56 protein-coding genes, 1 tRNA gene and 1 riboswitch (2 of these 58 cut by a window edge) are annotated in these 57671 nt (G+C 44.1%); of the genes, 39 read left to right on the forward strand and 18 right to left on the reverse strand.

From position 1 onward, the window contains the following. The 7 genes from V7D18_RS02875 to V7D18_RS02905 form a co-directional block, all read right to left on the reverse strand. Positions 1-918, reverse strand: partial view of a hydroxyacid dehydrogenase gene (locus tag V7D18_RS02875; RefSeq protein WP_426151260.1) — the 5' portion only. It extends 45 nt beyond the left edge of the window; only the first 918 of its 963 coding nucleotides appear in the window; it begins with the start codon at positions 916-918; its stop codon lies off the left edge, out of view. Between the two features lie 83 nt (positions 919-1001). Then, positions 1002-1541, reverse strand: coding sequence for a PadR family transcriptional regulator (locus V7D18_RS02880; RefSeq protein ID WP_426151262.1), 540 nt, complete (start codon positions 1539-1541; stop codon positions 1002-1004). Between the two features lie 20 nt (positions 1542-1561). After that, a complete protein-coding gene (locus V7D18_RS02885) occupies positions 1562-2734 on the reverse strand; it encodes a macrolide family glycosyltransferase (RefSeq protein ID WP_426151264.1) in 1173 nt (390 codons plus the stop codon). A 183-nt stretch (positions 2735-2917) separates the two neighbouring features. Beyond that, positions 2918-4150 carry an NAD(P)/FAD-dependent oxidoreductase gene (locus V7D18_RS02890; RefSeq protein WP_426151381.1) on the reverse strand — a complete coding sequence of 411 codons (1233 nt, stop codon included), beginning with the start codon at positions 4148-4150 and terminating at the stop codon, positions 2918-2920. Continuing rightward, positions 4150-4599, reverse strand: coding sequence for a 4Fe-4S dicluster domain-containing protein (locus V7D18_RS02895; RefSeq protein ID WP_426151266.1), 450 nt, complete (start codon positions 4597-4599; stop codon positions 4150-4152). The genes V7D18_RS02890 and V7D18_RS02895 overlap by 1 nt, the downstream gene beginning before the upstream one ends. 11 nt (positions 4600-4610) lie before the next feature. Beyond that, positions 4611-6494 carry an anaerobic carbon-monoxide dehydrogenase catalytic subunit gene (gene cooS, locus V7D18_RS02900; RefSeq protein WP_426151268.1) on the reverse strand — a complete coding sequence of 628 codons (1884 nt, stop codon included), beginning with the start codon at positions 6492-6494 and terminating at the stop codon, positions 4611-4613. A 54-nt stretch (positions 6495-6548) separates the two neighbouring features. Next, positions 6549-6950, reverse strand: coding sequence for an RrF2 family transcriptional regulator (locus tag V7D18_RS02905; protein ID WP_117415864.1), 402 nt, complete (start codon positions 6948-6950; stop codon positions 6549-6551). 183 nt (positions 6951-7133) lie between these two features. Here V7D18_RS02905 and V7D18_RS02910 point away from each other — a divergent pair, with 183 nt between their 5' ends. The 3 genes from V7D18_RS02910 to V7D18_RS02920 are packed head-to-tail and all read left to right on the forward strand — an operon-like array spanning position 7134 to position 10352. Continuing rightward, positions 7134-7862, forward strand: a complete 729-nt coding sequence (locus V7D18_RS02910) for a polyphosphate polymerase domain-containing protein (protein WP_426151270.1) — start codon at positions 7134-7136, stop codon at positions 7860-7862. Next, positions 7855-8544, forward strand: coding sequence for a DUF4956 domain-containing protein (locus V7D18_RS02915; protein ID WP_426151272.1), 690 nt, complete (start codon positions 7855-7857; stop codon positions 8542-8544). The genes V7D18_RS02910 and V7D18_RS02915 overlap by 8 nt, the downstream gene beginning before the upstream one ends. Continuing rightward, entirely contained in the window at positions 8544-10352 is a 1809-nt protein-coding gene (locus tag V7D18_RS02920) for a carbohydrate-binding domain-containing protein (protein WP_426151274.1), read from the forward strand. The genes V7D18_RS02915 and V7D18_RS02920 overlap by 1 nt, the downstream gene beginning before the upstream one ends. Here V7D18_RS02920 and V7D18_RS02925 read toward each other — a convergent pair. Continuing rightward, positions 10349-10831 (reverse strand): S-ribosylhomocysteine lyase, encoded by a 483-nt coding sequence (locus V7D18_RS02925; RefSeq protein ID WP_117415863.1) that lies wholly within the window; start codon positions 10829-10831, stop codon positions 10349-10351. The genes V7D18_RS02920 and V7D18_RS02925 overlap by 4 nt on opposite strands. A gap of 4 nt (positions 10832-10835) precedes the next feature. Beyond that, the gene (locus V7D18_RS02930; RefSeq protein ID WP_426151276.1) at positions 10836-11042 is read right to left on the reverse strand and encodes a hypothetical protein; all 207 of its coding nucleotides are present in this window, start codon (positions 11040-11042) and stop codon (positions 10836-10838) included. Between the two features lie 55 nt (positions 11043-11097). Between V7D18_RS02930 and V7D18_RS02935 the strand changes: the two genes are divergently transcribed. The 9 genes from V7D18_RS02935 (at position 11098) to V7D18_RS02975 (ending at position 22668) form a co-directional block, all read left to right on the forward strand. Further along, on the forward strand, positions 11098-13704 hold the full coding sequence (locus V7D18_RS02935; RefSeq protein WP_426151278.1) for a cation-translocating P-type ATPase: 2607 nt from the start codon (positions 11098-11100) through the stop codon (positions 13702-13704). A gap of 184 nt (positions 13705-13888) precedes the next feature. After that, complete coding sequence (gene glpK, locus V7D18_RS02940; protein ID WP_426151280.1) at positions 13889-15391, forward strand: glycerol kinase GlpK; 1503 nt, start codon at positions 13889-13891, stop codon at positions 15389-15391. A gap of 181 nt (positions 15392-15572) precedes the next feature. After that, complete coding sequence (locus tag V7D18_RS02945; RefSeq protein ID WP_426151282.1) at positions 15573-17021, forward strand: NAD(P)/FAD-dependent oxidoreductase; 1449 nt, start codon at positions 15573-15575, stop codon at positions 17019-17021. A gap of 1 nt (position 17022) precedes the next feature. Continuing rightward, a complete protein-coding gene (locus tag V7D18_RS02950) occupies positions 17023-18288 on the forward strand; it encodes an NAD(P)/FAD-dependent oxidoreductase (RefSeq protein ID WP_426151284.1) in 1266 nt (421 codons plus the stop codon). 1 nt (position 18289) lies between these two features. Beyond that, on the forward strand, positions 18290-18652 hold the full coding sequence (locus V7D18_RS02955) for a DUF1667 domain-containing protein (protein WP_426151286.1): 363 nt from the start codon (positions 18290-18292) through the stop codon (positions 18650-18652). 220 nt (positions 18653-18872) lie between these two features. After that, positions 18873-19433 (forward strand): glycerol-3-phosphate responsive antiterminator, encoded by a 561-nt coding sequence (locus tag V7D18_RS02960; RefSeq protein WP_426151288.1) that lies wholly within the window; start codon positions 18873-18875, stop codon positions 19431-19433. A gap of 12 nt (positions 19434-19445) precedes the next feature. After that, positions 19446-20345, forward strand: coding sequence for a fumarylacetoacetate hydrolase family protein (locus tag V7D18_RS02965; RefSeq protein ID WP_426151290.1), 900 nt, complete (start codon positions 19446-19448; stop codon positions 20343-20345). Between the two features lie 137 nt (positions 20346-20482). Continuing rightward, positions 20483-21622, forward strand: coding sequence for a M20/M25/M40 family metallo-hydrolase (locus V7D18_RS02970; RefSeq protein ID WP_426151292.1), 1140 nt, complete (start codon positions 20483-20485; stop codon positions 21620-21622). Positions 21623-21651: 29 nt separating this feature from the next. Beyond that, positions 21652-22668 carry a glycosyltransferase family 2 protein gene (locus V7D18_RS02975; RefSeq protein ID WP_426151294.1) on the forward strand — a complete coding sequence of 339 codons (1017 nt, stop codon included), beginning with the start codon at positions 21652-21654 and terminating at the stop codon, positions 22666-22668. Between the two features lie 106 nt (positions 22669-22774). Here V7D18_RS02975 and rbr read toward each other — a convergent pair whose 3' ends face one another. From rbr to V7D18_RS03000, 5 genes are all read right to left on the reverse strand, one after another. After that, the gene (gene rbr / locus V7D18_RS02980) at positions 22775-23311 is read right to left on the reverse strand and encodes a rubrerythrin (protein ID WP_426151296.1); all 537 of its coding nucleotides are present in this window, start codon (positions 23309-23311) and stop codon (positions 22775-22777) included. 29 nt (positions 23312-23340) lie between these two features. Further along, positions 23341-23883 carry an NADH peroxidase gene (locus V7D18_RS02985; RefSeq protein ID WP_117415852.1) on the reverse strand — a complete coding sequence of 181 codons (543 nt, stop codon included), beginning with the start codon at positions 23881-23883 and terminating at the stop codon, positions 23341-23343. A gap of 115 nt (positions 23884-23998) precedes the next feature. After that, on the reverse strand, positions 23999-24388 hold the full coding sequence (locus V7D18_RS02990) for a Fur family transcriptional regulator (RefSeq protein WP_426151298.1): 390 nt from the start codon (positions 24386-24388) through the stop codon (positions 23999-24001). A 93-nt stretch (positions 24389-24481) separates the two neighbouring features. Then, on the reverse strand, positions 24482-25420 hold the full coding sequence (locus V7D18_RS02995) for a LysR family transcriptional regulator (protein WP_426151300.1): 939 nt from the start codon (positions 25418-25420) through the stop codon (positions 24482-24484). Further along, entirely contained in the window at positions 25417-26142 is a 726-nt protein-coding gene (locus V7D18_RS03000; protein ID WP_426151383.1) for a phosphatase, read from the reverse strand. Before V7D18_RS03000 ends, V7D18_RS02995 begins: the two co-directional genes overlap by 4 nt. A 171-nt stretch (positions 26143-26313) precedes the next feature. Here V7D18_RS03000 and V7D18_RS03005 point away from each other — a divergent pair, with 171 nt between their 5' ends. The 8 genes from V7D18_RS03005 to V7D18_RS03040 all read left to right on the forward strand — a co-directional run bounded on the left by V7D18_RS03005 (position 26314) and on the right by V7D18_RS03040 (position 34483). Beyond that, positions 26314-27246: a S1 RNA-binding domain-containing protein gene (locus V7D18_RS03005; protein WP_426151302.1), complete on the forward strand. Its 933-nt coding sequence runs from the start codon at positions 26314-26316 to the stop codon at positions 27244-27246. A 129-nt stretch (positions 27247-27375) separates the two neighbouring features. Next, positions 27376-28053 carry a GTP pyrophosphokinase gene (locus tag V7D18_RS03010; protein ID WP_426151304.1) on the forward strand — a complete coding sequence of 226 codons (678 nt, stop codon included), beginning with the start codon at positions 27376-27378 and terminating at the stop codon, positions 28051-28053. Between the two features lie 73 nt (positions 28054-28126). Beyond that, positions 28127-29926 carry a glycerophosphodiester phosphodiesterase family protein gene (locus V7D18_RS03015; RefSeq protein WP_426151306.1) on the forward strand — a complete coding sequence of 600 codons (1800 nt, stop codon included), beginning with the start codon at positions 28127-28129 and terminating at the stop codon, positions 29924-29926. Positions 29927-29940: 14 nt separating this feature from the next. Further along, positions 29941-30402, forward strand: coding sequence for a D-aminoacyl-tRNA deacylase (gene dtd / locus V7D18_RS03020; protein WP_426151308.1), 462 nt, complete (start codon positions 29941-29943; stop codon positions 30400-30402). Positions 30403-30449: 47 nt separating this feature from the next. Next, entirely contained in the window at positions 30450-31844 is a 1395-nt protein-coding gene (locus V7D18_RS03025) for an aminopeptidase (protein ID WP_426151310.1), read from the forward strand. Positions 31845-31969: 125 nt separating this feature from the next. Then, positions 31970-33079, forward strand: a complete 1110-nt coding sequence (gene tig / locus V7D18_RS03030; protein ID WP_426151312.1) for a trigger factor — start codon at positions 31970-31972, stop codon at positions 33077-33079. A gap of 25 nt (positions 33080-33104) precedes the next feature. Then, positions 33105-33689, forward strand: a complete 585-nt coding sequence (locus tag V7D18_RS03035; RefSeq protein ID WP_117419529.1) for a xanthine phosphoribosyltransferase — start codon at positions 33105-33107, stop codon at positions 33687-33689. After that, entirely contained in the window at positions 33686-34483 is a 798-nt protein-coding gene (locus tag V7D18_RS03040) for an HAD family hydrolase (protein ID WP_426151314.1), read from the forward strand. The genes V7D18_RS03035 and V7D18_RS03040 overlap by 4 nt, the downstream gene beginning before the upstream one ends. Positions 34484-34546: 63 nt before the next feature. Here V7D18_RS03040 and V7D18_RS03045 read toward each other — a convergent pair whose 3' ends face one another. Both V7D18_RS03045 and V7D18_RS03050 read right to left on the reverse strand, forming a co-directional pair. Beyond that, complete coding sequence (locus V7D18_RS03045) at positions 34547-35956, reverse strand: NAD(P)/FAD-dependent oxidoreductase (protein WP_426151316.1); 1410 nt, start codon at positions 35954-35956, stop codon at positions 34547-34549. An 11-nt stretch (positions 35957-35967) separates the two neighbouring features. Continuing rightward, positions 35968-36063, reverse strand: a riboswitch (purine riboswitch). A 78-nt stretch (positions 36064-36141) separates the two neighbouring features. After that, positions 36142-37800, reverse strand: a complete 1659-nt coding sequence (locus tag V7D18_RS03050; RefSeq protein WP_426151318.1) for a DUF4091 domain-containing protein — start codon at positions 37798-37800, stop codon at positions 36142-36144. 235 nt (positions 37801-38035) lie between these two features. Between V7D18_RS03050 and pth the strand changes: the two genes are divergently transcribed. The 5 genes from pth (at position 38036) to V7D18_RS03075 (ending at position 43373) form a co-directional block, all read left to right on the forward strand. Beyond that, complete coding sequence (pth, locus tag V7D18_RS03055) at positions 38036-38602, forward strand: aminoacyl-tRNA hydrolase (RefSeq protein ID WP_426151320.1); 567 nt, start codon at positions 38036-38038, stop codon at positions 38600-38602. Positions 38603-38611: 9 nt separating this feature from the next. Continuing rightward, positions 38612-42148 (forward strand): transcription-repair coupling factor, encoded by a 3537-nt coding sequence (gene mfd / locus V7D18_RS03060; RefSeq protein ID WP_426151322.1) that lies wholly within the window; start codon positions 38612-38614, stop codon positions 42146-42148. Positions 42149-42293: 145 nt separating this feature from the next. Further along, positions 42294-42479, forward strand: coding sequence for a hypothetical protein (locus V7D18_RS03065; RefSeq protein WP_117419535.1), 186 nt, complete (start codon positions 42294-42296; stop codon positions 42477-42479). Between the two features lie 189 nt (positions 42480-42668). Continuing rightward, positions 42669-43217, forward strand: coding sequence for a stage V sporulation protein T (gene spoVT, locus V7D18_RS03070; protein WP_426151324.1), 549 nt, complete (start codon positions 42669-42671; stop codon positions 43215-43217). Positions 43218-43229: 12 nt separating this feature from the next. Then, entirely contained in the window at positions 43230-43373 is a 144-nt protein-coding gene (locus tag V7D18_RS03075) for an AE-binding protein (protein WP_426151326.1), read from the forward strand. 65 nt (positions 43374-43438) lie between these two features. Here V7D18_RS03075 and V7D18_RS03080 read toward each other — a convergent pair whose 3' ends face one another. Beyond that, a complete protein-coding gene (locus V7D18_RS03080) occupies positions 43439-44419 on the reverse strand; it encodes a ComEC/Rec2 family competence protein (protein ID WP_426151328.1) in 981 nt (326 codons plus the stop codon). A 158-nt stretch (positions 44420-44577) separates the two neighbouring features. Here V7D18_RS03080 and V7D18_RS03085 point away from each other — a divergent pair, with 158 nt between their 5' ends. The 14 genes from V7D18_RS03085 (at position 44578) to V7D18_RS03150 (ending at position 56199) form a co-directional block, all read left to right on the forward strand. Next, positions 44578-44970, forward strand: coding sequence for a MazG nucleotide pyrophosphohydrolase domain-containing protein (locus V7D18_RS03085; RefSeq protein WP_426151330.1), 393 nt, complete (start codon positions 44578-44580; stop codon positions 44968-44970). A gap of 64 nt (positions 44971-45034) precedes the next feature. Then, complete coding sequence (locus tag V7D18_RS03090) at positions 45035-45337, forward strand: HU family DNA-binding protein (RefSeq protein ID WP_268875600.1); 303 nt, start codon at positions 45035-45037, stop codon at positions 45335-45337. 3 nt (positions 45338-45340) lie between these two features. Next, the gene (locus tag V7D18_RS03095; protein ID WP_097005390.1) at positions 45341-45580 is read left to right on the forward strand and encodes an RNA-binding S4 domain-containing protein; all 240 of its coding nucleotides are present in this window, start codon (positions 45341-45343) and stop codon (positions 45578-45580) included. 90 nt (positions 45581-45670) lie between these two features. Then, complete coding sequence (yabP, locus tag V7D18_RS03100; RefSeq protein WP_117419539.1) at positions 45671-45955, forward strand: sporulation protein YabP; 285 nt, start codon at positions 45671-45673, stop codon at positions 45953-45955. Positions 45956-45972: 17 nt separating this feature from the next. Next, the gene (gene yabQ, locus V7D18_RS03105) at positions 45973-46329 is read left to right on the forward strand and encodes a spore cortex biosynthesis protein YabQ (protein ID WP_426151333.1); all 357 of its coding nucleotides are present in this window, start codon (positions 45973-45975) and stop codon (positions 46327-46329) included. A gap of 17 nt (positions 46330-46346) precedes the next feature. Beyond that, positions 46347-46670 carry a septum formation initiator family protein gene (locus V7D18_RS03110; protein ID WP_117419541.1) on the forward strand — a complete coding sequence of 108 codons (324 nt, stop codon included), beginning with the start codon at positions 46347-46349 and terminating at the stop codon, positions 46668-46670. A 206-nt stretch (positions 46671-46876) separates the two neighbouring features. Further along, positions 46877-48292, forward strand: a complete 1416-nt coding sequence (locus tag V7D18_RS03115; protein WP_426151335.1) for a SpoIIE family protein phosphatase — start codon at positions 46877-46879, stop codon at positions 48290-48292. Positions 48293-48366: 74 nt separating this feature from the next. Beyond that, positions 48367-49743, forward strand: a complete 1377-nt coding sequence (tilS, locus tag V7D18_RS03120; RefSeq protein ID WP_426151337.1) for a tRNA lysidine(34) synthetase TilS — start codon at positions 48367-48369, stop codon at positions 49741-49743. Beyond that, on the forward strand, positions 49736-50263 hold the full coding sequence (hpt, locus tag V7D18_RS03125) for a hypoxanthine phosphoribosyltransferase (protein ID WP_426151339.1): 528 nt from the start codon (positions 49736-49738) through the stop codon (positions 50261-50263). The genes tilS and hpt overlap by 8 nt, the downstream gene beginning before the upstream one ends. Positions 50264-50275: 12 nt before the next feature. Then, positions 50276-52093, forward strand: coding sequence for an ATP-dependent zinc metalloprotease FtsH (gene ftsH, locus V7D18_RS03130; RefSeq protein ID WP_426151385.1), 1818 nt, complete (start codon positions 50276-50278; stop codon positions 52091-52093). Positions 52094-52460: 367 nt separating this feature from the next. Further along, positions 52461-54521 (forward strand): glycoside hydrolase family 13 protein, encoded by a 2061-nt coding sequence (locus V7D18_RS03135; protein ID WP_426151387.1) that lies wholly within the window; start codon positions 52461-52463, stop codon positions 54519-54521. 92 nt (positions 54522-54613) lie between these two features. Then, positions 54614-54695: transfer RNA gene (locus tag V7D18_RS03140), tRNA-Tyr, on the forward strand. A 164-nt stretch (positions 54696-54859) separates the two neighbouring features. Further along, positions 54860-55318 (forward strand): HTH domain-containing protein, encoded by a 459-nt coding sequence (locus V7D18_RS03145; protein WP_426151341.1) that lies wholly within the window; start codon positions 54860-54862, stop codon positions 55316-55318. Continuing rightward, positions 55261-56199, forward strand: a complete 939-nt coding sequence (locus V7D18_RS03150) for an IS3 family transposase (protein WP_426151343.1) — start codon at positions 55261-55263, stop codon at positions 56197-56199. Before V7D18_RS03145 ends, V7D18_RS03150 begins: the two co-directional genes overlap by 58 nt. A gap of 155 nt (positions 56200-56354) precedes the next feature. On the opposite strand, the gene nox is transcribed toward V7D18_RS03150, so the two are convergent. Further along, positions 56355-57671, reverse strand: partial view of a H2O-forming NADH oxidase gene (gene nox / locus V7D18_RS03155; RefSeq protein ID WP_426151345.1) — the 3' portion only. The gene runs 18 nt beyond the window's last position; only the last 1317 of its 1335 coding nucleotides appear in the window; the start codon falls outside the window, past its right edge; the stop codon is at positions 56355-56357.

The raw sequence follows: 57671 nt of genomic DNA on the forward strand, positions 1-57671 counted from the left end.
ATTTAAGACTCTCCAGATATCCATGGCTGCAAAAAGCTCCATACGGTCAAGCGCTACCCTGGTATTGGCTGCACAGTGGGGAGAAACAATAATATTGTCATATTGCAGCAGGCCACTGTCTGCAGGAAGGGGCTCCTTTTCGAACACATCAAGAGCAGCCCCTTTTATTTTTTTATCTTTCACAGCCTGGATTAAATCTTCCTCCTGAATCAGACCTCCTCTGGAGACATTGATTAAGAAAGAGGATGGCTTCATCATATCCAGCTGCTCTTTCGCTACCATGTGCCTGTTTTTTTCAGTATAAGGGACATGAAGGGAAATAAAATCCGCATTCCGATAGACTTCTTCCGGAGAAGACACTGGAATAACACCAAACGGGGCATTGGCGCGGGTTAAATGATGATCATAGACGATGACCTTCATATCGAATCCCATAGCTGCTTTTTTTGCTACCAGCCTTCCAATGTTTCCAAAGCCAATAAGTCCCAGGGTAAGACCGGACAGCTCTATGTTAAAAATATCCTTTCTGATTGAAAAGTCACTTTTCTTCACGGCATCAGACATAATCTCATGGTTTTTTGCACAGGCGAGCACGAAAAAAATGGTATGCTCTGCGACTGCATTAGAGTTGGCATTTCCAGAATTGGTCACCTGTATACCCAGCTTTTCTGCATAGCAAGTATCAATATAGTCCACTCCTGCACTGAAGCTGGAAATCACTTTCAGGTTTTTGCATCGCTCCAGCAAAGTTTTATCGTACCGGAACTTTTTGGAGGGACCTGTAAGTATGGCATGGCACTGTTCAAATACCGGATCAAATGCAGATGCCGGAACGGATAATATAAGCTCGCAGCCTTTTTCCTTTAAGTAGTCTGTACCTGTATGAGAGATTGTTCTTGGGATCAGCACTTTAAACATATTTGATTCCTTTCTGGAAGGGGTTACCACTTTATCTTATAAATGATAGTAACACAGGCCTTACAGGGTTTCAAGCTAATCTGTTATAGTCTGGACTCCATGGTCTCATCACACCAGCGAATGGTGGCTTCACAGGATAATATTCCTCTGCGGAGCATAGCCCTTAAAAAACGGGAGCGATCTTCGGATATTTCCTCTATTCCCTGTCCCAGATCATGCTGCATGGCCAGGTATTTTTCCTGTTTTTTCACATGGATTTGTTTATAGTCTTCCAGCATTTTGATGATGTGCTCTTTTGGCTGGCCGTTTGAAAATAATAATTTCAGCATAAACTCAGAGCGCATCGGCTGTAACTCCGTTTCCTCCATAAGCCAGGATTCTAATTCCAGCCGGCCCTTGGGAGTAATCCGGTATAGTATTTTTTTCTCACTCTTTTCGTTTGCAACAATCTCTACCAGTTCCTCTGTGAGCATTTTTTTAAGTGTTGGATAAATATGGCCAAAATTTTCATTCCAGAATCCTGAGAGTACGGTGTCGCAGTATTTTTTTATGTCATAGCCTGTGCCTGGTGAGACATTTAAGATTCCTAATATTGCATATAAGGATTTGTTTTTTAATGCCATTATAAATTTCCTTCTTTCATTTATTTTGCGTACTTCTCCAGTTTTTCGGCTGTAAGATCCCAATTCGCACAGTGTTTCATCTCATGGGAAATTTTCAGGCAGTTTTCCTTTATTGTTTCATTTGAGAGAAGCTGCTGTATCTGATCTTTTAGTTTTTCCGCTGATAGTTCTTTTATGTTATCTGATAAACCGAGATTCATGGATACAAGCCTTTTTGCTGTCATATGCTGATCATTGACCTGGGGTAAAGAAAGCATGGGTACTCCAAAGTATAATGCCTCATTCACACTGTTAAAGCCTGCATGAGTAATGAATGCGTCCGCTTTTTTCAAAATTTCAAGCTGTGGAAGTACATTTTTTATCACGAAGTTTTGCGGTATTTCTCCTAATTGGGCCGCTTCGCACTTTGTCCCAATGGACATGCATACATAATAGTCTGTTTCACGAAATGCACAAATGCACATCTTATAAAAATCCAGAAAGTCTGTATTCAGACTGCCAAGTGATATATAAAGCAGTTTTCTGCTTGCAATCCCGGACAGGTCCACAGACTCTGTATCCTGTGTCCGCGCCATTGAAGGTCCGGCAAATAAATATTGGGGTTCTTTTACTGAGTCATCACCGTTAAATTCCCTGGTTGTATATACGATATTGTGATCGCCCCTGCTTATGAATACTTCTTCCAGTGTCGGTTCTTCTATTTTATAACAGTTACAGATTCTGTTCAATATCTGAAAGCAGTGGTCCAGCTGGGGATGAGTCCCTGGCATGAGCATCCGTTGTGGTACTGGTGCATGACTCATGGCAAAAGAGGAATGGGAACAGATAACTGGTATATGGGTGAGCTGTTTTAAAAAACAGCTGCCTCCAAAGATCGAATCGCAGATGATGAGGTCATATGTGCGCTCTTTTAAAATATCCAGAATCTGAGGTAGCATTACTTCATCATATGAAAGAATATATTCCATTAACATGTAAAACGGATGCCGGTCCGTGGGCCGGTAACTCTTTAAAAACAGATTCAGGCCGCTGCCAAAGTCAATCCAGTTTGCACCGGACTTTGTCACCTGTCCTGAAAATTCAGCTGAGCAAAAATAATCTGCCTTATTACCTCTTTCTGTAAGCTTCTTAACCAGTCCGAGTGTGGGATTAATATGTCCGTACAGATTTGCATTTATAAATAGTATATTCATTTCGTTCCTCCTTATATCACTCTGATATAGTTTGGATATTATATCAGAGTGATATATTTGTCAAGAGAAATTTTGCTATTAAGGTAGAACTTCCAAATACCATATTAAAAAATGCCCATATGAAACGAAAAAGCGGCAGGGCAAACGGTTATTTATCTCAGCCGTTACCTTACCGCTTTTTTACTATTGCGCTATCATGGTATATCTATATTGTCCGCGGGAATCTGTACCATAAAAGTCAGCAAATGACAGATGGAAGACATCAGTATTTACTGTATCAAGGGATACCTGGTTCTTTATCAGATACTGATAAATGCCGCTGTAATCAATGGGACCCTGAATCATAATACTTTGCAGGCACCCATCACGTAAGATTGCCCTTTTGTAGCATCCGGAGTCCTCCTGTGACACGATCTGATCTCCGTCTCTGGCAATTCCGTCTCCTAAAGAAAGGGTTGTAAGACCATAAAAATTCATGGTGTTTTTCATGCCGTAAGGATCTTCATAAGGTGTGGGAATACCGCACATATTGCAGGCGGCTGTGTATCCCTGCTTCATGGCATTGGGCCAGATGGCAGAAATTCCGTTCACGTCACCTGCAGCATAAATATTCTTGCAGGATGTCTCCATACATTCATTAACCCTGATAAAGCGGTCAACAGCAATTTCACAATTTTCTGTGCAGTCTGTTGCAGGGCGTACCCCGGCTGCGACAACGATCATGTCACACTCCAGAATGGTGCCGTCATCCAGCATGACAGAGTTTATTTTATCATTTTCCGGCATAGTAGTTAAAACCACTTTACGGTCCAGTATGAATTTGCAGCCATGCTGTTCAAATAAGTTCTGATAGGCTTTACCGGCTTTTTCATCCAGCTGCTTTGGAAGAATCCGGTCAGCCAGCTCCAGAACAGTCACCTCTTTTTTCTGCTCCAGAAATGCGTAAGCGGCATCCATGCCGACAAGTCCGGAACCTAATATAAGAATTCTGTCTGCAGTCTGGGCAAATTTCCGGATCTGCCTTGCATCGCTTAAATTACGGAGACCGAATACGTTTTTTGCTTCCCTTAAATTAACTATGGGGGGGATAACGCTATGAGCGCCTGTTGCAATAAGAAGACGGTCAAAGTTAAGTTCTGTGCCATCCTCCAGCAGTACTGACTGCTTCTCAGGGTCTATATGTACTGCTTCTCTGTTTTTCAGCCATGTGATCCCAAGTGCTTCAAAGAAATCTGCGGGGACAAAGGAAAGAGATGCCTCATCACGTTCATGGCTTAAGTATTTATGAAGCATGCACCGGGAATGGACCTGGTCGTCAACTGACACCATGATGATATCCGCCTCCGGTTCCAGCTTTCGGATGGTTTTTGCAGCAGAGATGCCGGCAGCTCCTGCACCGATAATTACATGAGTCATCATTCCACCTCCTTAACATAGATTGCTTTGGTTGGACAGGCTTTTACGCAGCTTGGCTCGCTGTCGTGGTCAAAGCAGAAATCACATTTAATTACTTTGGTTTTTGTGGTTGTATCCGCTTTTAATACGCCATAAGGGCAGTTCATTACGCACATAAAGCAGGAACCGCACTTTTCTTCGTCGTAATATACGTGACCGGATTCTTCGTCCTTTACAAGAGCTCCGCTCATACAGGACATCACACATTCCGGCTGGTCGCAGTGGCGGCAGAAGATGGGAGCATAGTGACCGTTCCCTTTCATGACGATGTGATTTCTGGATTCATTTTCCGGATTGGTTAAATCCAGATCATAAATGCTTCCGCCATCTTTTCTATGTGCCTGCATACAGGCGAGAACACAGTTCTTGCACCCGTCGCATTTGGCTTCATCAATGAATATCCGTTTCATATGCCCTCCTCCTATATATTAAGACCGGTCCGCTTCTCCATAATGATTTTTTCCAGTATGCCGGCACTTTCCACAGCGTCATTATTAATAATTACCTGTCCCCCGGTCAGTGATTTCATGCCATCAGTGAGAACCTTAACAGCAATCTTGCTTCCTGTCACAAAGGGAGGAAGTCCTAAATGAAGCGGAAGGCCCAGGGCAAGGCCGAAGCAGCCATCTGCGAGTGCCTGTTCTTCCAGCCACTGTGCTGCGGAAAGAACAAGGGGAAGTTTGGGAAGATCGACTCCCAGCTCCTGTGCAATTTCAGTAGCAACGATTTCAAGACGTCCGATGGCAAGGCATGGACCGAAATTAAGAACTGGCGGAATTCCCAGCTTTTTGCACACCTCTCTTAATTTGGGACCTGCAAATTCTGCAGCTTCCGGTGTCATAAGGCCGCAGTTTTCAATACCGCCTGAAGAACAGCCAGCAGTCAGCACAATAATATCTTTCGCGATCAGCTCTTTTGTCAGCTCTACGGTAAGAACGTCATGTCCTCCAGCTGTTAAGTTGGAACAGCCTACCACTCCTGCAATACCCTTGATATCTCCGGATACGATTAAATCAATGAGCGGCTTCCAGCTTCCGCCCAGGAAGTCCTTTAATGAACCTTCGCTGACTCCGGTCAGGGTGTTTTCGTACCCATGGTCCGGAAGAAGATTTAATGGTACCTGGCCACGGCGTTCCTGATAGGATTTTACTACTTTGTCGATGATTTTTTCGCTCTGTTCCCTGCGGTGTTCAAAGTCAAACTTCATCAGCTCCGCATTGGATTTTTTCGCTACATCATCAAGACAAATCTGTTTGATTTTCAGTTCATCACAGATGGGCTCAATACCGGGAAGCGTGCAGTTGAACTCAGAAAGAACGGCATCAATTGCACCGGTTGCAAGTATGGCCTCGCTGGTGTAATTGTTTCCTGCATGACCGTCAAATACCTCCTGATAATGAGCACCTCTTAACTGCAGATCCTGCCCCACACAGGTACAGCCTACCAGCTTGAAGCCTTTGGCCCCAACTGCCTTTGCCCTGGCAACTGCTTCCGGAGTGATAAGCTGTTCCTGTAAATCAACAAAGATGGTGTGCTGGTGGCCGGTGATCATGATGTTGATATAATCCGGGTCAATAACGCGAAGTCCTACGGGAGCCATGCGAAGCTCCGGCTGTCCAAGAAGTACATCATTTAAAAGGTTTGTCAGAGTCAGTCCGTAAACACCTGTGGAGACTCCCAGCCTTAAACAGTCAACCAGCATATCCAGGGGATCGGAGTTTAAGTTGGTGGAACATTTGACCACGCCCTTAAATACTTCGGATTTTGCGCCTCCCGGCATGATTCCAAGCTCTTTCCAGCGGGCAACTCTTGGAGCGTAGGCAACTTTTTCGGTCAGCTCCATTTCCACATATTCCGGTTTATAAATATCAGCAATTACCGCATCAGCGACCTTTTCCGCCTTTTTGTACACATCAGATTCCACGATTCCGAAGATGTCTGCCAGATGGTCAAGGGATTTTAACCCCTTTAATTCGCCCTTAACTTTTGCTGTATTTTTTAGATTTAATGCTGTATTTTCAACAATGTGTATGTAACAGCCGCTTCCTGAAGCCACCGCCCTTAAGAAGTTTCTGGCAACAATGGTGTCTGCATCTGCTCCGCAGATTCCACGGGGAGCATCCGGCGTAATCCGGCATGGACCGTTGGCACAGAGTCTGCAGCAGACTCCCTGAAGACCAAACCCGCATTTGGTACTTTGTTTTTCCACCCTGTGATGAGAAGTTTCCATAGGTAAGGCAGAGATGAATTTTTCTAAAGGTTTGTCGGCACTTTGACAGGTATTGCACCCGTAACATTGATTCATTGTTTTTCCTCCTTTTGATTCTATACCATTTTGGTAAAGATTAAATTAAAAAAATTATCCGTGCAGCAGCTTGGCCAAAGAACACTCTTTCAGTTCCTTATTGAGATTCATCTGTATTCTTAAGAACTCTCTGTGAGCCAGGCATGGCTGCTTAGGCTGGTTCACGGAACAGTCATAGCCGGACTGCATGCATTCAATCAGCAGCATTTTCGAATCTATGACAGTAAGAATATCATATAAAGTTGTGCGTTCCAGATCACAGTTTAAGGCATAGCCTCCCGCGCTTCCACGATAGCTTTTGATTAATCCCGCTTTCTCCAGCTTTCGTGCCATCTTATAGGTAATGGCAGAAGTGAGGGATTCTTTTTCACAGATCGTAGGAACGTTCATGATATCGCCCGATGATAAGGCTCTAATGATCCTTATGGCATAATCGCATTCTCTGGTAATGAGCATATAGCACCTCCACGTTATAAGATTAACATACTGCACCTAAATGGTCAAGTTTTATCAATAAGATTTTTGTTTTCCTGTAAGCTGTGAAAGATCTGTGAACCTGCTGTTTTTTCAAGTTGATTTCAGGTTGGCTCTGTATAATTTGCGTAAAGTACCAGAAAAAAGCGGATAAGGAGGGTTTTTATGAGTGGATATCAAATGACGTTTGAACGGACAGAGATGAAATATCTGTTAGATCCGGTACAATTCCTGAAACTTAAAAAAAGGCTGAAGGGAAAAATGGAAACAGATCAATATGGTAATTCTACAATATGCAATGTTTATTTTGACACACCTGATGCAAGGCTGATCAGGGAATCTTTGGAAAAGCCGGTTTATAAGGAAAAATTCAGACTGCGAAGCTATGGGCTTCCCAAAGAAAACAGTTCCGTATTTCTTGAATTGAAAAAGAAATATAAGGGTGTTGTTTACAAACGCCGCGAAACACTGAATTTAGCTGACGCAGAGGCTTATTTATACAGAGGAATAAAACCGGGAAGAGATACCCAGGTGCTTCGTGAGATTGACTGGTTTCTGCATTTTTACAAAGATATAGTTCCTGTCATGTATATTTCCTATGAGAGAACTGCTCTTTATGGAATGGAGGATGATAATTTGCGGCTGACCTTTGATGGAAATATTCAGTGGAGGACAGAGTGCTTAAGACTGGAGAATGGTTCCTGGGGATCCCCTCTTTTAGAGAACGGCTGGTATCTTATGGAGATAAAAATTCCAGGATCCATGCCTCTCTGGCTGGGACATATACTGGATGAGCTTAAAATCTATCCGGCCTCATTTTCCAAATATGGTCGGGCGTACGAGAAAAAGCAATTGTTGAAATCAGAGAAAAAAGGAGGAGTAAGCTGTGCTTAATACATGGTTTCAATCAATATTAACAGAGGAAACAGAGGTTTTATTTTCACCAGGGTCATTTCTTATGTGTTTAACCGCTTCGCTGGTTCTTGGGCTGGTAATTGCAGGCATTTACATGTATCGGAATTCATATTCAAGGGGATTTGTGGTGACAATTGCACTGCTTCCTGCGATGGTGCAGATGGTTATTTTACTGGTCAACGGAAACCTTGGGACCGGAGTTGCAGTGATGGGAGCCTTTTCTCTTGTACGCTTCCGGTCAGTTCCTGGAAAGGCAGAGGAGATCAGCAGCATTTTTCAGGCAATGGCTGTTGGACTTGCTACGGGGATGGGATATGTTGGCATGGCAGTTTTGTTTGTACTTATCATGGGAGGGGTAAATATATTGCTGGCTTCCATTAAATTCGGGCAGCAGAAAAAAGAGGCAAAAGTACTTAAGATTACAATTCCTGAGTCTTTGGATTATACATCTGTGTTTGATGAGGTTTTTACCCGGTATCTGAAAAAATGGGATTTAAATCAGGTGAAGACAACCAATATGGGCAGTCTTTATAAACTGGATTATGAAGTGGTTTTAAAAAATAACGAAGAAGAAAAGAAACTGATTGATGATTTACGGTGCAGAAACGGAAATCTTGAGATATTCTTAGGAAGACCCTTAAGCAATAAGGAGGAATTATAATGATAAGAAGAAAACTGTCAGGAGGCAGAACAGCCGCAATTTTATTAATAGCAGCATTGGCGGTAACAGGTATATCCGGCTGCAAAAGCCAGACTGCAACAGAAAGCACTGCCGTTTCCCAAAGCATACAGACCGGTTCTGACACTGATGGTACTACCGACAGCAGTTCGTCAGTAGTAACCGTTGATAAGGAATTCACAGACCGCGATAAGGATGGAAGCTATGATGAAAGCAGTGCGGTCAAAATCAGCTTAAATGCAGCCGGATCTGAGACAGAGGGAACCGGTGCCAGCGTATCCGGCAGCACTGTAACTATCAGCAAGGAAGGAACTTACATTGTAAGCGGAACTCTGGAAAACGGTCAGATCATTGTTAATGCAGCGGACACTGATAAGGTTCAGATCGTGTTAGATAATGCCGTGATAAATTGTGATACCAGTGCGGCAATCTATGTTAAATCTGCTGATAAAGTTTTTGTTACTCTGTCAGACGGTACAACAAATAAGTTGTCAGGAGGAACTGAATACATAGATACGGATGACAATACTGTGGATGGCGTTATATTCTCCAAGGAGGATCTGACTGTAAATGGGAGCGGAAGTCTGGAGGTAAATGCCAACTATAAACATGGAATTGTTTCTAAGGATACTCTGGCAATTACGGGAGGAAATATTTCTATTAACGCCGTTTCCCAGTGTTTGTCCGGTAAGGATGAAGTAAAAATCCTTGATGGAACGTTTCAGCTGACAACTTCAGGAAAAGCGGTGAAATCAGACAATGAGGATGATACATCTCCGGGAAATATCTATGTGGCAGGCGGAACATTTACTGTAAATTCTAAAGACGATTCCTTCCATGCCAGCGGGAATATTGTAATTGATGGAGGAACCTTTACTGTAGAAAGCGGAAATGATGCGTTCCATGCCGACCAGGATGTAGTGATCAATGACGGTACGATAACTGTAACAGGCAGTTATGAGGGACTGGAAGGTCATCGGGTAACGATCAATGGAGGAGAGATTTCCATTAAAACTTCAGATGATGGAATCAATGCGGCGGAGCCGAAATCTTCCACCTCAGAGGGAGAGAATACCAGGAAGGATCAGAGCAAAAAAAGGCAGTCTCAATTGCCTCCGGGTGACCAGGGGAAAGGTACTCCTACGGAATCTGCGGGGAACGAATCCCAGGCATCAGAAAAAGAAACAGCACCATCAGCTGAGAGTCAGTCAGAAGACGGTCAGCAAAGAAGAGGCGGCGGCTCAGGCGGAATGCGTGGAGGTCCAATGGGCAGAGGCATGGAGAATGATACAAATGCTTATATTAAGATAACAGGAGGGACTCTGTACGTAGATGCAGGAGGAGATGGATTGGATTCTAACGGAAGTCTTTTCATATCCGGAGGAGCGGTTTATGTCACCGGACCGGTAAGTGACGGAAATGGAGCTATAGACTATAATGGAGACGGAACGGTAACTGGCGGCACAGTGATAGCGGCAGGAAGCTCTGGAATGGCGCAGGGGTTTGACGATTCCTCTTCTCAATGCTCTGTTTTATATCATTTTACGTCACAGCAGGAAGCTGGAACTGCAATTACGCTCAAAGACAAGGATGGAAATGAGCTGATCAGCTTTACCCCTGATAAAAAATATTCTTCGGTTGTCATAAGCAGTCCCGGACTGCAGACCGGCAGTACCTGCACCCTTACGGCAGGCTCGGAGCAGACCGAACTGGCGCTTGAGTCAATTGTGACCTCAAACGCAGCCAGCGTAAGGGGCAGGGGCATTACGGCACCTGAAAACAGCCGCTAATCTGCCGGATAAATGAGGTGCTCGTCATCGATTCCGTAGAGAACAGTATCCAGGAACTTTCTTGCAAGATATTTCGCCATGCCTGGGTTCATATCCAGATAGTTTCCGCAGTCTCTGGCAGCGGCGCCGGGGATTTCTCCCTCAAAGTCACGTATGAATTCATACATTTCAGTAATGAGCGGCACGATATCCCTGGATTTGTAATCCCCGGCTAAGAGCAGATAGAAACCGGTGCGGCAGCCCATAGGCCCAAAGTATAAGACTTTGGAAGCAAAGGATTCATGATTTCTTAAGAATGTAGCCCCTAAATGCTCAATGGTGTGTATCTCTGCCGTATTCATAACCGGTTCAAAATTCGGTCTTGTCATGCGGATATCGAAGGTAGTAATTGCAGTATCGTTTGCTTTATCTTTGCGGGAGACGTAGATACCTGGAAGAAGCTTTAAGTGATTGATGGTAAAGCTTGTTATTTTTTCCATATAATCAGGTCCTTTCTGAAAGGCTGTTAAGCCGGTGAATTAATTGGTTGTTTTCAGTCAAATTATAATAAAAAAAACAGCTCCATGCAATAGAAATAATTGCATGGGGCTGTTTTAATGGGTCTGCAGCATCCAGATAAATGATCTTTTCCGTTTTTAGCAAAGCGGGAATAAAAAATAGCAGCCAGCCAAAGCCGGGAAAATCATTCATGAAACTCCCTTCCTGTTTCATACCATAGTAGGAGAAATGGGAAGGAGCGTCATTAATGGAAGAATGGTTTCGTTTATCAGAGGATGAAGTCCTTAAACAGCTTCATGCTGACAGGAATGGACTGAATTCCGAAGAAATTCTCAGGCGCAGGCAGATACATGGTCCCAATCTGCTGAAAAAAGCAAAACGAAAAAGTGCCTTTCAAGTATTTCTGGATCAGTTTAAAGACTTATTGGTCATCATTCTGATTATAGCAGCGGTAATCTCCATGGTATCTGGTGACGTGGAGAGCACCGGAGTAATCTTTGCAGTCTTATTGCTTAATGCAGTTCTTGGAACTGTACAGCACCAGAAAGCAGAAAAATCCTTAGACAGTCTGATGTCATTATCTGCACCTGTTGCGTGGGTAAGAAGGGATGGAAAAAATAAAGAAGTCCTGTCGGAAGAAATCGTACCTGGGGATATTCTTCTGTTAGAGGCTGGAGATATGGTGGCTGCAGACGGCCGTATACTGGAAAATTATTCGCTGCTGGTCAATGAAAGCTCTTTAACCGGAGAATCCGTCAATGTAGAAAAACATACGGGAAGGCTGCGCATGGAAAAGGTTCCTCTGGCAGAACAGTCCAATATGGTTTTCTCCGGCTCCCAGGTTGCAGCGGGCAGGGCCATGGCAGTCGTCACCGGAACGGGAATGAATACGGAAATCGGCAGAATTGCCTCATTAATGAATGATACAGGAGAAAAAAAGACCCCTCTCCAGGTGAGCCTGGACCAGTTTGGAAGCCGGCTGGCAGCGGCTATTTTATTTATCTGTGCCATTGTTTTTGGATTAAGTGTATACAGAAAAATGCCGATTCTTGATTCTCTTATGTTCGCGGTGGCGCTGGCTGTTGCTGCCATACCTGAGGCGCTCAGTTCCATTGTTACCATTGTACAGGCGATGGGAACCCAGAAGATGGCAGGAGAAAATGCCATCATCAAAGATTTAAAAGCGGTGGAAAGTCTGGGGTGTGTATCCGTTATCTGTTCTGATAAAACAGGAACCCTCACACAGAACCGAATGACAGTACAACAGGTTTTTGTTAATAACAGACTTTATCTTCCGGAAATGCTGAAGCCTGAGATTCCCGTACATAAATATTTACTATATGATGCCGTTTTAAACAATGACTCCAGCCACGTCAGTGGGGCTCTTACAGGTGAACCTACAGAGACCGCACTGCTTTTGATGGCGGAGCGTGCAGGGGTAGATGATGAAGCAGTCAGATCCTGCCATCCCAGATTAGGAGAGGTTCCCTTTGACTCCAGAAGAAAGCTCATGAGTACCCTTCACTATTTAGAAGGTAAGAATATTCTCTTCACAAAAGGTGCAGTAGATATGCTGCTTCCCAGGATAACCCATATCTGGTCTTCGGAAGGAATCCGCCCAATAAAAGACGGTGACAAACAGATGCTTATGGAGCAGAACATGATGTTTTCCGCCCAGGGACTCCGGGTACTCACGTTTGTCTGCAGGGAAATGGATAATCAGGAGATGCTTTCGGAAAATTCAGAAAACGGATATACATTTCTTGGAATGGTTTCCATGATGGATCCTCCCCGTCCCGAATCCAGGAATGCCGTCACCAATGCCCGGAGAGCAGGAATTTACCCGGTCATGATTACGGGAGATCATAAGATTACGGCAGCAGCCATTGCGGAACGGATTGGTATTTTGGAGAAAGATGACCTGGCAGTCAGCGGTCCGGAGCTTGATGATATGTCGGAAGATGAGCTGGGACACAGGCTGGAATCCATCAGTGTTTATGCACGCGTATCCCCGGAACATAAAATAAGAATTGTCCGTGCATGGCAGAAAAAGGGCCATATTGTAGCCATGACAGGAGACGGTGTCAATGATGCTCCTGCTTTAAAGCAGGCAGACATAGGCGTTGCCATGGGCCAGATGGGAACGGAGGTTTCCAAGGAAGCCTCCTCCATGATCCTGACTGATGATAATTTTGCTACAATTATCAAAGCGGTTGCAAACGGACGCAATGTATACCGGAATATCCGAAATGCCATCAAGTTCCTGCTCTCAGGAAATATGGCTGGAATTTTATGCGTGCTTTATACCTCTCTAATGGCACTTCCCATGCCATTTGCACCGGTGCATCTGTTGTTTATCAACCTTTTGACAGATTCCCTTCCTGCCATTGCGATCGGAATGGAGCAGGCGGAAGCTGATCTGCTGTCCCAGAAGCCCAGGAATCCCAAGGAAGGAATATTGACAAAAAGGTTTATCCTTGTGATCCTGTTTCAGGGGGCACTCATTGCGGTATGCACTATGGCCTCCTACAGCACCGGACTGATAACCGGAAGCGAGGCTGCAGCCAGTACCATGGCATTTTCCACGCTGACACTTGCCAGACTGTTTCACGGTTTTAACTGCCGCAGCAGCCATTCCATTTTAAAAATAGGATTTATGAGCAATTTATGGAGCATTATGGCATTTGAGGCAGGGGCAGTTCTTCTGGCAGCAGTTCTTTTTATCCCCGGATTACATAATCTTTTTTATGTGGCAGATTTGACAGGAAGGCAGTTTATAACCATTTTTATATTTGCAATCCTTCCAACACTGGTGATTCAGGCGATAAAAACAATACGGGAAAGCCTGCACTAAGGTTTTTTTGTAGAACTTGACATATTTTTGTCCGCGTGGTAGTATAAATTTGTATTATTTATAAAAAGCCTAAGAGATGACAGAGCCAGGTGATGATTGCGGGGAACCGTACATTTCCAAGGCTCTTTCTTTATTGCTTGGTAAAAAATTAACGAAATGAAAGAAGATGGAAGGGGAAGGAAACATGGGAAAATATGTAATTGCTATGGATCAGGGAACCACCAGTTCCCGTTGCATACTGTTTGATGAGAAAGGGGTAATCTGCAGCGAGGCGCAAAAAGAATTCAGGCAGATTTTTCCAAAACCAGGCTGGGTGGAGCACGATCCTATGGAGATATGGTCATCACAGCTTTCCGTGACCATGGAGGCCATGGGGAAAATTGGGGCGCATTACAGCGATATTGCTGCAATTGGAATTACAAACCAGAGAGAAACCACTGTTGTATGGGATAAGGAGACGGGGGAGCCTGTTTACAATGCCATTGTATGGCAGTGCAGAAGAACTGCTGACCGCATTGAACGCCTGAAAGAAGATGGTCTGGATGGACTTATCAGGGAGCGGACCGGTCTGATTCCGGACGCTTACTTTTCCGGAAGTAAAATTGAATGGATCCTGGATCATGTTGAGGGAGCCAGAGAAAAAGCGGAGCGGGGAGAACTGCTTTTTGGAACCGTGGACAGCTGGCTGATCTGGAATCTGACCAAGGGCTGCATCCACGTAACGGATTATACCAATGCTTCCAGAACCATGCTGTTTGATATTCATAAAAAATGCTGGGACGAAGACATTCTTAACTATTTTAATATACCAAAATTCATGCTTCCTGATGTAAAACCGTCCAGCTGCGTATACGGCTATACATCCTCAGACGTGATGGGCGGGAAGATCCCCATTGCCGGAGCAGCAGGAGATCAGCAGGCAGCTTTATTCGGACAGTGCTGCTTTGAAGCCGGTGAAGTTAAAAATACATACGGAACCGGCTGCTTTCTCCTTATGAATACCGGGGAAAAAGCGGTGAAATCGGAACACGGACTGCTGACCACCATTGCAGCCAGTGATCAGGACCGGATTCAGTACGCCCTGGAAGGAAGCGTATTTGTGGCAGGCGCCGCAATACAATGGCTGCGGGATGCCATGCGTATGGTGAGGTCCGCTTCCCAGACAGAAGAATATGCCCAGGCAGTGGAAGATACCGGCGGTGTCTATGTGGTTCCGGCATTTGCAGGCCTTGGAGCTCCCTATTGGGATCAGTATGCCAGAGGTACCATAGTGGGAGTGACCAGAGGAACCAGCAAGGAGCAGTTTATCCGGGCTACGCTGGAATCCATGGCCTATCAGGTTTATGACCTTATTGAAGCCATGGAGCAGGATTCCCAGATCCATTTAAAAGAGCTGAGGGTAGACGGCGGAGCCTGTGCCAATAATTTTCTCATGCAGTTCCAGGCAGATGTACTGGATACCCGGATTGTCAGACCAGGCTGCATCGAAACAACTGCTCTTGGCGCTGCATATCTGGCAGGTCTGGCAGTGGGGTATTGGAAGGACAGGGAAGAGATCAAACAGAATTGGAAGGCTTCCAGAACATTCGACAGGCAGATGGAAGATGAATGCCGCAAAAAGAGAATCAGGGGTTGGAAGCGAGCCGTTAAATGCGCCCTGTACTGGTCTCAGGATGAGGATGAATAAGACTACAAATCACTTGACAATCAGACTGAAATTATGTTAGCATTAATACAATTAAATAAATAACCTTTGAGACGAAAGAGTAAGGATTATGATACGGAGCTATCCGTTTATTTTCCTTACTCTTTTTTTTTCTATATTCCCGGCGAACCGGGAATTATCACGGATTTGGAGGAGATTGATTATGAAGGAATTAAATTACGATGCGGCGATCATCGGCGGCGGAGTCACGGGCTGTGCCATAGCCAGGGAGCTGTCCCGCTATCAGCTGAAAATCTGTGTCATTGAGCGGGAGGAAGATGTCTGCTCTGGTACATCAAAATCCAACAGTGCCATCGTGCATGCAGGATATGATGCCGAGCCAGGCTCATTAAAGGCGAAGTTTAATACAGAAGGAAACCGCATGATGGGAGAACTCTCTAAAGCTCTTGATTTTTCCTTTGTCCGCAACGGTTCTCTGGTTCTCTGCTTTTCTAAAGATGACAGGCCGGCTCTCAATGAGCTGTACGAAAAAGGCTTAAAAAACGGAGTTCCCGATTTATCCATACTGACAGGAGATGAAGTCCGCGCCATGGAGCCCAGTGTGTCTGAAACCGTAGTAGCGGCTTTATATGCTCCAACCGGTGGAATCGTATGTCCCTTTGGTTTAACCATAGCTCTGGCAGAGAATGCCTGTGACAATGGAACCGATTTTTTATTTGAGACGGAAATTGAGACAATTAACAAAACGGATTCCGGTTATGATTTAGTATCCAGTGATAAAATAATCCACGCTTCCTATGTGGTCAATGCGGCCGGCGTTTACTCAGACCAGATTCACAACATGGTCAGTGAGACAAAGCTTCATATCATACCCAGAAAAGGAGATTACTGCCTTCTGGATAAAGAAGCAGGGAATCTGGTGAGCCATACCATATTCCAGCTTCCCGGAAAGATGGGAAAAGGTGTTTTGGTAACACCTACGGTTCACGGCAACCTTCTGACAGGACCGACTGCAGTGAATGTAACCGACAAAGAAGAGACATCCACAACTGCCCAGGAACTTTCCGATATTATGGAAAAAGCGGCCTGGGGCGTGAATAACATTCCGTTCCGTCAGGTTATCACCTCTTTTTCCGGTCTCCGTGCCCATGAGGAGGGAGACGACTTTGTAGTTGGAGAGGCAGCAGATGCAGAAGGTTTTTTCGATGCGGCAGGAATGGAATCTCCGGGACTTTCAAGCGCTCCCGCAGTAGGTGTTTATTTAGCAGAGCAGATAGCTGGGAAAGCCAATGCACAGAAGAAGGAAAACTTCATCGAAACAAGAAAAGGCATTATCAATCCCCAGAAGCTTTCCCTGGAAGAACGCGGAGAACTGATTAAAAATGATCCGAGATACGGAAATATCATCTGCCGTTGTGAAGGTGTCAGTGAAGGAGAGATTGCAGATGCGGTAAACAGAACCTTAGGGGCAGTTTCCGTAGATGGAATTAAGCGCAGGGTTCGTGCAGGAATGGGACGGTGCCAGTCAGGATTCTGTATCCCGAAGACAATGGAAATTCTTGCAAGGGAAACAGGAAAAAACATGGAAGACATCTGCAAAAACAGATCCGGTTCCAATTTACTGACAGGGAAAAGACAAGGAGGAGAGTGACATGACAGAGCATGATATCGTTATTATCGGAGGAGGTCCTGCAGGTCTGGCTGCAGCTGCAGCTGCAAGGAAAGCAGGCACTGAGGATATACTGATTCTGGAACGGGAAGGTCACCTGGGGGGTATTTTAAATCAGTGCATTCATAACGGATTTGGCCTTCATACATTTAAAGAAGAGCTGACAGGACCGGAATATGCGTCCCGCTATATTGACATGATTGAAAAGGAACAAATACCGTATAAACTTAACACCATGGTTCTCTCCATCAGCAGTGACAGGGTACTTACGGTTATAAACCGGGAAGAGGGCTTAATCCAGATAAAAGCTGGTGCTGTGATCCTGGCCATGGGCTGCAGGGAACGCCCAAGGGGAGCCCTTAACATACCGGGCTATCGTCCGGCAGGTATCTATTCCGCAGGAACTGCCCAGCGTCTCATGAACTTAGATGGTTATGAAGTGGGAAAAGAAGTGGTGATACTGGGTTCAGGAGACATCGGCCTTATTATGGCAAGACGTATGACTCTGGAAGGTGCCAAAGTAAAGGTGGTTGCAGAGCTGATGCCTTATTCCGGCGGGTTAAAGAGAAACATCGTGCAGTGCCTCGACGACTATGGAATTCCGTTAAAATTAAGCCATACGGTGATAGAGATTCATGGAAAAGAGCGGGTAACCGGAGTTACGCTTGCTGCAGTGGATGAAAAGCGAAGACCCATACAGGGAACAGAGGAATATTATTCCTGCGATACACTTCTTCTGTCAGTCGGACTGATTCCGGAAAATGAGCTGTCAAAGAGTGCCGGAGTCAATCTTGACCAGATTACGGGAGGTCCTGTAGTCAATGACCGTCTGGAGACCAGCATAAACGGAGTGTTTGCCTGCGGAAATGTACTCCATGTTCATGATCTGGTAGATTATGTTTCCGAAGAGGCTGCTCTTGCAGGAAGAAGTGCGGCAGCCTATGCAGTATCCCAAAAACAGGAAACCTCTTCTGCCGATATCAGGATCCGGGGTGTAAACGGTGTCCGCTATACAGTTCCCCAGTTTGTCAACCGGGATTCCGATGCAGATCAGTGGAAGATCCGTTTCCGTGTTTCAGATGTGTATCGCGACCGCTATATCAGTATTTATTATGGCGATGAACGGGTTTATCACAAGAAGAAAAAGGTTCTTGCACCCGGAGAGATGGAGCAGGTAGCAATAAAGAAAGAAAGTCTGGAGAAATATCCGGATTTGGCAGAAATCGTAATCTGCACAGAGGAGGATTAATATGGAAGAACGTGAACTGATCTGTATCCGCTGCCCACTGGGCTGCCCTTTGACCGTACGTATAGAAAACGGTGCAGTGACCGTGACTGGCAATTCCTGTGCAAGAGGTGCAGAGTACGGGGAGAAAGAGGTTTTAAGCCCAACCAGGGTGGTAACATCTACTGTAAGAGTGGTTGACGGAGAATTTGCCATGGTACCCGTAAAAACAAAAACAGATATTCCAAAAGGCAAAATATTTGATTGTATGAAAGAAATTCAAAATGCCTCCGTTCAAGCCCCGGTTGCCATCGGAGATGTAATCATTGAAAATTGTGCCGGTACCGGAGTATCCATCGTAGCCGCAAGAAATGTAAAAAGATCATAATTGATCAGTAAAATCCGCAGCAAATGCCGCCCGCTTTATACGTGGGTATAAAGAGCTTTTGCTGCGGGTTTATTTTAATCAGTCAGCTGCGGGAAAAAAATGGATAGAGACTTTACTTTCGAAAGAAAATAAAGAATGAGAAAAATATTTCTTGACGGTGGTGGTCAGGATTGATAAAGTAGAACAAGATCCATAGTTTTTTGGGTGTGGAGGGATAAAAATGAAAGCAATTGAGTTGCTGGAGACATCTCCGGTGATTGCGGCAGTAAAGGATGAAGGCGGACTGAAACGGTGTTTTGAGTCAGAGTGCCAGGTCGTGTTTGTTCTATACGGAAGTATTTTAAACATCGGAAACATTGTACGGCAGATAAAAGAGCATGGAAAGTACGCCATGATACATGCAGATCTGACCCATGGTCTCAGTTCAAAAGAGATCGTGGTAGATTTCATTAAGGAAAATACCTGTGCTGATGGTATCATCAGTACGAAGCCGCTCCTTGTAAAGCGCGCGGTGGAGTTGGGATTATTCGGGATTCAGAGGACTTTTATCATCGATTCGCTTGCCATGAGTACGACAAAAAAGCAGATTGACACCTTCCATCCGGATATGGTTGAAATCATGCCAGGAGTAATGCCCAAAGCACTGGAAGAGATCCGCAGATATACCAACATTCCCATCATCGCCGGCGGGCTGATATCGGACAAGAAGGATATCATGGCTGCATTTAACGCAGGAGCAGATGCGATCTCTACCACCAGGGAAGAGTTATGGTTCATGTAAAAGGAGGATTTTATGAAATTAGTTACTTACGAGGTTGACCGTAGAAGAGATATCGGAGTCGTGAGCAGGGATGGGATGTGGGTTTTCCCTCTTAAGGCTTTCGGTATGGAATACAGAGAGATGCTGGAAGTTGTAAAGGGACTGAGCCAGTCAGAACGGGACCTGCTTGAACATGCATCTGGGCTGGATCCTTACAGCAGCAACATCGTAGGAGCGGCTATGATGAAAGAAGTCACCCTCCTGGCCCCAATTCTGACACCAGATCAGGATATTATCTGTCTGGGTCTTAATTACATGGAACATGCCGAGGAGTCAGCGCGCTACAAAAAAGAGGCGTTTGACAGGGAAAGAAACTATGCAGTCTACTTCTCCAAGAGAGTGAATGAAGCAGTGGCCCCTTATGGTGAAATAATAAGTCACTGTGATATTGTGGACAGCCTGGATTATGAAGCCGAGTTAGCTGTTATTATTGGAAAAGACGCGAAAGATGTGCCTGCAGAGAAGGCAGCAGATTATATATTTGGTTATACCATCATTAACGACGTGAGCGCACGCAATATACAAACGGCCCACAAGCAGTGGTATTTCGGAAAAAGCCTTGACGGATTCACTCCCATGGGCCCCTGTATTCTCACTTCTAATTCCATTTCCTATCCGCCTGAGCTATCCATTCAGTCAAAGGTAAACGGAGAACTGAGGCAGGACAGCAATACGCGTCTCATGATATTCCAAATCGATCACATTATCAGTGAACTGTCAAAAGGAATGACGCTGAAGGCAGGAACAATTATATCCACCGGAACTCCAAAAGGGGTAGGAATGGGCTTTAATCCCCCTGCATTTCTGTCAGTGGGTGACGAAGTGGAATGCATAATAGAGGAAATTGGTTCTATTAAAAACCGCGTCATATAATAGAATAAAATTTGAATTATTTGAAGTGTACAATTGCATATCTGCCGTTGTACACTTTTTCTCTGCCCGGGAAAATCCAATCCTGCTGTACAAAGCTGATAAAAGTGATAAAATATATAAAAACGGAGGGATAAACAATGGATCAGTTATCATTGGAAATACTGGAATATATTGAGGAGTACAGCAGCGAGACTTATGAACTTTTGCTGACCCTCGGAAAGATACCTGCACCTTCTAATCAGGAAGAAAAAAGAGCTGAGTTCTGCCGGGACTGGCTGGTGAGTCAGGGGGCGGAAAATGTCTATATTGATTCGGCTCTTAATGTGGTCTATCCCATAGGATGTACGAAAGACAACCCTGTTGTTGTATTTATGGCCCATACAGATGTGGTCTTTCCCGATACAACACCTCTGCCTGTTGTGGTTGAAAGTGGTAAAATAAAAGCTCCCGGAATCGGAGATGATACAGCCAATCTATGTGCACTTCTTATGTGTGCCAAATACATTGCCGGTAAAAAAATCACTCCCCCGGACTGCGGACTGCTTCTCATTGCCAACGCAGGGGAGGAAGGTCTTGGAAATCTAAAAGGCTCAAGGCAGATTGTTAAGGAGTATGGAGACCGGATCAGAGAATTCTATTCCATAGACGGCTATATGGACCGTATCACAACGGATGCCGTAGGCTCCAGAAGATATGAGGTGGAGGTATTGACGGAAGGCGGGCATTCATTTATGAAATTCGGGAACTGCAATGCCATTGCCTGTCTGGCCTCTATGATTAACTCCCTTTATACAATAAGGGTCCCGGAAACAAAAACGAAAACCACCTATAATGTGGGAACCATTTCAGGGGGGACCTCAGTTAACACCATTGCCCAGCAGGCGAAGATGCTTTATGAGTTCCGGTCAGACAGCATGGAAGATCTGGAATTTATGGAGCGGCATTTTAAGGCTGTCGCAGAAAGCTACCGGACAAAGCAGGTGGAAGTAAACACACTTCTGGTGGGTGAGCGTCCCTGCAGCAGTGGAGTCGATCCATTAAAGCAGGAGCGTATGATTAATAAGGTTTTACAAGCGGTGAAAAGGCATACAGGAACGGAACCTCAAAAGGGCTGTGGTTCCACAGACTGCAATATCCCCCTTTCACAGGGAATTCCCAGTGTCTGCTTTGGGGCTGTCAGAGGAAGCGGGGCCCATACGCGGCAGGAATGGGTTGATATTGCCAGCTTAAAAGAAGGTTACCGCGTTGCTTTTGAACTGATATTATCCTGTTTTTAAGAAAATGAAAGAGAAGAGGTACAGAGAAGATGATTACTGTCAGTGCATGCCTGATTGTAAAAAATGAAGAAAATGTATTGACCCGCTGTCTTTTAAGCCTGAAGGATCTGGTTGATGAGATAGTTCTTGTAGATACCGGATCAACAGACAGAACAAAGGAGATAGGGAAACAGTTTGGGTGCAGAATCTTTGATTTTACATGGGTAGATGATTTTGCCGCTGCAAGAAATTTCTCTTTTGAAAAAGCAGGGATGGATTATATCTATGTGGCGGATGCCGATGAGATCATTGATGAGGAAAACAGAAAGCGGTTTATGGATTTAAAGCAATGTATTCTGCCCGAGATAGAAATAGTACAGATGAAATACACCAATCAGCTGCAGTTTAATACAACGTATAACTTTGATTGCGAGTACCGTCCCAAATTATTTAAAAGAAACCGCAGATTTGAGTGGCTGGATCCCGTTCATGAAACTATACGCTTAGATCCGATTATATTTGACAGCGAAATCGAAATCATACATATGCCGGAAGGAAATCATTCAAAGCGTGATTTTGGTATTTTCAGAAAACTGATAGCAAAAGGAATTCCTCTTTCTAAGAAGCTTCGTTCCATGTATGCCAGGGAACTGTTTATTTCCGGAGAGGATCAGGATTTTCTGGATGCGGAAGCTTATTTTACCGGTCTGTTGTCAGAAGACAGGGCAGAAGAAGAGTTGAAAATTATTCAGTGTGTTTTGACGAGATGCGGACGGATAAAGCATGATGGAACCCAGATCTTAAAAAATGCACTGAAGAATATTGCTTGCGGAAAAGCCAGTGCGGAGGTCTGTTATGATGTCGGAGAGTATTTTATGGAAGTGGGAGATCTGCAGGAAGCAGTGATCTGGTTTTATAATGCAGCCTATGAAACGGAATGTGAACTGAATATCAGGTATTCGAAGGAACTCCCTCTTCTTAAACTTGCCAGATGTTACGAACTGTCGGGAGATATCACGCAGTCAAAGCTGTATCAGGAACTTGCCCAGAATGCAGTGGAGAAGTAAGCTTTAAGAGATTAGGAAATATAAAACGTGGCAGAAGTCAAAAGAGTCTGGTCTCTTATGACTTCTGCCACGTCTCTGCCTGTAACGGAGAGTTTACGGCAGTGCTTTAGTAATTTTCAGCTTTTCTTTCAAAATAGGCTTTCGGATGTGCGCATACCGGACAAATCTCAGGAGCATCCGCACCTTCGTGAATATAACCGCAGTTGCGGCACTTCCAGCCAAGGGGAGCATCGCCCTTAAAGGTTTTATCATTCTTTAAGCTGTCTAACAGCTTTAAATATCTCTTTTCATGAGAGGCTTCTACCTTACCGACAAATTCAAACTTCAGTGCAAGCTCTGTGAACCCTTCTGCTCTAGCTTCTTCAGCCATTCTTTTATACATATCTGTCCACTCATAGTTTTCACCTTCTGCAGCATCCACAAGGTTCTCTTCCGGAGTGCCAATGCCGTGCAGTTCTTTAAACCACATCTTAGCATGCTCCTTCTCCTGGTCAGCAGTTTCCAGATATAACGCAGCCATCTGCTCATATCCGGATTTTTTTGCAGCAGACGCATAAAAAGTATACTTATTTCTTGCCATGGACTCGCCGGCAAATGCATCTTTTAAATTCTGTTCTGTTTTTGTACCCGCATATTTAGACATCGTAAAAACCCTCCTGTTCGAAAATGGATTTAGCCGAAGTATCTTTCCAGTAAGCCTTTGAATGCTTTTCCGTGGCGTGCTTCATCCTTAGCCATCTCATGTACGGTATCATGAATTGCATCTAAGTTTAATGCTTTGGCACGCTTTGCAAGATCAAATTTGCCTGCTGTTGCGCCGTTTTCAGCTGCTACTCTTAATTCCAGATTCTTCTTTGTGCTGGAGGATACACATTCGCCTAATAATTCAGCAAACTTGGAAGCATGCTCAGCTTCTTCGTGAGCAGCCTTCTCGTAATATAAGCCGATTTCAGGATAGCCTTCTCTGTGAGCAGCTCTGGACATGGCAAGGTACATTCCAACCTCGGTACATTCGCCTTCAAAATTCGCTCTTAAATCCTTCATGATATCTTCAGGAGAACCCTGAGCTACACCAATCTCATGCTCGCAGGCCCAGGACATATCTTCGTCCTGTAATTTAAACTTCTCAGAACCAGCTTTACATACTGGACAGAATTCCGGAGCTGTCTCTCCTTCGTGAACATAACCGCATACTGTACAAACCCATTTTTTCATGATCTCATGTCTCCTTTTATTTTAATTTTTTATTTGTAGTGTTTTGGTAATCGATAACAATAATGATTACTGATATTAAATTACCACATGTTTTATCCTATGTCAAGAGAAATTCTCAATTATTTTTCAGACAATCATTACAAGTGCCGTAAAAATAGATCTTGTGACTGTCAACCTGACCCTCCGCATGTTTTTGAGCCAGATGATTAATGCTGTCCATAGGTTCCATAGGCAGATCATATACCTGCCCGCATTTCCTGCATACAAAATGATAATGCGGTGATGTGTCCGCATCAAAGTGATCGGCGCCGTCTCCACAGGTCAGCTTCTGAATTTCCCCCAGTTCCACCAGAAGGTTTAAATTCCGGTAGACGGTACCAAGGCTGATATTGGGGAATTCTTCGCGAATCGAAGTGTATAAGGCGTCGGCAGTGGGGTGATCGTGTCTCGCCATTAAACAGGACTTTATAGATTCCCGCTGACGGCTGTACTTTAATGTTTTCATGGCCGCTCCTTTTCTATAAACAATAATTATAGTAGTAATTGTTACTATTTAATAATATAGGATTCTAACCCATTTGTCAATCTGCAGTTAAATCTATATATTTTCCTTTGCAATCCGGATAAATTCTTCTGTAGCCTGAGACAGGTATCTGCCCTTATGGCACCCAAACGCGAGAATGCCATGGCTGCGCATGTAATTTAACGAAAAGTAATTTAGACCGGCTTTTTTCATAACAGCACCGGCGCCGTCCTGGTTTCCTGACATAAACATCTTAGGATAGAAGGTGATGCCCATACCCTTTGATGCAAGGGCAAGAACTGTTTCAATATTCTCTGTCTCCAAAAGAATGTTTGGAGAAAGCTGAGCCTCTTCAAATATTTCATCGGCAATGGTGCGTACCCGGTTCCCTTTATTGATGAGAAGATAGGGGCAATCCTTTAAAAGTGTCACATCCGCATTGGATTCCAGTTCCTTTTTAATCTCATCCTGCCTGCCCGGAAAATACCGGTCTAAGATCTGGTCAGGAACTACCAGAAGGATTTCTTCTTCGCAGATGGGAACTGTCTCTACATTTTCCGCTTTAAATGGAAGAAGGTCAATCATAAGATCAATCTCTCCGTGAATCAGCGCATTGCTTAGTTCAGACGAATTTCCTTCTACCAGATGAAGTTCGATATTGGGAAACTTCTCCTGGAAGGCGGGAAGAATGACAGGAAGAAGAAAGCGCCCTCTGGTATGGGATACACCGATGGAGAGCTGTCCGATGGTAAAATCTTTAATGTCTGCTAACTGGCGGTATGTTTCATCCTTTAAATCCAGAAGCTCTTTGGCACGGATCTTTAAGGCACGGCCCGCATAGGTCAGTGTCAGGGGCATGGTACGGTTAAAGAGCTGAACATCAAATTCTTTTTCCATATTAGAGATATGGTTGCTTAAAGACTGCTGGGAAATATAAAGCCGTCTTGCGGCTCTTGTAATATTTAATTCTTCCGCAACAGCCAGAAAATATTCCAGGTTCAGGAAGTTAATCATAGATAAGCCTCCAGCTTTGGTATATAGGGGAGAAGCCGGTCAATGGAGCTGTTTACAACCAGTTCCTGGGGAAATGATAATTCATCAAGCAGCTCTAAAGCGCGGGTATGATTCCCAACATCAGCCTCAATGTGGGCGTCGCTGTTTATAATAATGGATGCTCTGTAGCGGCGGCATAAATCCAGCATAATCTCATAGTTCTCCCTTGCGTTTTTTCTGGGACTTAAGGGGTGAAGGGAACTGGAATTGACCTCCAGAAGGGTGTGGTTTTCTGCCGCTGCACAGACTATGGTATCGTAATCCACCGGAAAGCGGCTGTCATCCGGGTGTCCGATAATCTTTACATAGGGATTTTCTATAGCGCCTGTATAGGCACTTGTATTCTGGGCCATGGTTCCGTTTTTATAGCAGGGTTCATGAATGCTTGCTATGGAATAGTCCAGTTTTTCAAGAAGACCTTCTCTTAAGTCGATCCGGCCGGTATAGTCAAGTATATTCAGCTCTGCTCCCATAAGAATATGAATTCCGTAGAGCGTGCGTGGGATCACTTTAAAATTAATAAAATAAAATTCGTGGCATGTTCCTGGCATTTTTGGTGCGTGGTCCGTGGAACCCATGAGAGCGAGTCCTTTTTCAGAGGCAGATCTTGTCATTTCATACAACGTGTTGTATGCATGTCCGCTGGCCACGGTGTGAGTATGCAGGTCCATTATGTCCTTCATCATGTTTGTCCTTTCTGTTGCAAAGCCGGATCTTTAATTCGGCAAGTATGTATTTTTCTTAGAATATAACATATTTTTCCTGAGAAAACTATAGAAATATCGGGCGGGATGTGTTAAATATATACTTAGATTATGCCTGAAACAAGGTATTTTATGAATGGAGGAATTCTTATGGAAGAAGAGATGAAGACAGATGCTGTTTCCCAGGAGCATGTGGAAACCATGGATGATTATGCGGCTGAGCTGGAGGCATCCTTTAAACGCGTCAGAGAAGGCGATACAGTAACCGGAACAGTAATCCGTGTAAGCGAGGACCAGGTTTTTCTGGATTTAAAATATTATGCCGAAGGAATCATTAATAAAGAGGACTTAAGCAGTGATCCTGATTTTAACCCTCTTGTTGAAATTCATACGGGAGATGAAATCACCGCAACCGTTATAAGCACCGATGACGGGGAAGGAAACCTTGTGCTATCCAGAAAGCTTCAAAATGATCAGGCAGCATGGGAGAAGTTACGGATCATGATGGAAGACCGCACCATGATAGCGATAAAGATATCAGAGATTGTAAAAGGCGGAGCTGTGGTTTACCTGGAAGGAATCCGCGGTTTTATACCCGCTTCCAAGCTGGCTGCGGAGTATGTTGAAAATCTGGAGGATTTTAGCGGAAAGACCATTGATGTAACAGTGATTACTGCTGACGAAGAGAACCGGAAGCTGGTACTGTCCGGAAAAGAACCTGCATTATTAAAACAGAAAGAAGAGACCAGCAGAAAGATTGCCAAATGTCAGGCTGGAGCGGTTATGGAAGGAACGGTTGATACCATAAAGGATTACGGTGCATTTATTAATCTGGAAAACGGTCTTTCCGGTCTCCTCCACATTTCTCAGATCAGCAATCAGAGAATTAAGCACCCGGGCGCGGTTTTAAAGGAAGGACAGACTGTAAAGGTAAAAATTATCTCGACTGCAGATAATAAGATCAGTTTAAGCATGAAGGCGGTGGAAGACGGTGAGGAAGAAGCAGCAGAGATCTTTGATTACAAAGAAGAGGGAAGTGCATCTACCGGACTTGCAAATCTTTTAAAAGGATTAAAATTTTAGAAACTGGGTAAAAACAATATAAAATATCGGGTTTCTATGGTATACTGTTTAAAGAGTAGCAGGGGCTGTCGTTTGGGCTGCCCCTGTCTCACTGATTCAAACAGGTTGCCAAGGGAGGGGGAATGTGGAATGAATATTCCCAAATCATTTGATCAGGTTGACCAGTGGAAATCCATCATATTTTTGTATGACTCAGCATTAAGGGAAATTAATACAAAAATAGAGATACTCAATAATGAGTTTGTGCATATCTATAATTACAACCCCATTGAGCACATCAAGTCAAGACTTAAAACGCCGGACAGTATTGTCAAAAAATTAAAGCGGTACGGGTACGATGTGACCATTGATAATATGGTGGAAAAGTTAAACGATATTGCAGGAATCCGGATTATCTGCTCGTTTACTTCAGATATTTATCATATTGCGGAGATGATAACAAAGCAAAGTGATGTAACAGTCCTTTATGTAAAGGATTATATTGAGAATCCAAAGCCCAACGGATATAAAAGCTACCACATGGTAGTTACCATCCCCATTTATCTGACGGATGGGCCGGTTGATACCAAGGTGGAGATTCAGATCAGAACTGTAGCCATGGATTTCTGGGCAAGTCTGGAGCATAAGATTTACTACAAATTTGAAGGCAATGCCCCGGCATATCTGCAGCAGGAGCTGAAAGCCTGTGCAGATGTGGTCAATATGCTAGATAAAAAGATGTTTTCTTTGAATCAGGCCATTCTGGAACTGAGTGAAGCACAAAAGCCCATACCAGACGGCGGAGACAGTAAGGCAGAGGAAGAATAAAAGAAAAGGTGCAGCCTTGACGATTCCGCCCGCTTAAGGCTGTTTTTTAACTTCATAAAAAGAAGGTTGTTCTATGGGCACATTAACAAAAGACACATTTAAGATTCTTAAATATAATCAGAGAAATGGGTTAATCTTCACGCTGCTGTTTCGCCTGGTTACAGCTCCTTTGTATCTGCTTGCTTTAAATGCAGGTCTTGAGTTTGCGCTTAAAATGGCTGATTACAGCTATTTAACTGCGTCAAATATCGGTTCCTTTCTGATAAAACCATGGACAGCAGTGATCATTGCTGCTCTTTTGATTTTTGGGATATTAATAATGCTTTTGGAAACAGGCTGCCTGATTACACTGTATCAGGGAGCATTCTACTTCAGAAAGCTAAGTTTGTGGCAGATTCTGGCGGGAGGATTATCAAAACTTCTTGATGAGATCCGCCGGAAAAACTGGCAGCTGGGACTTCTGGTTCTGGCGGATTATTTTATTACGAATCTGTATCTGATTTATCGGGTATTTACCCATGTAAAACCAATTAATTTCGTTACTTCTGAGTTACTGAGGCAGCCATGGGGACGGGTCCTGCTGGCAGCTTCCATTCTTCTGATCCTGTTTTTTGTGGTTCCGGGGCTTTATGTATTTCATACCTGTATGGTGGAGCAGAAGCGGTTCCGGGACGGCTATTTAAAAAGCTGGTGGCTTTTGAGACGCAGGATGTTTGAGGTCCTGCCTCTGATGCTTGTTTATTATGGGCTTGCCATCCTTGCTCTTTGGGCGCTTTACGGATTTTGTGTGCTGCTTACCGCTGTGGCAGTTACCCTGTTTACAGATAACCGTCTGGCACTTGCTGTGCTTCCGGCAGCCTGTGACTGGATCGAGCTGGTCCTTATTTTCTTTTCCAGCATGCTTCTGGCTGTGGGCAAATACGGGGCTGTCAGTGTTCAGTATTTCCGGTTTAACAGCAGGATTTCCAGAAAGGCGGCAGCCATTGGTTATGAGGGCAAGCCTTTTGGAAACCGGAAGACAGCAGGAATCATCATGTCAGCTGCGACGGCGATTTGTCTGCTGTCCCTCTTTTACGTTTTAAGAAACGGTTCTGTGATAACCGGAGATATGCTCAGTGAGATTCAGATCACTGCGCACCGGGGCAGTTCCAATGAGGCGCCGGAGAATACCATGGCTGCACTTCATAAGGCAGTGGATGATCTGGCTGATTATGCAGAGATTGATGTACAGGAGACAAAGGACGGGATCGTTGTACTGGGACACGACTTTACTTTGAACCGGGTGGCTGGCATAAACCGGACCATCGGTTCCTATGATTATGATGATTTGGTCAGGCTGGATGTAGGTTCCTGGTTTTCTGATGAATACAGAGGAGAGTATATACCCACCCTGCAGGAAGCCATGGAATATTGCAAAGGGAAGATTAATTTAAACATTGAGATTAAAAACCTGGGTGAGGACAGTGACTTACCGGAAAAGGTGGTACAGCTGATCGATGAATATCAGATGGAAGAGCAGTGCGTGGTGACTTCCACACGTTTTTCCTATCTGGTCAGAATTAAAAAGACAGATCCCCAGATCCGGACCGGCTATATCATATCTGCGGCATACGGGAACTTTTATTCCAGTGATTCCATAGATTTTATCAGCCTTCGTTCCAACTTTATCAATGAACGGCTGGTGGAGGCTGCACATGAAAAAGGAAAGACGGTACACGCCTGGACCGTGAACGGGAAAAGCGAGATGGAACGAATGAAGATGCTGGGAGTTGATAATATCATTACAGATTACCCCATACTTGCGCGTGAGATTGTCTACCGTGAGGCTGCCACAGAAAGTCTGCTGGAATATTTACAGCTGGTATTAAAATAGACAGGAGAACATACATGAGAATTGTATTACAGCGGGTTGCCCATGCTTCAGTTACTGTAGATGGGCATGAGACCGGCTCTATTGGAAAAGGCTTTCTTCTTCTGTTAGGAGTTTCTGACACGGATACGGAAGAGATTGCGGATAAGATGGTGGATAAAATATGCAGACTCAGAATTTTTCCCGATGAAAACGGGAAGACTAATTTATCCTTATCCCAGGTGGAGGGGGAGATTCTGGTAGTGAGCCAGTTTACTCTCTATGCTGACTGCAGAAAAGGAAACCGGCCCAGCTTTGCGGGTGCAGGATCGCCGCAGCTGGCTAACCACCTTTATGAATATGCTGCAGCACGATTTGGAACTTTTGCGAAGAGGGTTCAGACCGGCAGCTTCGGTGCAGATATGAAGGTTTCTTTATTAAACGACGGACCATTTACGCTGGTATTAGACAGCGAGACGATATGTCCGGCAACGACTTAACGAATGAGCAGGGAAAAACCCCTGACAATAACGGAGGATGATTTACCATGGATAAAACAATTGGACAAAAACTTCAGGATGAACTGACATTTAAGTTTCCCCACATCGGAAAAGATGCGCCGGAACAGATGGAACAGGCAGATCTGTTCTGCAATGGATATAAGCGGTTTCTTGATAATGGAAAGACAGAACGGGAGTGTGTAAGAGAAGCCGTTGCCATGCTGGAGATGCAGGGCTATGTGCCTTTTGACGGAACAAAGTCCTACCGGCCGGGAGATAAAGTATACCAGGTTAACAGAGGGAAAGCGATCCTTGCAACTACCTTTGGAACACAGGGACTTGAGAAGGGACTTCGCATCAACGGTGCTCATATCGATTCTCCAAGACTTGATTTAAAACCCAATCCTGTTTATGAAAAGAACGATCTGGCTTACTTCAAGACCCACTATTACGGCGGAATCCGCAAATACCAGTGGGCGACTATTCCATTATCCATGCATGGTGTGATTATTAAAAAAAGCGGAGAAGTGATTGAGGTTAATATCGGTGAAAAGGAAGGCGATCCTGTATTCTGTATCACAGACTTACTTCCCCATCTGGCGGCGGAACAGAATGACAGAAAGCTTGGGGAAGGGTTGAAGGGAGAGGAACTGAATGTTGTCATCGGATCTTTGCCTTTTAATGATGAGGCTGAAATAAAAGAACCGGTTAAGCTGATGACTCTCAAACTTTTAAACGACCGTTTTGGAATTACGGAAACAGATTTTTTACGTGCTGAGATCGAGCTGGTTCCGGCACAGAAAGCCAGTGATGTTGGTCTGGACCGCAGCATCATCGGTGCATACGGTCAGGATGACAGGGTATGTGCCTATACAGCGCTTATGGCGGAGATAGATGCAGTGAAACCGGAATATACCACAGTGACCGTACTGGCAGACAAGGAAGAGATCGGTTCTGACGGCAATACCGGATTAAACTCTCACTTTGTTCTTCATTACATCGAAGACCTGGCTGAAGTGGCGCATGCAAATGTGAGAACTGTCCTGCGCAATTCCATGTGCTTATCTTCTGATGTCAATGCAGCTTTTGATCCGACCTTTGCCTCCGTTTACGAGGAGCGCAATTCCTGCTATTTAAATAAAGGCTGTGTTTTGACAAAGTATACCGGTGTCAGGGGAAAAGCAGGATCAAACGATGCCAGCGCGGAACTGATGGCAAAGGTAATTGCCATGATGGAGAAGGAAGGCGTATACTGGCAGATCGGTGAACTTGGCGCAGTAGACCAGGGCGGCGGCGGAACAATTGCCAAGTATGTGGCTGCGATGGATGTAGATGTGGTTGATTTAGGTGTGCCGATTTTGTCCATGCATTCCCCCTTTGAGCTTTCTTCCAAACTGGATGTTTATAATACATATAAGGCATTCCAGGCATTTTACAAATAATAACGGAATATTGAAATTTTTGTTAATTTCGGGAAAGTGCTTTTTTTACTGTGTCCAGTATGGTATAACTGACAGGAAGCAGTACGAATATGATATATAATTTTAGAAGGAAAAAGGATTGTATTATGAAAAAAATTTTAAATGTATGTATGTGCGGACTTGTTGCCGCCGCTATTGTAACCGGCTGTTCCAAGAAACCGGCAAATGAAACGACAGCAGCACCTGAAACAACACAAGCTGCGGCTACTGAATCCTCCGCACAGGAAACTGTTCCGTCTGTAGACTTATCAAAAGTGGATAACGGAACGATTACGCTGGGTAATTACAAGGGCATTGAAGTAAAAAGAGATGCTGTGGAAGTGACAGATGAGGAAGTGCAGCAGGCGATCCAGAGTGATCTGGCAGCTCATGAAAAAGATGTGGAAGTAGAACGTGCCGTACAGTCCGGCGATGTTGTAAACATTGATTTTGTAGGAAAAAAGGATGGCACAGCATTTGACGGCGGTACCGCCCAGGGCTATGATTTAACCATTGGATCCAATCAGTTCATTCCTGGTTTTGAAGAAGGAATTATCGGAGCAAAAAAGGGAGACAAACTCTCTTTGGATCTTACCTTCCCACAGGAATACAACAACAAGGATCTGGCAGGACAGCCGGTAGTATTTGAAGTAACGGTCAACACTATTAAAGAAAAACAGACTCCTGAGTTAAATGATGCATTTGTACAGGAAAACACAGAGTTCAAGACGGTTGACGAATATAAGGAAAACCAAAAACAGACTCTTCTTCAGAATAAGAATGACCAGGCAGATCAGAATGTAAAAAGCAATATTTATGATGCTGTTTTAGCAAATTCTACGGTTGAGGCGAATCAGGAAGCGATTGATGCCAATGTAGAGAATGTAGTTGCCAGATACACCAATCAGGCGGCAGCTTATGGCATGGACTTTGCATCATTTATCACTGCGTTTACTGGAATGAAGGAAGAAGATTTCAGAAGTACAGTGAAGACTCAGGCGGAAGGAATCGTAAAACAGAGACTGGTATTAAATGCGATTGCTGAAAAAGAGGGAATCACCGTAAACGATGATGACCGCAAGGATGTAGCCGAGAAGATGGGTTACGAAAGTGTAGACAGCATGATCCAGGCAGCAGGACAGTATGAAGTAGATGATTATATCATCAGCAATAAAGTACTGGATTTCTTAAAAGAGAACGCTAAAATAACGGAATAAATCACATACCATAGGGGGAACCTTTATGCAGCTTTTAAAGGACAGAATACGGAAGGACGGAAAGATCAAGTCCGGTGACGTACTGAAAGTAGACAGCTTTTTAAATCACCAGATGGACATAAAGCTGTTCGTGGAGATCGGAAAAGAGTTTAAGAGACGATTTGCAGATGAAGAAGTCAACAAGATCCTGACCATCGAGGCTTCCGGCATCGGTATCGCCTGTATTGTGGCTCAGTATTTTGATGTTCCTGTTGTATTTGCCAAGAAATCCAAGACGAAGAATATTGCCGGAGATGTTTATACCACTCAGGTAGAATCCTTTACCCATGGAAGAACCTATGATGTGATGGTATCCAAGGAATTTTTAGGTGCTGGTGATAAGGTGCTGCTCATTGATGATTTCTTAGCCAACGGTAAAGCGTTAGAGGGGCTTGCAGCGATTGTAAGAGACTCCGGCGCAGAACTGGTAGGAGCAGGAATTGTTATTGAGAAGGGATTTCAGCCCGGCGGAGACCACCTTCGTTCCGAAGGAATCCGGGTAGAATCCCTGGCAATTGTGGAAAGTATGGATGAAACCACCGGTACCATCTGTTTTCGAGGTGATCGATGACCGGGAAGAGAAAAGCCCTGTTTTTTGATATTGACGGCACGCTTTTTTCGGAAATTAACCGGAATGTGCCGGAGAGCGCAAAACAGGCCGTTGAACGTGCAAGAGAGGCAGGGCATCTGGTATTTATCAATTCCGGACGCACGTACTGTCTGACTGGACCCATACGGTCTATCCTGCAGGTAGATGGCTATTGCTGCGGCTGCGGGACACGGATTGTGGCGGGGGATGAAGTTCTTTACTCCGCCGCGATCCCTCATGAAACAGGCATTAAGATTAAAAAGATGATCCTGGAATATGGTCTTGACGGGGTTTTAGAGGGAACAGAAAGCTGTTATTTTAATAAAGAGGAATCACGGATCGAACAGGTCAGAATCATGAAGGAGCATATGGCTCTTGAAGGAAACTGCTCTCCTTTTGGCTGGGATGAAGACTGTTATGACTTTGATAAATTCTGCGTTATGGAAGATGAACAAAGTGATATGAAGGGATTCGCCCGGGAACTGGGGCTGGATTTTGATATAATAAACCGGGGCGGCGGATTTTACGAATGCGTTCCCGCGGGACACTCCAAGGCGACTGCCATTGAGGAAGTGATAAAGCATTATGGAGTAGACCTTGCGGATACATATGTATTCGGTGACAGCACCAATGATTTACCCATGTTTGAGTATGCCAGGAACTGCATTCTCATGGGGCACCACAGTGTGGAACTGGAGCCTTATGCCACGTTCTATACAAAGAATGTGGAAGACGACGGAGTGGCCTATGCAATGAAGAAGCTGGGACTTGTTTAACACATCGGTAAGATATATAAAAAACATGGGATTGGCAATAACCGGTCCCATGTTTTTTGCTGTTTAATTTAATTTGCCTAAAATGCTTCTGGCAACGCTGATTCCGTTGGCGGAGGCCTGCTGAAGTCCTCTTGTTACAGAGGCACCATCTCCGATGGCACGCAGTCCCAGCACACTGGTTTCGAAATCACTGTTAACGACTACTTTATTGGAATAGAATTTAACTTCCACACCGTAAAGAAGAGTCTCATCACTGGCGATACCAGGCGTAACCTTATCAAGAGCCAGCAGCATTTCCTTAATATCAACCATAATTCTGTGAGGGAACACCAGGGACAAATCGCCGGGAACCGCATCCTTTAAGGTGGGGATGATATTGTTCCGGCATAATCTCTCCTCTGTGGTACGTCTGCCTCTCTGGAAATCTCCAAAGGTCTGTACCAGAATTCTGCCGTCACACAGCATGTTGCTTAGCTGTGAAATATGTTTTCCGTATTCAATTGGTGTCTTAAATGGTTTGGTAAAGTTTTTGGATACCAGAATCGCAAAGTTTGTGTTATTGGTTTTGTACTCCTGTGATTTGTAGGCGTGTCCATTGACCACTGCCAGTCCGTTCTCGTAGTATTCCGTAGCTACTTCTCCGGAAGGATTGGTACAGAAGGTACGTACCTTATCATCAAAGGTTGGCGTGTAATAAACCAGCTTTGCTTCATAGAGATTCTTATTTAAGAATTCCATTACTTCATCTCTGACTTCAACACGGACACCGATATCAACGGTTCCGACCTTTGTCTCAATTCCATGGTTTCCGCAGATATGACTGAACCAGTCAGATCCTTCCCGGCCGATGGCGGAGACAATCTCAGGAGCCTCGTAGACCTCATCTTTATCAGTAATAATTCCTCTGGCCTGGTTATCCTCAATGATGATATCCTTAACCATGGTATTAAATTCCATCTCCACACCCTGTGTCAGTAAATGCTCCTGGAGACGGGTGTAGATTTTATAGCCTTCCTCCGTACCAAGATGGCGGATCGGGCATTCGATCAGCTTTAAATTGGCGTTAATGGCTTTGCGGCGGATCTCCTGAATCTCCTTCTGTTTGTCCACACCGTAAACATTGGTATCAGCGCCGAATTTTAAATAAATATTGTCAGATTCTTTTAACAGTTCTACGGTTTTGTCATATCCCAGTATTTCGGGAAGATTACCTCCGACATCAGGGGATAACGATAATTTACCGTCTGAGAATGCTCCTGCACCTGCAAATCCAGTGGTTATGGAGCATGGTTTGCAGCCTACACATACTTTGGTTGTACGTTTGGGACAGGTACGTTTTTCAATAGGACGGCCCTTTTCAATCATAAGGATTTTTAAATCCGGTTTTTTCTCGATCAGTTCATAGGCGCAGAAAATACCGGAGGGGCCTGCACCGATGATGATCACATCGTAATTTTTTGAAGCTTCCTTCATGAACATCACTCCTTTTTCCTTCTAACCCTTATAGTCAACTATTGAGGTAGTTGGTAGAAACGTTCAACCAATTTTGAACTTATATAAGCGCAACGGTTTTATTTTATCATAATGACAGGAGATATGACAAGGGACATGAGTATAAAATTTCTATAACAGGGATGATTGCCACAGCATCTTTTCCTTTAAATATACTGCTTTAGTGTCCGGTTGATTTTATTTCTGGTTAAAGTTAAATATGCAGCCGATTTGGGATAAGTTTCAAATGTAATCGGCTCCGATAAATCCTCTTCCAAAAGCTTTATAACAGCTTCCCTGCCGATATACCATTCCAGCAGTTTTAACGCCCTGTGGTCCTGTATGGCCTCATATAGAACCATAAGACGTATGGATTCCTCCGGATTCTTATCCGCTCCGGGATAAACTAAAAATGCATCACCGGAAGGAAAACTCCCTCCGCTGTCAGTGACGAGGTAGGGGTTAATATGTTCCATGGAGTATTCAGAATTATAGAAGTTAAAACCCCAGTGGAGAATTCCTTCAATTCCGAACTTATAGACCTGGATTCCATAGATGCGGTTCCGCGCTGATGGCATGGCCATAAAGCGATTGGCAACACCCACACACTGGGCGGTACAATAGTAGCTCCATAAATGAGGAACACCGTGCTGTAAAAATGGTTCTATGTGGTCGGTGGCACAAACAGGACGCTCAGCCAGACCTGCCTCATAAAAAGAATATTCGGAAAGAGCATCAATCAGCTTACAGTCTTTTAAATGGCTCATTACCGATTCTCTGGCTGCTGCATAAGATTCCAAATGGGCGCTTCTTGGTTCGTCTGAAATATGGAACCAGGTATCGTCGAGAATACCAAGTATTTTCAGTTCCTCCTTCAGGGCAGGAAGAAACTGATTGAGAAAACAGGTGTATTCACCTAAGGCTTTCGTATGCCAGCCAAACCGTTTCACAGTCTCCCCGTTTACAGTCACCAGGATTTTTGGAGCAAAGCCCGCTCCCCACTGGGTAAACAGATGTGCCATTTCAAAATATTTAATACCGGATGCCTTGCAGATTGCCACCCATCGTTTCAGTCTGGTAAAATCAAATTGATAGTGATTGTTTTCTTCCGTTATTTCAACCAGTTGAATGGTGGTCCGTTCCCCGCCCTTTGCAGTGTCAAGAGGAGGGGTGAAAATGGGAGTAAGTATCATGTTCATGCCCTTTTTGCCATAAAGGGTAATAAAATTTTCAAGGATATGCCAGTGCTCTTCCGAAAATACGGGAACATGATAATAATCGGCCAGACAGTCTCCATGAAACCATTCCGTATGAATCAGCTCCTGATCCGGCAATGATGCCGGAATGACTTCGATTACGGCGGTAACCGAGGCGGCTGTTAATCCGGTTCCATTTATCAGTGAAACGGTGACAGGATAAAACCCACGCGGGATATCATGGGTAAGTGACAGGTCAACCCAAAGGCTTTGCCACACACCGGGAAGGAGCACAAATTCATCCTGATCCAGATTTCTAAGGAGATCCGGATAAAGCCCAGGTGTATGGCGAAGATAATTGCTGTCGCGCTTTATATGTGCCGGATATGCAGAGGGAACGGAGATTACCTGTCGGATATTGATATATTTTTCCAATACAGAATCGATATCAACCCGCAGGGTTTCTTTCTCGTTTCCGGTAAAAGAGCAGGCGGCCTGAAAGGAAACCGTTTCGCCGTAAAGTCCGCTAAGGCGGCAGCATTCCGGAAAGAATAAGGGCTCTTCATCGGCAAAAACCTTGCTTAGTGAGCTTAAAAGAATCATACGGTAGCAATTGTTCTGTTTTTCCATATCGTTATTCCTCCCTGAATAGTTACATTATAACTTCCCATGTATCTATTATCAATGGAATAAAATAAATCTGTCATTCTGCCTTTACATCCTTCTTTTAAACTGTTAAAATGAAAAGAATCGCGTTAGGTACCCCTGTATGGGAAATCTAACGCTTTTCGGGCGTTCATAAAACGCCCCGATCAGTCATGAAACGCAACTGCTGTTAATATAGACAATAATAAGGAGAATCATCATGTACATCATCGCAGGATTAGGTAATCCAACAAGAGAATATGATAAAACAAGACACAATGTAGGTTTTGAGGCTATTGATGTTCTGGCGGATAAACTGGGAATCCGCGTGACAGAAAAGAAGCACAAAGCTGTGTACGGTATGGGAATGGCGGGATTTAAAAAGGTGATTCTTTCAAAACCTCAGACCTATATGAATTTAAGCGGAGAGAGTATCCGTTCCATGGCTGACTTTTATAAGGTGGAGCCGGAGAATATTATTGTCATCTGTGATGACATCAACCTTTCAGAGGGGCAGCTTCGCATTCGTCTAAAAGGAAGTGCAGGCGGTCACAACGGGCTGAAAAATATCATTCAGCATATAGGAACCCAGGAATTTCCAAGAATCAGAGTCGGAGTGGGTGAAAAACCAAAAGAGATGGATCTGGCAGACTATGTGTTGGGGCGGTTCCCGAAAGAGCAGGAGTCTGTTATGGCCGATGCTTACCGGGCGGCGGCAGAAGCGGCAATCATGATGGTGGAAGACGGCGCCGAAAAGGCGATGAATTATTTCAACAGAAAGAAATAAGGAGATTTCATGAACGATCTATTTGAAAAACCATTAAAGGAACTGAAGGACTTTGAGGGTCTTTGCTTTGATCTGGCAAAGAAGGCCGGACCAGTCATGGCAAGCGGCTGTATGGATTCCCAGAAGGTTCATCTGATGTATGAAGCGGCAAAACAGGAAGGTCTTAAACTGGTAGTGACATATGACGATACCAGGGCAAGAGAGATCTATGAGGACCTTCGCTTTTTTGATTCCAACGCGTGGCTTTATCCTGCAAGGGACTTGCTGTTTTTCAATGCAGATATCCATGGAAACCTGCTTACCAAGCAGAGAATGGCAGTTTTCCGTCATTTAATGGAACAATCCTCGGGATGGGTGGTAACAACCTTTGACGGATTGATGGACCATCTCATGCCTCTTGCTGATTTGAAAAAACAGGCACTTCTCGTCAAAGGCGGTCAGATCATTGATGTGGAAATATGGAAAAAGCGGCTGACACAACTGGGATATGAGCGAATGGGCCAGGTAGATGGCATGGGGCAGTTTTCCATCCGCGGCGGTATCATAGACATTTTCCCGTTAACAGAAGAGCTTCCTGTTCGTATTGAGCTTTGGGACAATGAGGTGGACTCCATCCGAACCTTTGATTTAGAAAGTCAGAGATCCATAGAGCAGCTTGATGAGATCTGTATTTATCCGGCGACAGAAATGGTTCTTACCTCCCAGCAGATTAATGAGGGTATGGAAGAACTTCAAAAGGAGCTGAAAAAATATGAAAAGGATTTGAGGGCGCAGTCAAAGATTGAGGAAGCAGCCAGGATCCGTTCTATTGTATCAGAACTCATAGAAGGCTTAAAGGAGGGCTGGAAGCAGCACGGACTTGATGGCTATATTCATTATTTCTGTAAGGGAAGTGTGTCCTTTCTGGATTATTTTTCTCCTGAAAATACGGTCTTTTTTCTGGATGAGCCGGAGCGGCTTAAGGAAAAGGGAGAGACCGTTGAGATGGAATTTCGGGAAAGTATGATTCATCGTCTGGAAAACGGTTATCTCCTTCCAGGACAGACCAGTCTTCTCTATCCGGCAAAAGAGATGTTGGCCAGAATCCAGATGAAAAGCGGTGTTTATTTAACCGGCCTGGAACAGAAGCTGTCAGGCTTTGTGGTAAAAAACCGCTACAGCTTTCAGGTTAAGAACGTAAATTCCTACCAGAACAGTTTCGAACTGCTTATTAAGGATTTAACCAGATGGAAACGGGAGGGGTACCGGGTCATTCTTCTATCCGCTTCCAGGACCAGGGCCAGCCGTCTGGCCGGCGATTTAAGGGAATATGAATTACGTGCGTACTGTCCGGACGACAAGGATGGGGAGCATGAGGTAAAACCAGGGGAGATCCTGGTTACTTACGGCAGCATTCACCGCGGCTTTGAATATCCCATGATTAAATTCCTGGTTATTACCGAAGGCGATATGTTCGGTATGGAAAAGAAGAAGCGCAAACGGAAAAAGACGGTGTATGAAGGCACCAGAATCCAGAACTTCTCTGACCTTTCCGTAGGCGATTATGTGGTACATGAAGATCATGGTCTGGGAATTTACCGCGGAATTGAAAAGATTGAACAGGACGGCGTGATCAAGGATTACTTAAAGGTGGAATATGCGGAAAACGGCAATCTTTATCTTCCTGCCACAAGGCTTGACGGAATCCAGAAGTATGCCGGTGCTGAAGCAAAGAAGCCAAAGCTCAACCGTCTTGGAGGAGACCAGTGGAATAAAACAAAAACCAGAGTAAAGGGTGCTGTAAAAGAGATTGCAAAAGACCTGGTTATGCTGTATGCGGCCAGACAGCAGACACACGGATTCCGGTACAGCGAGGATACAGTATGGCAGAAGGAATTTGAGGAGATGTTTCCTTACGAGGAGACCGAGGACCAGTGGGATGCAATTGAATCTACAAAAGCGGACATGGAAAGCGGCAGAATCATGGACCGATTAATCTGCGGAGATGTGGGATACGGCAAGACAGAAATTGCACTGAGGGCGGCTTTTAAAGCAGTACAGGAAGGAAAACAGGTTGTCTATCTGGTTCCCACCACCATTCTGGCTCAACAGCATTATAATACCTTTGCACAGAGAATGAAGGACTTCCCGGTACGGGTGGATTTAATGTCCCGGTTTAAGTCCTCTGCCCAGATTAAGAAAACGGTGGAAGACCTGAGAAAAGGAATGGTGGATATTGTGGTAGGTACCCACCGGGTTTTATCCAAAGATGTACAGTTTAAAGATCTGGGGCTTTTAATCATTGATGAGGAGCAGCGTTTCGGCGTTGCCCATAAGGAGAAGATCAAACAGTTAAAGGAAAATATTGATGTTCTGACCCTGACGGCAACCCCGATCCCAAGGACGCTTCATATGAGCCTTGTAGGAATCCGGGATATGAGTGTGCTGGAAGAGCCTCCCGTTGACCGAATGCCCATACAGACTTATGTAATGGAGCATAACGACGAAATGGTCCGGGAAGCAATTCACAGGGAATTGTCAAGGGGAGGACAGGTTTATTATGTATATAACCGGGTTAACAATATCGATGAGGTGGCAAACCATATTGCTAAGCTGGTTCCTGAAGCGGTGGTCACATTTGCCCACGGACAGATGCACGAGCATGAGCTGGAACGGATCATGTTTGATTTTGTGAATGGGGAAATAGATGTTCTGGTATGCACCACGATTATTGAGACAGGGCTTGATATTTCCAATGCCAACACCATGATTATTCAGGATGCAGACCGCATGGGGCTTTCCCAGCTGTACCAGTTAAGGGGCAGGGTAGGCCGTTCCAGCCGTACCGCATATGCATTTCTTATGTATAAGCGGGATAAAATGCTGAAGGAAGAGGCAGAGAAACGTCTTCAGGCTATCCGGGAATTCACGGAGCTTGGTTCCGGTATTAAAATTGCCATGAGAGATCTGGAGATAAGGGGAGCAGGCAATGTCCTGGGTGCGGAACAGCACGGTCATATGGAAGCTGTGGGATACGACCTTTACTGTAAACTTCTAAACCAGGCGGTTCTGGAGCTGAAGGGGGAGAGGAAAGAAGAGGATACCTACGAAACCGTTGTGGACTGCGATATCGATGCCTATATTCCAACCTCATATATTAAAAATGAATATCAGAAGCTTGATATTTATAAGCGTATTTCTTCCATTGAGAATGATGATGAGCATATGGATATGCAGGATGAGCTGATGGACCGTTTCGGTGAGATGCCAAAGCCGGTTGAGAATCTTCTTAAGGTTGCAGCATTAAAGGCCCTTGCACACAGTGCATACGTGACGGAGGTGAATATAAACCGCCAGGAAATCCGGCTTACCATGTACCGGAATGCAAAGCTGAAGGTGGAAGGAATTCCAAAGATTATCGAAGAATACCGGGGAGATTTGAAATTCCATATGGGAGAAGAGCCTAAGTTTGCTTACCTTGACCGAAAGAAAAATGCAACAACAGATGTAATGATAAGCCAGGCAGAAGTCATCTTAAAGCAGATCGTGGAATTGTCTGAAAAATAAAGAAAAATAGAAAATATAACTAAAAAAATATAGCTTGTCTGGTTGATTTTTTGGCATTATGTGATATAATAATAGTAGAAGATGGGATTAAGTCCCGGATGCTTTCTTACTTCAATACATTTTGTTTCGAAGAAAGGTGGTAGCTATGGACGTTTTAGGCATGTATCTTCTCCAACGAGTTTCAGATGAATTAACCATTCAGCGCTATGGTTCTTTTGAAAACAGGTTTGTGGCGCCTGTCCCCGATAATACGGCGGCGAAAGTGGCACATGAGGCATATATTTCCTCTTCAAAAGAAGTTCCCCATCGTGTCAGACAAGGTAATTTTTAATCTGGGTATGGAACATCCCTCTTCCTAAATTTCATAATTTACTAACTGAAAATCAGGGTTCGACTTTTTCTAAGGTCTGGCCCTGATTTTAAATTTTGGGAAAAATGGCAGACTTAAGTATAATCTGGTGTATTCGAAGCAAAATAATATCAGTGATATTAAAATGCACAAGATGGAGGAATATTAAATATGAAAGCAACTGGTATTGTAAGAAGAATTGATGATCTCGGACGCGTGGTAATACCAAAAGAGATCAGAAGAACACTCAGACTCAGAGAAGGAACTCCGCTTGAGATATTTACAGACAGGGAAGGCGAAATAATATTAAAAAAATATTCTCCAATGGTGGAGCTTACCGCTTTTGCTTCCCAGTATGCGGAAGCCATGGCCCAGACTACAGGGCTGACCGTATGCATCAGTGACCGTGATCAGATTATTGCAGTGGCTGGCGGATCGAAAAAAGAACTTCTTCAAAAGACGATCAGCAAGCAGCTTGAGACTATCATTAATGAGCGTACGGTTGTTGTAGCTGGAAAGGATGAGAAAGGATTCGTAGCACTGACAGGGGAAAGCCTGGAAGGTATAACGGCGCAGGTTGTGGCGCCTATCATCTGCGAAGGAGATGCCATTGGAGCAGTTGCTCTTCTAAGCAGAGAACCAAGAGCCCGTTTTGGTGATATGGAAACAAAACTGGCAACTACAGCAGCTGGATTTTTAGGGCGCCAGATGGAAGGATAAGGAGGTGAGAATATGCGGATTTTTATGCCGGAAGAGGATGACTACAACGATGGAGATATCCCTGAGATAGATACGGACCCCTACAAAGATGGCTTTTATGTAGAGCCTCTGCCAGAGTCAGAAAGACCAAGGCGGGATGGCCCGGGCGGGGACTAATACAGCAGAAGCTAAAACGGCAGCCGGATTTTAACCTGGCTGTCGTTTTGCTGACGGGATATGGATTAGTAGATGGTCTGGTCTCCATCCTTAATACAATAATTAACCTTCACACCCAGTTCTTCCATCCATTGTCTTGTCTCCAGGGTCTTCCAGTCTCCGCTTCCGATTCCTCCGCCGTTATCATTATTCCACAGCCAGAGAGGACAGGGCCATAATGCAATCTGAGGCTTAATGGCAGCATAGACTTCCCTGCTTACCCCATATTGTCCATGGTGGGACATCTGGACAATATCGCTTTTTAATTCGGCTGCGCCTGCCTCTTCATAGAGAAGTTTTCCTGCCTCAGGTCCCATATCTCCCAAAACAAGAATGCTGACATTGTTTAAAAAGAATTTATATGCCATAGAGCTGTTATTAACGGATGTAACGTCCAGAAGGTATGGGTTGTTAAGGACCCTGGCTTTTATTGATCCAACCTGGATCTCATCTCCCTTTTTTACCGTATGAAGACTCTCTGCGGGGAGTGTGGATAAGGCAGAGCGTAAATCATTAACAAGCTGTGACCGGGAGGATTCTGCCTTATCATACCAGGACTGGTCTGCCAGTGAATAATATACATTGTCAATGGTAATCTTCCGGTCGGGATTATTTAATATTTTAACCAGTGCTCCGATATGGTCTGAGTGGGGATGGGTGATGAACCAGGCGGATACATGTCCGCCTTTTGAACGGATTACATCGCTTAAATGATCCGCATCAATATCCCAGCCTCCGTCGATGACTACCAGTGCTCCGTTCTTATCCTGTAAAATCATGGAAAGCATCTGGCGGTTGTCATAGTCAGCAAGAAGGGAAAGACTTCCTCCGTTAAAAATTTTGCCTCCGGGACCAATATCTAAGGAGGGACCGATACCCATGCGCATGGCTGTTAATTCATCGGCTGTCCTTCCGGGAGTTACAATTTCAGGTGTAAAGGCGCTCAATACAATGTTAATAAACAGCACGAAGGCTGCTATTTTTTTCCATATACTAAAATGTTTCATGATTACCTCCGGTTTTGTTAAACTAGCACCTATTATAATAGAATCCAGGAATTTTTAACAGGGGTGCGGGTCAAATGTCAGAAAAACGTCAGAAATGGAAACAGATCCCCCTGTTTTCTCCGGCATGTGTTATAATCTGAAAAAAGGAGGTTCCGTGCATGTATACTTTTAAAGATTTAGTAGATATTACAAATAAACTGCGGTCGGAGGAAGGCTGTCCCTGGGACAGGGAGCAGACTCATGAAAGCTTAAAAAAGCATCTGGAAGAAGAGAGCCAGGAGGTTTTCTGTGCAATTGATAATATGGATATGGAAAACCTTTGTGAGGAGCTGGGGGATGTACTATTCCAGGTAATGCTTCACAGTCAGATTGCAAAAGAAAACAACAGCTTTTCCATTGACGATGTGGTGAATGGAGTGTGTGAGAAAATGATCCGCAGGCATCCCCATGTTTTTGGAGATAAAAAGGCGATTTCGCCGGAAGAGGGAGAGGCGCTCTGGAAAGCGATAAAAATGCAGGAGAAGGCCTGTGAAAAGAGCAAAAAACCTTGACAAAAACAGGAGAAACAGCTATAAATGATATAGTAATCGTGTCAACGAGAAAATCAGTAGCCTGGTGCTACATTCTAGGAGGAAGATATCAATGAACAAAGCAGAGTTAATCGCGGCAGTAGCAGAGAAAGCAGAGCTGTCCAAAAAGGATGCAGAAAAGGCAGTAAAAGCTTTAACAGATGTAATATCTGAAGAATTAGTTAAGGGCGAGAAAATCCAGTTAGTTGGCTTTGGTACATTCGAAGTATCTGAGAGAGCTGCCAGAGAAGGCAGAAATCCTAAGAGCGGTGAAGTGATGAACATTCCAGCTTCCAAGACTCCAAAGTTCAAAGCAGGTAAGGCATTAAAGGATATGGTGAACGCATAATCCATGAGACTTGATAAGTTTCTGAAAGTTTCCAGAATCATTAAGAGAAGAACCGTAGCAAACGAAGCCTGTGATGCAGGCCGTGTGCTTGTGAATGAAAAACCTGCAAAAGCTTCTTTAAACATTAAGGAAGGCGATGTGATTGAAATACATTTTGGCACCAGTTCAGTTAAGGTAGAGGTTCTTGATGTCGCGGAAACTGTAAAAAAAGATGAGGCAAAAGAGCTTTATCGCTATCTTTAGTCTTACATTTGATTCAAAAGATTAATTTCAGGAATAATGGAGCTCGCCTCCTAATATACTTTAGACAGGTATATTAGGAGGTTTTTCTTTATGGAAGAAAAGATTAGCACACGCCCTCACAGGCTGACAATAGATAATCGTGCTTCCAGTACGATGACGGGAATACGGGATGTAGTATCCTTCGACGAAAACCAGGTGGTACTGGATACTGATATGGGTCTGCTGACTTTAAAGGGAAAGGATCTTCATGTCAGCCGGTTAACACTGGAAAAAGGGGAAGTGGACCTAAACGGCAGCATAGAGAGCCTGATTTATTCCTCTAACGAGGCTTTACGCAGATCAGGGGAATCCCTTCTGTCCAGGCTGTTTAAATAAAATCCAGAGGGAGTCATATGAGCGTTCATATCGTATATGAAGTAAAACTTCTGCTCTACAGCTTTTTTACAGGTGCAGGGCTTATGATGACATATGACCTGCTGCGAATTTTCCGTATTTTTATTCCTCATACTTATGTATTTACGGGAATCGAGGACATGATTTACTGGGTTTATGCCGCACTGGTGACATTTTCCCTGTTGTATGAGCAAAATGACGGAGGATTAAGAGGATATGTCATAGCCGGGATTTTTCTTGGAATGTTTTTATATGACCGGCTGGTCAGCAGGTTTTTTTTAAAATCCTTGAAAAACCTTCAAAAATATCTTAAAATGAAAGTGCATAAGTGGATCCGCCCCAAAGGGCGGCAATAGAAACAACTGGTGATTGTATGAACGAGATGGGAAAGTCAAGAAGAAAAAGAAAAGATAGATGGGGCAACCGAATGACTCTTATTGGGATCACTTTTGTTGTGTTCAGCCTCGCAGTAATTGTCACAATCGAAGGTGCTTCGCTCAAAGAAAAAGAACTGGAATATCAGTTTCGCCTGCAGAATCTTCAGGCGCAGGTGGACAAGGAGCAGAACCGTGCCAAGGAACTGGAGGAATACCGGGTATATGTCCAGACGAAGCAGTATATCGAAGAGGTGGCAAAGCAGAAGCTGGGTCTTGTGAAACCCGATGAGATACTATTGAAGCCGTCGCAGAAGAAGTAGAAAGTCTGCGGGTATCCCTTTATGTCCAAAAAGCGTGGACAATATAGAGGAAACACTCTGCGGGTATCCCTCTATGTCCAAAAAGCGTGGACATTAAAGAGGAAACCTGTCGTACAATTTTAAATTTGAATCAGCTGTTTTGACAAAAATTTCCCTCCTCCCTGTATATAATGGTTTAAAGCATGATACAGGCAGGAGGGATTTTTGTGTTCAGACGTAAGGCGGCACATCACGATATGGCTGATGTGAATGTATATACGGCAAAGAGATTAAACGACATGGCAAATTCGCTTGGAGAACTTGCCAGAGCGTGCACAGATGAGCTGTCCGCAGAACAGGGACTTACAAAGGAAGATGGGATTGCAGCACTTGAGACTGCTGCAGCAATGGTATGCGCAGGCTGCAACAAATGTATCGTATATCCCGGTAAGGAACAGGACAACCAATATTATCTGCAGTATTTAATCCGTGCGTTTGAACAGAAGGGAAGCGTAGATTACGGGGACATGCCCCGTTTTTTTCTGGAAAGCTGTAAAAAAAGGGATGAGTATCTGGCTCACTTAAACAGGGGGCTTGGGCGGGCGACCATGAACCTTGCATGGAAGAACCGGTTTCTGGAAAGCAGGGATGCAATTATTGTCCAGTTTAAAGAGCTGGCGGTGATATTAGAGGAGTTTTCCCATCAGGTGGAGCATGCCACTGACATCACTCCGGACTGGGAGGACGAGATCAAACGGGCATTCCGTAAAAACCACATTGTGATAGAGAAAATGCTGCTTCTGGAATATGAAAATCAGCAGAGAGAAGCCTATCTTACCATGAGGACATTAAACGGGCGATGCGTCACAGTCAGGGAAGCGGCGGAGATTCTTGAGGATGCCATGGAGGAAGGGGAGTGGACAGTTGCCCCTGACGGAAGAACTTTAGTTACCAGGTCAGCAGATACCATTCGTTTTGTTGAAAAAGGGGATTATCAGATTATTTATGGTGCTGCAAAGGCCATTAAAAGCGGTGAAGAGATTTCCGGAGACAACTATACATTTGGACAGGTTCAGCCCGGACAGGCAATTATGAGTCTGTCTGACGGCATGGGAAGCGGAAAAATTGCGGAGGAAGAGAGCAGGCAGGTAATCGAACTGACACAGAGACTGCTGGAGGCAGGTTTCTCCACACGGGCTGCCTTAAAAATGGTGAATACCGTACTTCTTCTTACCGGAATATCCCAGCATCCGGCAACGCTGGATTTATGCTGCATTGATTTAAAAACCGGAATCATGGAAGCCATGAAGCTGGGAGCGGCAGCCACCTATGTCCGCAGTGAAAGAGGAGTGGAGCGCTTAGAGGCGGGTGAAGTTCCCATGGGAATATTAAGTCCGGTAGAGCCGGTGCTTTTATCCAAAAAGCTTTGGGATGATAACCGGATTATAATGGTGAGCGACGGGGTATTAGATGCACTGCCTGCAGATGACAAGGAGCTGATGCTGCAGGAATTCATTGCAGGAATGCCAATTAAGAATCCACAGGACATGGCAGACCGGATTCTTTTGTTTGCCAGATCATTTACAGAAAATGCAGCCGATGATATGACAGTGCTGACAGCCGGGATATGGAAACGAAAATAATAATTGCAACAGACATGATTTGCGGGTATATTTATGATAGAGAGGGGAGAAAATCAACTAAGGAAGGTGGTTGAATGTACAAAACGATTTTGGATTATGTCAGACGGAACCAGCTGTTTGACCGGGGAGACCGCGTGATCGTGGCGTTATCCGGAGGAGCCGATTCTGTCTGTCTTCTTGTAGTCTTAAACGAAATGAAGCAGGAATTTGATCTGACTTTAAAAGCGGTGCATGTTCATCATGGCTTAAGAGGAGAAGAAGCGGACAGAGACAGTAACTATGCCGGGGAACTCTCAGAAAAACTGGGAGTGCCCTTTTCCTGTGCTTATGTAGATGCTGCAGGCTATGCAAAAGAGCATGGAATGTCTGTGGAGGAAGCAGGAAGGCATTTAAGATATGAGATTTTTGAAGAAGAAAGGCAGCGGTTTAAGGGAACAAAGATTGCAGTAGCTCATCATGGTGATGACCAGGCAGAGACCATACTATATAATCTGTTCAGGGGAACCGGATTAAAAGGACTGGGCGGAATGCGCCCTTTAAGAGGGAATATTGTGCGCCCTCTTTTATGTGTGGGGAGAGAGGATATTCTTGCATATCTCAGCGAAAAAGGGATATCTTATTGTGAGGATTCCACCAACAGCGGAATCGAATATGCCAGAAACAGGATCAGAAGAGTGATTCTTCCCCAGGTAAAAGAGCAGTTAAATGCAAGGGCAGGAGAGAACATTATCCATGCGGGGATAATGGCAGCTAAAGCAGATGCTTACCTGGAAAAACAGGCAGGCAGCCTTTTAAAGAAACTCGGAGTATGGAAAAAAGACGAATCCGGGTCCGTTTTTCAGTGCGGAATTGGTACTGAAATACTACTGGCAGAGGATGACATAATAAGGACTTATGTAATCCGGCAGATGATTAACACCGTCAATCAGTCCATGAAAGATATTACCATGATTCATGTGGAAAGCGCGGCAGCGCTTCTTTTTGGTCCTGCAGGCAGGCAGATCGACCTTCCCGGAGGACTGATTGCAGTCAGAACCGGGAAGGAAATGTGGATAAAAAAGAAAAATGTCGAAGATCTGGTGGAAAACCACCTGGATGTTTGTCTCCCAAATGTGGATTTTTCTGTTTTTTCCTACAAAAAAGGCATGGAAATTCCCAAAAACGGGTATACGAAATGGTTTGATTATGATAAAATCAAATGTGCACTTTCTGTGAGGTATCGGGAAACCGGAGATTACATGACACTGGCCGGAGGCGGAAGAAAGACTTTAAAGTCCTATCTGATCGATGCCAAGGTTCCCAGAGAAGAACGTGGAAAAATTCCTCTTGTTGCGGAAGGTTCCCATGTCCTATGGGTAATCGGATACCGGATCAGTGAATACTATAAGATAACAGATGATACCCATACAGTAATACAAATGCAGCTAGACGGAGGAAAAGTTAATGGATGACAAGATACGTGTGATGTTATCAGAGGAAGAGATAGCAACAAGAATTAAGGAAGTAGCGGAAGAAATCAGCAGGGACTATGAGGGAAAACCTCTTCACCTGATTTGCATTTTAAAGGGAGGCGTTTTCTTTACCTGTGAGCTGGCAAAGCGGATCAGTCTGCCGTTAACCATGGACTTCATGTCTGTTTCCAGCTATGGATCCGGAACCGTATCAAGCGGAATTGTGAAAATCATCAAGGATTTGGATGACCCGATTGAAGGCAAGGATGTATTGATTGTGGAGGATATCATTGATTCCGGCAATACTCTTTCTTACTTAATTGAGGTGCTGAAGCAGAGAAATCCAAACAGTGTTCAGTTATGTACCCTGCTTGATAAGCCGGAACGCCGTGTGAAGAAACAGGTTGAAGTGAAGTATACCTGCTTTACCGTGCCGGATGAATTTATCATCGGTTATGGTCTTGACTACGATCAGATATACAGGAATTTGCCATATATTGGAGTGATAGAACAGCAATAAGGAGGCAGCATGTTGAAACAACAGCAACCATTTAAAGGCTTGGGATTCCTGCTCCTTCTGGCTATTATGCTTTTATTTGCCAGCAGACTGCCCCAAAAGAGCGGAATCATTACAAACCAGGAACTTATGCAGGCGATTGACAATGGGACCATAACCTCAGCGACAGTCAGACAGAACGATCCGCCCCCAACAGGCAGAATCGAGATGACTATGTCTGACGGTTCATTAAAACAGGCCAATGTATCCAATGTGATTGAGATTCAGGACCTTCTGGACCGGAATGGAATTACCTATACGGTGGATGCAGTCCAGAAAGAGAATCTTTTTCTCGTCATTACCCTTCCCATTATTTTAACAGCAGTAGCCCTGGTTTTTCTGTTTATGTTAATGAATGCCAGAGCCGGTGCCGGCAGTGCCAATGCCAAGATGATGAATTTTGGGAGGAGCCGCGCTCATCTTGCCAAAGATGCCAATAAAATAAACTTCAGCAAGGTAGCCGGACTTGAAGAGGAAAAAGAGGAGCTGGAGGAAGTCGTGGACTTCTTAAAGAATCCTTCCAAATATACCGGTGTGGGAGCCCGCATTCCAAAGGGCATTCTTCTGGTGGGACCTCCCGGAACAGGAAAGACACTTCTTGCAAAGGCAGTAGCCGGAGAAGCGGGCGTTCCGTTTTTCTCGATTTCCGGTTCGGATTTCGTAGAGATGTTTGTCGGTGTGGGCGCTTCCCGTGTGAGAGATTTGTTTGAAGAGGGCAAAAAGCATGCTCCCTGTATTATTTTCATTGATGAGATCGACGCGGTCGCAAGACGAAGAGGTACCGGAATGGGCGGCGGCCATGATGAGAGGGAACAGACATTAAACCAGCTTCTCGTTGAGATGGACGGTTTTGGAATCAATGAAGGAATCATTGTAATGGCAGCAACCAACCGTGTGGATATTCTGGACCCGGCCATTTTAAGACCAGGACGCTTCGACCGTAAAGTCAGCGTAGGGAGACCAGATGTAAAGGGAAGAGAAGAAATCTTAGTAGTACATTCCAAGGAAAAACCTCTTGCAGAAGATGTGGATTTAAGAAGAATTGCTCAGACCACAGCCGGTTTTACAGGGGCTGATTTAGAGAACCTGATGAATGAAGCCGCTATTTATGCAGCAAGGCACAGCAAGAAGTATATTAATCAGTCTGACATTGATAAAGCCTTTGTAAAGGTGGGAATTGGTGCGGAAAAGAAAAGCAAGGTTATTACGGAAAAAGAGAAGAAGATCACAGCCTACCACGAAGCAGGGCATGCAATCCTGTTCCATCTGCTTCCTGATGAAGGGCCGGTTCATACCATATCCATTATTCCTACAGGAGTCAGTGCCGCCGGATATACCATGCCTCTTCCGGAAAGTGATCATATGTTTAACACAAAAGGCAAGATGCTGCAGGATATTATGGTAGATCTGGGCGGACGGATTGCAGAAGAGATTATTTTCGGTGACATTACCACGGGTGCTTCCCAGGATATCAAGCAGGCAACAGCTCTTGCCAGAGCCATGGTAACCCAGTACGGTATGTCTGATCAGGTGGGAATGATCAATTATGATAATGATGGTGATGAGGTATTCATCGGAAGAGATCTGGCTCATACAAAGAATTATGGAGGCCAGGTTGCCAATACCATCGACAATGAAGTGAAGCGGATTATTGATGAATGTTATATAAAGGCCAAGGAAATCATTTTAAAACATGAAGATGTCCTTCATGCCTGCTGTAAACTGCTTATGGAAAAAGAAAAGATAGGCCAGAAAGAATTTGAAAGCCTGTTTCCTGCTGAAGCAGAAGTCTGATATATTAGCTTTGATTTGTAATGAAAGCGCAGAGATCCGGTAAAATATCTAAGTTTTTGCCCGTGTATCTGCGCTTTTTTGTTGCCTGTGGGTGACCGGAGAAAAAATGCATAAAAAAACAGTTATAAAAAAATGATGTTTGTGCACACTTATTTTCTCAGGCGTGGTATATTAATAAACGTAAACCCCCCCAATACATTATATAGTTTTTGCTACACCCCATAAGAAACGAAATACCTTCTCCGAAAAACGGTCAGCTACCCCGCTGACCGTTTTTTATGCGCAATTTAGAAAAGGCGGGGTTGTATATTTGAATTCAATCAGATAAAATAGTAATAGAGTAGATGTGAAAGGAAATGAAGAACATATGTGCTTCCAGACAGAGGCGTTAAATAAAGATGCATTATTCACCGATGAAACTGACAGCTTCCGGTTTCCTTCGGAGCCTGAAGAAGGGGACGAAGTAGTTCTTCTTTTCCGGACAGCAGCAAATAATGCGGACGTTGTAAGCTACATCGAGGCTGGCAGTTCTTCCGGGGCTGCCATGATTAAAACAGATACGGACAATTTGTTTGATTATTATGAATACAGGATTAAGACGGGAAGCAGCCCAATAAAGTATTGCTTCTCAGTAAGAAAGGGAGATGAGCTCTGTTATTACAGCCGTCTGGGCCCTGTCGGGCAGTATCCGGACGCAGGATGGTTTACCATTGTGCCGGGATTTTCTACGCCCAACTGGGCAAAGGGTGCCGTTATGTATCAGATTTTCGTGGACCGTTTTTGTAACGGAGATCACTCCAATGATGTGGTTAATGATGAATATCTGTACATAGGCCGAAGAGTTATGGCAGTGAATGACTGGGAAAAATACCCGGATCAGTTTGATGTGGGCAGTTTCTATGGCGGAGATTTACAAGGGGTTTGGGATAAACTTGACTACCTTGAAAATCTGGGCGTAGAAGTGATTTATTTAAATCCCATATTTGTATCACCGTCAAATCACAAGTACGATTGCCAGGATTATGATTATATAGATCCTCATTACGGCGTAATAGTAAAAGACGGCGGAGAGAACTTGACAGCGGAGGCTTCCGATAACCATGGGGCTACCAGATATATGATCCGAACAACTGATCAGGAGAATTTAAAAGCCAGCAATGAGTTTTTTGCCAGATTCGTGGAGGAAATCCACAAGCGTGGTATGAAGGTGATTCTTGACGGAGTATTCAATCACTGCGGTTCCTTCCACAAATGGCTTGACGGAGAACGGATTTATGAATTATCAGGAAAGTATGAGCCGGGAGCATTTGAATCAGAGAACAGTCCTTACCAGTCATTTTTTAAATTTTTTGATGCAGAGTGGCCGTACAACGATTCTTACGATGGCTGGTGGGGGCATGCCACTTTACCAAAACTTAATTATGAGGGTTCTGAGACTCTTTGCCGGTATATCCTTGATATTGCCGCCAAGTGGGTTTCCAAGCCTTATAACGCCGATGGCTGGCGGCTTGATGTGGCCGCGGATTTAGGTCACAGCAGCCAGTTTAACCACAAGTTCTGGAAGGATTTCAGAAAGGCAGTAAAGGCAGCTAATCCCAATGCCATCGTACTTGCGGAGCATTATGGAGATCCATCTGCCTGGCTGCAGGGCGATGAATGGGATACAGTCATGAATTATGACGCATTCATGGAACCCGTATCCTGGTTTTTAACCGGTATGGAAAAGCATAGTGATGAGAAAAATCTAAGGCTTTTCGGGGACGGTGAGACCTTTTTTCGTTCCATGAATTACCATATGAGCCGGATGATGACGGGATCACTTTTAACAGCTATGAACCAGCTTTCAAACCATGATCATTCCCGGTTTCTTACAAGAACCAGTATGAAGACAGGCCGTACTTCAACAGAGGGACCATTAGCGGCCTCAGACGGGATCAGCTATGGCATATTCCGGGAAGGTGTAATGATCCAGATGACATGGCCCGGAGCTCCCGCCATTTATTATGGGGATGAGGCAGGAGTCTGCGGCTGGACGGATCCGGATAATCGAAGAACTTATCCATGGGGAAATGAGAATCTGGAGCTGATTGAGTTTCACAGATATATGACTGAGCTGCACCGGACCATTCCGGCACTGCGCCTTGGTTCATTAAAGCCACTTCTGGCAGGGGATCATCTGATTGCATACGGTCGTTTTATAAATGACAGTATCTGTGCAGTTGCAGTCAGCAACCATACCGCAGAGCAGGATATTTTAATTCCGGTCTGGCAGCTGGGCATGAAGGATGGAGAGACCATGTCCCGGGTTATGCTGACTTATGAGAGCGGCTATAACGTAGGTAAGATTTCTTTTACAGTTGAACAGGGCAGCGTGAGAGTATTAATGCCTCCGTTGAGTTCTGTTTTACTGGTGGACGACAGGGAGTAAACGTTGTACAATTTTTTGATGTAATTTTTTAAAAATGCCTTGATTTTTTTGATTCTCTGTGATAAAATAACACTCGCTTGCTAATAAAGCATGGGTGGATTCCCGAGTGGCCAAAGGGGGCAGACTGTAAATCTGTTATCGACGATTTCGAAGGTTCGAATCCTTCTCCACCCATTTCAGTAACGGAAGTGATGTAAGAAAAAGGCGGTGTGTTCCAGTAAAATGGACCCTATAAGATAGACAGTTAAAAAAAGCGAAAATTGCTTATATTTTAACTTACCCTACCTTGTAGGGTCTATTTTTGTTATACTCATAGCATAAATTAAGGAGCGTACTTTATGGGGAAAAATTATTTTACAGAGAAACAACAGGAACAGCTTCGTAATAATCCATATATTGAACGCGTTTCTGAGAAAGCAATTACATATACAACTGAGTTTAGAGAAAAATTTGCCACAGAATATGAGGCTGGGAGATTGCCTTCTTCTATTTTACGCGTTATGGGGATTGACCCACAACTGCTTGGTAAACGTAGAATCGATACAATTACAAGACGCATAAAGAAATTCAGTCTTCGAGCAGAAGGGTTTGAAGACACACGTAAAAATAATTCGGGACGCCCTTCAACTAAACAATTATCTGAACAGGAACGTATTGCACATCTAGAACATCAAGTAAAATATTTAAAACAGGAAAATGAGTTTTTAAAAAAAATCAATTTTATAGACAAAAAAGCCGAATGGGCAGAAAAACGGAAGCAACACCAGAAGAAAAATTCAGACTCATTCAAGAAATGATTTCACGGGATAATAATGAACTAAACATCAGCTGGCTCTGTGAATCGGCATGGGTATCCAGAAGTGGTTATTATAACTGGTTAAATTCTAAGGATAAACAAAATGAAAAAGAGGCTAGAGATAAAGCTGATTTTGATTTGATTCTTAAAGCATATCTGTATCGTGGTTATGATAAAGGAAGGCGCAGTATCTACATGCGCTTGCTTCATATGGGAGTACGTATGAATCAAAAGAAAATCAGTCGTTTAATGAAGAAATTCAACTTGTTTTGCCCTATACGTAAAGCTAATCCATATCGAAGAATGGCAAAAGCTTTAAAAACAGATGCTGTATCTGATAATCTTGTACAACGCGAGTTTTCAGAACATGGTGCAGGAAAAATCCTTCTCACCGATATTACATATCTATTTTACAACCATGGATGTAAAGCATATTTATCTGTAATAAAGGATGCCTATACGAAACAGGTATTGGCCTATGTTCTTAGCGAATCCCTTGAAGTTGATTTTGTACTCGATACAATAAATATGTTAATCAAAAATCATAAAAAAGCCCTTCGGACCGATGCAATATTGCACTCAGATCAAGGCTGCCATTATACAAGTATTTCATTCAGACAGCTACTGAAAGATAAAGAACTAAGACAGTCAATGTCCAGACGTGGTAACTGCTGGGATAATGCTCCACAGGAATCTTTTTTCGGACATATGAAAGACGAAATTCATCTTGCCGGATGTACTACTTATGAAGAACTTTGTACAGAAATCAATGATTACATGGATTATTACAACAATGAACGTTATCAATGGGAACTGGCAAAGCTTTCTCCTAACCAATATGCAGAATATTTGAGAACAGGTTATTATCCTATAGAGGTATAGCAAAAGCGTCACAACTACAATTACTAGCTGTGACGCTTTATCATACTCTTTTTTTTAAATGTCCTTGACATGGGGACCACTTTACAGCGAACACACCGCCTTTTTCCATTTAATATTTGTTTTTATGTCTATCCCTGACCAGAGACTAAGGAAGTTTACTCTGCCTGAAGAGCTGCCATGGTAAAGTAATTATATGGTTTATTAAAATGCGGAAGGAAAAAGATATCTGTCAGTTTCAATCGGTCAATAGTCACCTGTTCCTGAATAGCAAGAGAGAACATGTGGATCGCCATGGAAATATCATATTCGGAACACATCTGGGCGCCTAAGATGATTCGCGTCTTTTTATCATATACAATCCGGATCTTAACATTGTAATTATCATGCTCTATAAATGCTGGCTTCTGAGTATCTTCATAATCGGCAGCAGCTGCATCATAACCAAGCTTTTTGGCTTTTTCCAGAGTAATACCGGTAGATACCATCTTAAGATTCCAGATGCAGATACCATTGGATCCCTGAACACCGATTGATTTAAGCGGAGTGCCGCATGCGTTGTGAGCTGCTACAATACCGGAACGGACTGCATTGGTGGCCAGAGCGATATAATTGGTATCCTGAATGGAATTATCGAATACAGTAGCGCAGTCTCCGATGGCATAAACATCAGGTATACTTGTTTCCTGATGCCTGTTAACCAGATAGGCCCCGTTCTTAAACAGTTTAAGGGTTTCTTTTCCCAGCTGGCTGTTAGGTTTAAACCCAATTCCAAGCACTACCATGTCTGCTGCATATTCATTTTTATCCGTTACGACTTTTTCCACTTTTTGGCTGCCTTTAAGACTGGTTACTGTCTCTTCATAAGCCAGCTTAATTCCATGGCTCTCTAAATTTTTAGACATAATATCTGTAAATTCACGGTCATAATAGCCGGACAGACAGGTACTCATGTTGTCGATCAGAGTGACCTTCTTGCCGATCCGGTTAAATGCCTCTGCCAGCTCCACACCGATATATCCGGCACCAACTACCACAACATTGCGGATCATGGATTCGTGAAGCTTATCGATGACTTCCTTGGCATTTTGATATAATTTAACGAATTGAACATTGGCAAGATCTGTGCCTTCAATGTTAGGTGAAATGGGAAGAGATCCGGATGCAATAATCAGCTTGTCATAAGGCTGCTGATAGCTCTGTCCGTCTTTTCCTGTTGCGAATACCAGCTTTTTCTCAAAATCAACATGATATACGATGGTTTCTAAATATACCTTCGCTCCTTTTTGTTCAAAAATTTCTTTGCTGCAGTAAAAAAGTCCGTCTGGTGATGTGATCTGGTTGCCGATCCATAAAGCCATACCGCAGCCTAAAAAACTGATATTATTATTTGAATCAAATATAATTACTTCTTTGTCTTTATAATTGTCTAAGATTGTGTTAATTGCGGCAGTACCTGCATGATTTGCTCCGAT

It is taken from the genome of Lacrimispora sp. 38-1 (assembly GCF_049890855.1).
In the GTDB taxonomy this organism is placed as follows: domain Bacteria; phylum Bacillota; class Clostridia; order Lachnospirales; family Lachnospiraceae; genus Lacrimispora.

Coding starts and splice junctions, on each gene's coding strand:
- tig (WP_426151312.1), top strand. CDS start 31,970: ATGAAAAAAATTTTAAATGTATGTATGTGCGGACTTGTTGCCGCCGCT.
- V7D18_RS02905 (WP_117415864.1), bottom strand. CDS start 6,950: ATGCTCATTACCAGAGAATGCGATTATGCCATAAGGATCATTAGAGCC.
- pth (WP_426151320.1), top strand. CDS start 38,036: ATGTACATCATCGCAGGATTAGGTAATCCAACAAGAGAATATGATAAA.
- rbr (WP_426151296.1), bottom strand. CDS start 23,311: ATGTCTAAATATGCGGGTACAAAAACAGAACAGAATTTAAAAGATGCA.
- V7D18_RS02955 (WP_426151286.1), top strand. CDS start 18,290: ATGGAAGAACGTGAACTGATCTGTATCCGCTGCCCACTGGGCTGCCCT.
- V7D18_RS02975 (WP_426151294.1), top strand. CDS start 21,652: ATGATTACTGTCAGTGCATGCCTGATTGTAAAAAATGAAGAAAATGTA.
- V7D18_RS02925 (WP_117415863.1), bottom strand. CDS start 10,831: ATGGAAAAAATAACAAGCTTTACCATCAATCACTTAAAGCTTCTTCCA.
- V7D18_RS02935 (WP_426151278.1), top strand. CDS start 11,098: ATGGAAGAATGGTTTCGTTTATCAGAGGATGAAGTCCTTAAACAGCTT.
- dtd (WP_426151308.1), top strand. CDS start 29,941: ATGAGAATTGTATTACAGCGGGTTGCCCATGCTTCAGTTACTGTAGAT.
- V7D18_RS03145 (WP_426151341.1), top strand. CDS start 54,860: ATGGGGAAAAATTATTTTACAGAGAAACAACAGGAACAGCTTCGTAAT.
- V7D18_RS02885 (WP_426151264.1), bottom strand. CDS start 2,734: ATGAATATACTATTTATAAATGCAAATCTGTACGGACATATTAATCCC.
- V7D18_RS02950 (WP_426151284.1), top strand. CDS start 17,023: ATGACAGAGCATGATATCGTTATTATCGGAGGAGGTCCTGCAGGTCTG.
- V7D18_RS03095 (WP_097005390.1), top strand. CDS start 45,341: ATGAGACTTGATAAGTTTCTGAAAGTTTCCAGAATCATTAAGAGAAGA.
- V7D18_RS03015 (WP_426151306.1), top strand. CDS start 28,127: ATGGGCACATTAACAAAAGACACATTTAAGATTCTTAAATATAATCAG.
- V7D18_RS03065 (WP_117419535.1), top strand. CDS start 42,294: ATGGACGTTTTAGGCATGTATCTTCTCCAACGAGTTTCAGATGAATTA.
- V7D18_RS02985 (WP_117415852.1), bottom strand. CDS start 23,883: ATGAAAAAATGGGTTTGTACAGTATGCGGTTATGTTCACGAAGGAGAG.
- V7D18_RS02960 (WP_426151288.1), top strand. CDS start 18,873: ATGAAAGCAATTGAGTTGCTGGAGACATCTCCGGTGATTGCGGCAGTA.
- V7D18_RS02890 (WP_426151381.1), bottom strand. CDS start 4,150: ATGACTCATGTAATTATCGGTGCAGGAGCTGCCGGCATCTCTGCTGCA.
- V7D18_RS02895 (WP_426151266.1), bottom strand. CDS start 4,599: ATGAAACGGATATTCATTGATGAAGCCAAATGCGACGGGTGCAAGAAC.
- V7D18_RS03075 (WP_426151326.1), top strand. CDS start 43,230: ATGCGGATTTTTATGCCGGAAGAGGATGACTACAACGATGGAGATATC.
- hpt (WP_426151339.1), top strand. CDS start 49,736: ATGGATGACAAGATACGTGTGATGTTATCAGAGGAAGAGATAGCAACA.
- cooS (WP_426151268.1), bottom strand. CDS start 6,494: ATGAATCAATGTTACGGGTGCAATACCTGTCAAAGTGCCGACAAACCT.
- yabQ (WP_426151333.1), top strand. CDS start 45,973: ATGAGCGTTCATATCGTATATGAAGTAAAACTTCTGCTCTACAGCTTT.
- V7D18_RS03025 (WP_426151310.1), top strand. CDS start 30,450: ATGGATAAAACAATTGGACAAAAACTTCAGGATGAACTGACATTTAAG.
- V7D18_RS03135 (WP_426151387.1), top strand. CDS start 52,461: ATGTGCTTCCAGACAGAGGCGTTAAATAAAGATGCATTATTCACCGAT.
- V7D18_RS02970 (WP_426151292.1), top strand. CDS start 20,483: ATGGATCAGTTATCATTGGAAATACTGGAATATATTGAGGAGTACAGC.
- spoVT (WP_426151324.1), top strand. CDS start 42,669: ATGAAAGCAACTGGTATTGTAAGAAGAATTGATGATCTCGGACGCGTG.
- V7D18_RS02880 (WP_426151262.1), bottom strand. CDS start 1,541: ATGGCATTAAAAAACAAATCCTTATATGCAATATTAGGAATCTTAAAT.
- V7D18_RS03110 (WP_117419541.1), top strand. CDS start 46,347: ATGAACGAGATGGGAAAGTCAAGAAGAAAAAGAAAAGATAGATGGGGC.
- V7D18_RS03080 (WP_426151328.1), bottom strand. CDS start 44,419: ATGAAACATTTTAGTATATGGAAAAAAATAGCAGCCTTCGTGCTGTTT.
- V7D18_RS03085 (WP_426151330.1), top strand. CDS start 44,578: ATGTATACTTTTAAAGATTTAGTAGATATTACAAATAAACTGCGGTCG.
- V7D18_RS03035 (WP_117419529.1), top strand. CDS start 33,105: ATGCAGCTTTTAAAGGACAGAATACGGAAGGACGGAAAGATCAAGTCC.
- V7D18_RS02910 (WP_426151270.1), top strand. CDS start 7,134: ATGAGTGGATATCAAATGACGTTTGAACGGACAGAGATGAAATATCTG.
- glpK (WP_426151280.1), top strand. CDS start 13,889: ATGGGAAAATATGTAATTGCTATGGATCAGGGAACCACCAGTTCCCGT.
- V7D18_RS03005 (WP_426151302.1), top strand. CDS start 26,314: ATGGAAGAAGAGATGAAGACAGATGCTGTTTCCCAGGAGCATGTGGAA.
- V7D18_RS03000 (WP_426151383.1), bottom strand. CDS start 26,142: ATGAAGGACATAATGGACCTGCATACTCACACCGTGGCCAGCGGACAT.
- V7D18_RS03150 (WP_426151343.1), top strand. CDS start 55,261: ATGGGCAGAAAAACGGAAGCAACACCAGAAGAAAAATTCAGACTCATT.
- V7D18_RS03010 (WP_426151304.1), top strand. CDS start 27,376: ATGAATATTCCCAAATCATTTGATCAGGTTGACCAGTGGAAATCCATC.
- V7D18_RS03050 (WP_426151318.1), bottom strand. CDS start 37,800: ATGGAAAAACAGAACAATTGCTACCGTATGATTCTTTTAAGCTCACTA.
- V7D18_RS02990 (WP_426151298.1), bottom strand. CDS start 24,388: ATGAAAACATTAAAGTACAGCCGTCAGCGGGAATCTATAAAGTCCTGT.
- tilS (WP_426151337.1), top strand. CDS start 48,367: ATGTACAAAACGATTTTGGATTATGTCAGACGGAACCAGCTGTTTGAC.
- V7D18_RS02965 (WP_426151290.1), top strand. CDS start 19,446: ATGAAATTAGTTACTTACGAGGTTGACCGTAGAAGAGATATCGGAGTC.
- V7D18_RS02995 (WP_426151300.1), bottom strand. CDS start 25,420: ATGATTAACTTCCTGAACCTGGAATATTTTCTGGCTGTTGCGGAAGAA.
- V7D18_RS02920 (WP_426151274.1), top strand. CDS start 8,544: ATGATAAGAAGAAAACTGTCAGGAGGCAGAACAGCCGCAATTTTATTA.
- yabP (WP_117419539.1), top strand. CDS start 45,671: ATGGAAGAAAAGATTAGCACACGCCCTCACAGGCTGACAATAGATAAT.
- V7D18_RS03040 (WP_426151314.1), top strand. CDS start 33,686: ATGACCGGGAAGAGAAAAGCCCTGTTTTTTGATATTGACGGCACGCTT.
- mfd (WP_426151322.1), top strand. CDS start 38,612: ATGAACGATCTATTTGAAAAACCATTAAAGGAACTGAAGGACTTTGAG.
- V7D18_RS02930 (WP_426151276.1), bottom strand. CDS start 11,042: ATGAATGATTTTCCCGGCTTTGGCTGGCTGCTATTTTTTATTCCCGCT.
- V7D18_RS03045 (WP_426151316.1), bottom strand. CDS start 35,956: ATGAAGGAAGCTTCAAAAAATTACGATGTGATCATCATCGGTGCAGGC.
- V7D18_RS02945 (WP_426151282.1), top strand. CDS start 15,573: ATGAAGGAATTAAATTACGATGCGGCGATCATCGGCGGCGGAGTCACG.